Source organism: Marinomonas sp. MED121 (assembly GCF_000153025.1).
Classification (GTDB): domain Bacteria; phylum Pseudomonadota; class Gammaproteobacteria; order Pseudomonadales; family Marinomonadaceae; genus Marinomonas.
The window spans coordinates 174,817-232,487 of record NZ_CH672434.1 but is presented as its reverse complement, the minus strand read 5'-3'; the positions used below and the strand labels follow the sequence as shown (position 1 = coordinate 232,487).

At 39.1% G+C, this 57,671-nt stretch carries 61 protein-coding genes and 1 riboswitch (2 of these 62 only partly in view); of the genes, 18 read left to right on the top strand and 43 right to left on the bottom strand.

The window, feature by feature from the left end:
• Positions 1–1,508, bottom strand: the 5' end (the start) of a protein-coding gene (gene hrpA, locus MED121_RS22205) for an ATP-dependent RNA helicase HrpA (protein ID WP_009835935.1). Its footprint begins 2,479 nt before the window's first position; the window shows 1,508 of its 3,987 coding nt (coding positions 1–1,508); it begins with the start codon at positions 1,506–1,508; the stop codon falls past the left edge of the window.
• A 233-nt stretch (positions 1,509–1,741) separates the two neighbouring features.
• Here hrpA and cysK point away from each other — a divergent pair, with 233 nt between their 5' ends.
• Positions 1,742–2,707: a cysteine synthase A gene (gene cysK, locus MED121_RS22200; protein ID WP_009835934.1), complete on the top strand. Its 966-nt coding sequence runs from the start codon at positions 1,742–1,744 to the stop codon at positions 2,705–2,707.
• Positions 2,708–2,796: 89 nt separating this feature from the next.
• Here the strand turns inward: cysK and MED121_RS22195 are convergent, their stop codons facing one another.
• Together MED121_RS22195 and MED121_RS22190 are read right to left on the bottom strand one after the other, a co-directional pair.
• Positions 2,797–3,282, bottom strand: a complete 486-nt coding sequence (locus tag MED121_RS22195) for a GNAT family N-acetyltransferase (protein ID WP_036181547.1) — start codon at positions 3,280–3,282, stop codon at positions 2,797–2,799.
• Between the two features lie 32 nt (positions 3,283–3,314).
• The gene (locus MED121_RS22190; RefSeq protein WP_009835932.1) at positions 3,315–4,199 is read right to left on the bottom strand and encodes a LysR family transcriptional regulator; all 885 of its coding nucleotides are present in this window, start codon (positions 4,197–4,199) and stop codon (positions 3,315–3,317) included.
• Positions 4,200–4,407: 208 nt separating this feature from the next.
• On the opposite strand from MED121_RS22190, the gene MED121_RS22185 reads away from it, so the two are divergent.
• The 4 genes from MED121_RS22185 to MED121_RS22170 all read left to right on the top strand — a co-directional run bounded on the left by MED121_RS22185 (position 4,408) and on the right by MED121_RS22170 (position 6,483).
• Complete coding sequence (locus MED121_RS22185) at positions 4,408–5,073, top strand: glutathione S-transferase family protein (protein ID WP_009835931.1); 666 nt, start codon at positions 4,408–4,410, stop codon at positions 5,071–5,073.
• Positions 5,074–5,086: 13 nt separating this feature from the next.
• Positions 5,087–5,536 carry a nuclear transport factor 2 family protein gene (locus MED121_RS22180; protein WP_009835930.1) on the top strand — a complete coding sequence of 150 codons (450 nt, stop codon included), beginning with the start codon at positions 5,087–5,089 and terminating at the stop codon, positions 5,534–5,536.
• Positions 5,533–6,192 (top strand): DsbA family oxidoreductase, encoded by a 660-nt coding sequence (locus tag MED121_RS22175; RefSeq protein WP_009835929.1) that lies wholly within the window; start codon positions 5,533–5,535, stop codon positions 6,190–6,192. Before MED121_RS22180 ends, MED121_RS22175 begins: the two co-directional genes overlap by 4 nt.
• Positions 6,193–6,264: 72 nt before the next feature.
• Complete coding sequence (locus tag MED121_RS22170) at positions 6,265–6,483, top strand: 4-oxalocrotonate tautomerase family protein (protein ID WP_009835928.1); 219 nt, start codon at positions 6,265–6,267, stop codon at positions 6,481–6,483.
• A gap of 80 nt (positions 6,484–6,563) precedes the next feature.
• Here the strand turns inward: MED121_RS22170 and MED121_RS22165 are convergent, their stop codons facing one another.
• Complete coding sequence (locus MED121_RS22165; RefSeq protein ID WP_009835927.1) at positions 6,564–7,034, bottom strand: GNAT family N-acetyltransferase; 471 nt, start codon at positions 7,032–7,034, stop codon at positions 6,564–6,566.
• A 96-nt stretch (positions 7,035–7,130) separates the two neighbouring features.
• The gene (locus MED121_RS22160) at positions 7,131–8,060 is read right to left on the bottom strand and encodes a LysR family transcriptional regulator (protein WP_009835926.1); all 930 of its coding nucleotides are present in this window, start codon (positions 8,058–8,060) and stop codon (positions 7,131–7,133) included.
• A gap of 215 nt (positions 8,061–8,275) precedes the next feature.
• Between MED121_RS22160 and MED121_RS22155 the strand changes: the two genes are divergently transcribed.
• The gene (locus tag MED121_RS22155) at positions 8,276–9,007 is read left to right on the top strand and encodes an SDR family oxidoreductase (RefSeq protein WP_009835925.1); all 732 of its coding nucleotides are present in this window, start codon (positions 8,276–8,278) and stop codon (positions 9,005–9,007) included.
• A gap of 130 nt (positions 9,008–9,137) precedes the next feature.
• Here the strand turns inward: MED121_RS22155 and MED121_RS22150 are convergent, their stop codons facing one another.
• The gene (locus MED121_RS22150; protein WP_036181545.1) at positions 9,138–9,695 is read right to left on the bottom strand and encodes a carboxymuconolactone decarboxylase family protein; all 558 of its coding nucleotides are present in this window, start codon (positions 9,693–9,695) and stop codon (positions 9,138–9,140) included.
• A gap of 180 nt (positions 9,696–9,875) precedes the next feature.
• Between MED121_RS22150 and MED121_RS22145 the strand changes: the two genes are divergently transcribed.
• A complete protein-coding gene (locus MED121_RS22145) occupies positions 9,876–10,451 on the top strand; it encodes a TetR/AcrR family transcriptional regulator (protein WP_009835922.1) in 576 nt (191 codons plus the stop codon).
• 20 nt (positions 10,452–10,471) lie between these two features.
• On the opposite strand, the gene MED121_RS22140 is transcribed toward MED121_RS22145, so the two are convergent.
• The 8 genes from MED121_RS22140 to MED121_RS24675 form a co-directional block, all read right to left on the bottom strand.
• Positions 10,472–10,924 (bottom strand): CreA family protein, encoded by a 453-nt coding sequence (locus tag MED121_RS22140; RefSeq protein ID WP_009835921.1) that lies wholly within the window; start codon positions 10,922–10,924, stop codon positions 10,472–10,474.
• A 61-nt stretch (positions 10,925–10,985) separates the two neighbouring features.
• On the bottom strand, positions 10,986–11,813 hold the full coding sequence (locus MED121_RS22135; RefSeq protein WP_036181652.1) for a metallophosphoesterase family protein: 828 nt from the start codon (positions 11,811–11,813) through the stop codon (positions 10,986–10,988).
• Positions 11,814–12,010: 197 nt separating this feature from the next.
• The gene (locus tag MED121_RS22130; RefSeq protein ID WP_036181649.1) at positions 12,011–12,346 is read right to left on the bottom strand and encodes a zinc ribbon domain-containing protein YjdM; all 336 of its coding nucleotides are present in this window, start codon (positions 12,344–12,346) and stop codon (positions 12,011–12,013) included.
• A gap of 159 nt (positions 12,347–12,505) precedes the next feature.
• Positions 12,506–12,817, bottom strand: coding sequence for a cupin (locus MED121_RS22125; RefSeq protein WP_009835918.1), 312 nt, complete (start codon positions 12,815–12,817; stop codon positions 12,506–12,508).
• 229 nt (positions 12,818–13,046) lie between these two features.
• Positions 13,047–13,706, bottom strand: coding sequence for a hypothetical protein (locus tag MED121_RS22120; protein ID WP_009835917.1), 660 nt, complete (start codon positions 13,704–13,706; stop codon positions 13,047–13,049).
• Positions 13,707–14,102: 396 nt separating this feature from the next.
• Entirely contained in the window at positions 14,103–15,080 is a 978-nt protein-coding gene (locus MED121_RS22115) for a transposase (protein WP_036181542.1), read from the bottom strand.
• A gap of 79 nt (positions 15,081–15,159) precedes the next feature.
• On the bottom strand, positions 15,160–15,357 hold the full coding sequence (locus MED121_RS24680) for a hypothetical protein (RefSeq protein ID WP_242603244.1): 198 nt from the start codon (positions 15,355–15,357) through the stop codon (positions 15,160–15,162).
• Between the two features lie 116 nt (positions 15,358–15,473).
• Positions 15,474–15,740, bottom strand: a complete 267-nt coding sequence (locus MED121_RS24675) for a hypothetical protein (RefSeq protein ID WP_009835914.1) — start codon at positions 15,738–15,740, stop codon at positions 15,474–15,476.
• Between the two features lie 442 nt (positions 15,741–16,182).
• On the opposite strand from MED121_RS24675, the gene MED121_RS22105 reads away from it, so the two are divergent.
• Positions 16,183–17,994 (top strand): BCCT family transporter, encoded by a 1,812-nt coding sequence (locus tag MED121_RS22105; RefSeq protein ID WP_009835912.1) that lies wholly within the window; start codon positions 16,183–16,185, stop codon positions 17,992–17,994.
• Positions 17,995–18,420: 426 nt separating this feature from the next.
• A complete protein-coding gene (locus MED121_RS22100; protein ID WP_009835911.1) occupies positions 18,421–18,600 on the top strand; it encodes a DUF6435 family protein in 180 nt (59 codons plus the stop codon).
• Between the two features lie 127 nt (positions 18,601–18,727).
• Here the strand turns inward: MED121_RS22100 and MED121_RS22095 are convergent, their stop codons facing one another.
• From MED121_RS22095 to MED121_RS22070, 6 genes are all read right to left on the bottom strand, one after another.
• On the bottom strand, positions 18,728–19,114 hold the full coding sequence (locus tag MED121_RS22095; RefSeq protein ID WP_009835910.1) for a DUF1761 domain-containing protein: 387 nt from the start codon (positions 19,112–19,114) through the stop codon (positions 18,728–18,730).
• A gap of 61 nt (positions 19,115–19,175) precedes the next feature.
• Positions 19,176–19,595 (bottom strand): SRPBCC domain-containing protein, encoded by a 420-nt coding sequence (locus MED121_RS23955; protein WP_009835909.1) that lies wholly within the window; start codon positions 19,593–19,595, stop codon positions 19,176–19,178.
• A gap of 3 nt (positions 19,596–19,598) precedes the next feature.
• The gene (locus tag MED121_RS22085; RefSeq protein ID WP_207382859.1) at positions 19,599–19,931 is read right to left on the bottom strand and encodes a metalloregulator ArsR/SmtB family transcription factor; all 333 of its coding nucleotides are present in this window, start codon (positions 19,929–19,931) and stop codon (positions 19,599–19,601) included.
• 267 nt (positions 19,932–20,198) lie between these two features.
• Positions 20,199–20,783 (bottom strand): NAD(P)H-dependent oxidoreductase, encoded by a 585-nt coding sequence (locus MED121_RS22080; protein ID WP_009835907.1) that lies wholly within the window; start codon positions 20,781–20,783, stop codon positions 20,199–20,201.
• Positions 20,784–20,967: 184 nt separating this feature from the next.
• Complete coding sequence (locus MED121_RS22075) at positions 20,968–21,837, bottom strand: RluA family pseudouridine synthase (protein WP_009835905.1); 870 nt, start codon at positions 21,835–21,837, stop codon at positions 20,968–20,970.
• A gap of 130 nt (positions 21,838–21,967) precedes the next feature.
• The gene (locus MED121_RS22070) at positions 21,968–22,378 is read right to left on the bottom strand and encodes a VF530 family DNA-binding protein (protein WP_009835904.1); all 411 of its coding nucleotides are present in this window, start codon (positions 22,376–22,378) and stop codon (positions 21,968–21,970) included.
• A gap of 334 nt (positions 22,379–22,712) precedes the next feature.
• On the opposite strand from MED121_RS22070, the gene MED121_RS22065 reads away from it, so the two are divergent.
• Positions 22,713–23,687, top strand: coding sequence for a DUF2860 family protein (locus tag MED121_RS22065; protein ID WP_050764643.1), 975 nt, complete (start codon positions 22,713–22,715; stop codon positions 23,685–23,687).
• A gap of 91 nt (positions 23,688–23,778) precedes the next feature.
• On the opposite strand, the gene MED121_RS22060 is transcribed toward MED121_RS22065, so the two are convergent.
• Complete coding sequence (locus tag MED121_RS22060; RefSeq protein WP_009835902.1) at positions 23,779–25,059, bottom strand: HAMP domain-containing sensor histidine kinase; 1,281 nt, start codon at positions 25,057–25,059, stop codon at positions 23,779–23,781.
• A complete protein-coding gene (locus MED121_RS22055) occupies positions 25,056–25,769 on the bottom strand; it encodes a response regulator transcription factor (protein WP_009835901.1) in 714 nt (237 codons plus the stop codon). The genes MED121_RS22060 and MED121_RS22055 overlap by 4 nt, the downstream gene beginning before the upstream one ends.
• Before the next feature lie 460 nt (positions 25,770–26,229).
• Here MED121_RS22055 and MED121_RS22050 point away from each other — a divergent pair, with 460 nt between their 5' ends.
• Both MED121_RS22050 and MED121_RS22045 read left to right on the top strand, forming a co-directional pair.
• Positions 26,230–27,852, top strand: coding sequence for an ABC-F family ATPase (locus MED121_RS22050; protein ID WP_036181639.1), 1,623 nt, complete (start codon positions 26,230–26,232; stop codon positions 27,850–27,852).
• A 547-nt stretch (positions 27,853–28,399) separates the two neighbouring features.
• Positions 28,400–29,926, top strand: coding sequence for a methyl-accepting chemotaxis protein (locus MED121_RS22045; RefSeq protein WP_165474639.1), 1,527 nt, complete (start codon positions 28,400–28,402; stop codon positions 29,924–29,926).
• Positions 29,927–30,061: 135 nt separating this feature from the next.
• Here MED121_RS22045 and MED121_RS22040 read toward each other — a convergent pair whose 3' ends face one another.
• The 7 genes from MED121_RS22040 to MED121_RS22010 form a co-directional block, all read right to left on the bottom strand.
• On the bottom strand, positions 30,062–30,787 hold the full coding sequence (locus MED121_RS22040) for a glycoside hydrolase family 25 protein (protein ID WP_050764642.1): 726 nt from the start codon (positions 30,785–30,787) through the stop codon (positions 30,062–30,064).
• A 191-nt stretch (positions 30,788–30,978) separates the two neighbouring features.
• On the bottom strand, positions 30,979–31,311 hold the full coding sequence (locus MED121_RS22035; RefSeq protein ID WP_009835897.1) for a MerR family transcriptional regulator: 333 nt from the start codon (positions 31,309–31,311) through the stop codon (positions 30,979–30,981).
• A gap of 20 nt (positions 31,312–31,331) precedes the next feature.
• Complete coding sequence (locus MED121_RS22030) at positions 31,332–31,637, bottom strand: DUF1330 domain-containing protein (protein WP_009835896.1); 306 nt, start codon at positions 31,635–31,637, stop codon at positions 31,332–31,334.
• Between the two features lie 31 nt (positions 31,638–31,668).
• A complete protein-coding gene (locus MED121_RS22025) occupies positions 31,669–31,881 on the bottom strand; it encodes a hypothetical protein (protein ID WP_009835895.1) in 213 nt (70 codons plus the stop codon).
• Positions 31,882–32,345: 464 nt separating this feature from the next.
• A complete protein-coding gene (locus tag MED121_RS22020; RefSeq protein WP_207382858.1) occupies positions 32,346–32,774 on the bottom strand; it encodes a cupin domain-containing protein in 429 nt (142 codons plus the stop codon).
• A 29-nt stretch (positions 32,775–32,803) separates the two neighbouring features.
• The gene (locus MED121_RS22015; protein ID WP_131471014.1) at positions 32,804–33,181 is read right to left on the bottom strand and encodes a hypothetical protein; all 378 of its coding nucleotides are present in this window, start codon (positions 33,179–33,181) and stop codon (positions 32,804–32,806) included.
• A 492-nt stretch (positions 33,182–33,673) separates the two neighbouring features.
• Positions 33,674–34,579: a LysR family transcriptional regulator gene (locus tag MED121_RS22010; RefSeq protein ID WP_009835892.1), complete on the bottom strand. Its 906-nt coding sequence runs from the start codon at positions 34,577–34,579 to the stop codon at positions 33,674–33,676.
• 178 nt (positions 34,580–34,757) lie between these two features.
• Here MED121_RS22010 and MED121_RS22005 point away from each other — a divergent pair, with 178 nt between their 5' ends.
• Positions 34,758–35,756 carry an NADP-dependent oxidoreductase gene (locus tag MED121_RS22005; protein WP_009835891.1) on the top strand — a complete coding sequence of 333 codons (999 nt, stop codon included), beginning with the start codon at positions 34,758–34,760 and terminating at the stop codon, positions 35,754–35,756.
• A 264-nt stretch (positions 35,757–36,020) separates the two neighbouring features.
• Here MED121_RS22005 and MED121_RS23950 read toward each other — a convergent pair whose 3' ends face one another.
• Both MED121_RS23950 and MED121_RS21995 read right to left on the bottom strand, forming a co-directional pair.
• On the bottom strand, positions 36,021–36,575 hold the full coding sequence (locus MED121_RS23950; RefSeq protein ID WP_009835890.1) for a hypothetical protein: 555 nt from the start codon (positions 36,573–36,575) through the stop codon (positions 36,021–36,023).
• Between the two features lie 83 nt (positions 36,576–36,658).
• Positions 36,659–38,317, bottom strand: a complete 1,659-nt coding sequence (locus tag MED121_RS21995) for a methyl-accepting chemotaxis protein (RefSeq protein ID WP_036181536.1) — start codon at positions 38,315–38,317, stop codon at positions 36,659–36,661.
• Positions 38,318–38,717: 400 nt separating this feature from the next.
• Here MED121_RS21995 and MED121_RS21990 point away from each other — a divergent pair, with 400 nt between their 5' ends.
• Entirely contained in the window at positions 38,718–40,820 is a 2,103-nt protein-coding gene (locus MED121_RS21990) for a neutral/alkaline non-lysosomal ceramidase N-terminal domain-containing protein (protein ID WP_207382857.1), read from the top strand.
• 72 nt (positions 40,821–40,892) lie between these two features.
• On the opposite strand, the gene add is transcribed toward MED121_RS21990, so the two are convergent.
• Entirely contained in the window at positions 40,893–41,891 is a 999-nt protein-coding gene (add, locus tag MED121_RS21985; RefSeq protein WP_009835887.1) for an adenosine deaminase, read from the bottom strand.
• Positions 41,892–41,949: 58 nt separating this feature from the next.
• Positions 41,950–42,049: riboswitch (purine riboswitch) on the bottom strand.
• A 95-nt stretch (positions 42,050–42,144) separates the two neighbouring features.
• Entirely contained in the window at positions 42,145–42,336 is a 192-nt protein-coding gene (locus tag MED121_RS21980; protein ID WP_009835886.1) for a YwbE family protein, read from the bottom strand.
• Positions 42,337–42,480: 144 nt separating this feature from the next.
• Here MED121_RS21980 and MED121_RS21975 point away from each other — a divergent pair, with 144 nt between their 5' ends.
• Complete coding sequence (locus tag MED121_RS21975) at positions 42,481–43,134, top strand: DsbA family oxidoreductase (RefSeq protein ID WP_009835885.1); 654 nt, start codon at positions 42,481–42,483, stop codon at positions 43,132–43,134.
• A 77-nt stretch (positions 43,135–43,211) separates the two neighbouring features.
• On the opposite strand, the gene MED121_RS21970 is transcribed toward MED121_RS21975, so the two are convergent.
• Positions 43,212–43,991 (bottom strand): transporter substrate-binding domain-containing protein, encoded by a 780-nt coding sequence (locus tag MED121_RS21970; RefSeq protein ID WP_009835884.1) that lies wholly within the window; start codon positions 43,989–43,991, stop codon positions 43,212–43,214.
• Positions 43,992–44,495: 504 nt separating this feature from the next.
• On the opposite strand from MED121_RS21970, the gene MED121_RS21965 reads away from it, so the two are divergent.
• Positions 44,496–45,065 carry an outer membrane beta-barrel protein gene (locus MED121_RS21965; protein WP_009835883.1) on the top strand — a complete coding sequence of 190 codons (570 nt, stop codon included), beginning with the start codon at positions 44,496–44,498 and terminating at the stop codon, positions 45,063–45,065.
• A gap of 140 nt (positions 45,066–45,205) precedes the next feature.
• On the opposite strand, the gene MED121_RS21960 is transcribed toward MED121_RS21965, so the two are convergent.
• The 6 genes from MED121_RS21960 to MED121_RS24775 form a co-directional block, all read right to left on the bottom strand.
• Entirely contained in the window at positions 45,206–45,517 is a 312-nt protein-coding gene (locus MED121_RS21960; RefSeq protein ID WP_009835882.1) for a hypothetical protein, read from the bottom strand.
• A 13-nt stretch (positions 45,518–45,530) separates the two neighbouring features.
• Positions 45,531–46,067, bottom strand: a complete 537-nt coding sequence (locus tag MED121_RS21955) for an isochorismatase family protein (protein WP_009835881.1) — start codon at positions 46,065–46,067, stop codon at positions 45,531–45,533.
• 98 nt (positions 46,068–46,165) lie between these two features.
• Positions 46,166–46,837, bottom strand: a complete 672-nt coding sequence (locus tag MED121_RS21950; protein WP_165474638.1) for a transporter substrate-binding domain-containing protein — start codon at positions 46,835–46,837, stop codon at positions 46,166–46,168.
• Between the two features lie 342 nt (positions 46,838–47,179).
• The gene (locus MED121_RS21945) at positions 47,180–48,463 is read right to left on the bottom strand and encodes a hypothetical protein (protein WP_131471013.1); all 1,284 of its coding nucleotides are present in this window, start codon (positions 48,461–48,463) and stop codon (positions 47,180–47,182) included.
• Positions 48,464–48,800: 337 nt separating this feature from the next.
• On the bottom strand, positions 48,801–49,700 hold the full coding sequence (locus MED121_RS21940) for a LysR family transcriptional regulator (protein ID WP_050764641.1): 900 nt from the start codon (positions 49,698–49,700) through the stop codon (positions 48,801–48,803).
• 259 nt (positions 49,701–49,959) lie between these two features.
• Complete coding sequence (locus MED121_RS24775) at positions 49,960–51,504, bottom strand: M20/M25/M40 family metallo-hydrolase (protein WP_009835877.1); 1,545 nt, start codon at positions 51,502–51,504, stop codon at positions 49,960–49,962.
• 712 nt (positions 51,505–52,216) lie between these two features.
• Here MED121_RS24775 and MED121_RS21930 point away from each other — a divergent pair.
• On the top strand, positions 52,217–54,112 hold the full coding sequence (locus tag MED121_RS21930; RefSeq protein ID WP_009835876.1) for a methyl-accepting chemotaxis protein: 1,896 nt from the start codon (positions 52,217–52,219) through the stop codon (positions 54,110–54,112).
• 40 nt (positions 54,113–54,152) lie between these two features.
• Here MED121_RS21930 and nhaD read toward each other — a convergent pair whose 3' ends face one another.
• The 3 genes from nhaD to MED121_RS21915 form a co-directional block, all read right to left on the bottom strand.
• The gene (gene nhaD / locus MED121_RS21925; RefSeq protein ID WP_036181534.1) at positions 54,153–55,541 is read right to left on the bottom strand and encodes a sodium:proton antiporter NhaD; all 1,389 of its coding nucleotides are present in this window, start codon (positions 55,539–55,541) and stop codon (positions 54,153–54,155) included.
• 119 nt (positions 55,542–55,660) lie between these two features.
• The gene (locus MED121_RS21920; RefSeq protein ID WP_242603243.1) at positions 55,661–56,224 is read right to left on the bottom strand and encodes a GNAT family N-acetyltransferase; all 564 of its coding nucleotides are present in this window, start codon (positions 56,222–56,224) and stop codon (positions 55,661–55,663) included.
• Positions 56,225–56,261: 37 nt separating this feature from the next.
• Positions 56,262–57,197, bottom strand: coding sequence for a prolyl oligopeptidase family serine peptidase (locus tag MED121_RS21915; RefSeq protein ID WP_009835873.1), 936 nt, complete (start codon positions 57,195–57,197; stop codon positions 56,262–56,264).
• Positions 57,198–57,337: 140 nt separating this feature from the next.
• Here MED121_RS21915 and MED121_RS21910 point away from each other — a divergent pair, with 140 nt between their 5' ends.
• Positions 57,338–57,671, top strand: partial view of a S66 peptidase family protein gene (locus MED121_RS21910; RefSeq protein WP_009835872.1) — the 5' portion only. The gene runs 356 nt beyond the window's last position; only the first 334 of its 690 coding nucleotides appear in the window; the start codon lies at positions 57,338–57,340; its stop codon lies off the right edge, out of view.

Sequence of the window (57,671 nt, the reverse complement as noted above, 5' to 3'; positions counted from 1 at the left end):
AGCTTATCGGCTGCGATAATCATACGCCCAAGTTTTGGGTCGATTGGCAATTTAGCCAATTGTCGCCCAATCGGCGTCAATCTTTCTTTATTGATAGCACCCAGTTCATTCAAAGCACGATAACCGTCATTGATCAGACGCTTATCTGGCATTTCGACAAAGGAGAATTTCTCAACCGCACCTAACCTTAAGTTCGCCATTTGCAAAATAACGGAGGCAAGATTAGTTCTAAAAATTTCGGGGTCAGTAAATTCAGCACGTGCTTGGTAATCAGCTTCATCATAAAGACGAATACAAATACCATCTGCCACACGACCACAACGACCCGCTCTTTGATTTGCGCTCGCTTGACTGATCTTTTCAATGGGAAGTTGCTGTACTTTGGAACGCACACTATAGCGACTAATGCGGGCAACACCTGGGTCGATGACATAGCGAATGCCAGGTACAGTCAATGAGGTTTCAGCCACATTGGTCGATAACACAATTCGACGGCCACTGTGAGATTTAAAAATCTTTTGTTGCTCGCTAGATGACAATCGTGCATAAAGTGGCACAACTTCTGTATGTCTTAATTCTTCACGCCTTAAAAGCTCTGCTGTCTCACGAATTTCTCTCTCCCCCGGTAAGAACACCAAGATATCTGAGGCCCCACGAAAACTAGACAGCTTCTCTTCGTGAATAATCGTATGAACCGCATCAACAATCCCCTGCTCCATACTTTGGTCTGCATCCACTTCTTCAGAGTCAGACTTGAGCAATAGAGGTTGATAACGAATTTCTACTGGGAAGGTACGGCCAGACACTTCAAAAACGGGGGCGTCGTTAAAATGCTTAGAGAATCGCGCTACATCTATGGTTGCCGAAGTGACAATAATTTTTAGATCAGGACGAGACGGTAAAATACGCTTAAGATAACCCAATAAGAAATCGATGTTTAAGCTTCTTTCATGGGCTTCATCGATAATGATAGCTTGATACTTTTGCAGAAACTTATCTTGCTGAATTTCCGCCAATAAAATACCGTCTGTCATCAATTTGACTAAGGTTTTATCACTAGACTCGTCATTAAATCGAACTTGAAAGCCGACTTCATCACCTAGCTCAACCCCCAATTCATCACTGATTCTATCTGCCACACTGCGAGCAGCTAATCGCCTTGGCTGAGTGTGTCCAATCATACCTGCCACACCCAAACCTGCTTGTAAGCACATTTTAGGTAGCTGAGTGGTTTTACCAGAGCCAGTTTCACCCGCAACTATCACCACTTGATTCGCTTTAATCGAAGCAATAATGTATTCCGCTTTTGCCGCAACCGGTAAGCTTTGATCGTATTTAATCTCAGGGACTAATTCGCTACGTTCACGTACCTTTTCTTGTGACGCTAAAATCATAGCTTTCACTTCTTCGACCAAGTTAGCATCCAAGCTATTACTTTTTTGCTGGCGCTCAATCAACTGAACTTTACGTTCGATATGATATCTATCCTTGCTCATCACATCTTGCATTTCAAAAACGGACAAATTTACTTCCTAATCAGGTCTGATGTGAAATATGTTTTAAATAAAGGTGTGAGGCAAAAACTGCGTTTTTATTAGGCAATTTCGCAAACATATTACACTAAAATATTTGGTTCTATCTTTATGGCGTGAAATTCTACCATCATTTAGTTTGAACAGGTTATAGTGTGCTCACGGCATAAGTCATAATTATTATTTATTACCTCATTCAAGGAATTCTCATGTCTAATCAAATATTTGAAGACAACTCGTTAACCATTGGTAATACGCCACTTGTTCGCCTTAACCGCATTGGTAAAGGCAATATTTGGGCAAAATTAGAATCTCGTAACCCAGCATTTTCTGTTAAGTGTCGTATTGGCGCAAACATGATTTGGGATGCTGAGAAAAAAGGGTTATTAGGGCCAGGTAAGTCCCTAGTGGAGCCATCAAGTGGTAACACAGGTATTGCACTTTGTTTTGTCGCGGCAGCCCGTGGTTATCCGATCACGATTACTATGCCAGCTAGCATGAGCCTTGAGCGTCGCCAAGTAATGAAAGCAATGGGCGCAACGATTGTACTGACTGAGCCAGCTAAAGGCATGAAAGGCGCGATAGAAAAAGCCGCTGAAATTGCACAAGATGAAAACACCATCTTACTACAACAATTTGATAACCCAGCTAACCCTGAGATTCATGAGAAAACAACCGGGCCTGAAATCTGGAATGACACCAATGGTGACATCGATTTCTTCGTCGCGGGTGTGGGTACAGGCGGTACAATTTCGGGTGTGAGCCGTTACATTAAAAACACAAAAGGTAAGGCCATTACCAGTGTTGCGGTAGAACCAACAGCCTCTCCTGTGATTACTCAAGCCATTGCCGGTGAAGACCTAACCCCATCACCCCATAAGATCCAAGGTATCGGTGCGGGTTTCATCCCTAAAAACCTAGATCTGTCTATGGTTGATCAGGTATCACAAATCAGCAACGAAGAATCTATCGAGATGGCAAAACGCCTAATGCGTGAAGAAGGTATCCTATGTGGTATTTCTTGTGGTGCCGCTGTGGCAGCCGCAGAGAAGATTGCCAACCTTGAAGAAAACGCTAATAAGAAAATCGTTGTCATTCTACCTGACTCAGGCGAGCGTTACTTATCGACTGCTTTGTTTGAAGGTGAATTCAGCGAGAACGAACTGGTTCAATAATCCCGTCGTTAACGAAACTTATTCTTCAATAAAAAGCCGCTAATCGAGAGACTAGCGGCTTTATTTTTGAGATTATTTTTTATTATGGCTTAATCATCTAACAGCTTATGCATGATATAAGCATCCACCAGCCCAAGTTCCTTGTGTTTATAAGCTTTAGGAATCGTCCCAATAATATCGAAGTCCAGTGCTTGCCATAGCTTAATGGCAATCTTATTGGTAGAAACGACAGAGTTAAATTGCATCGCAGTAAAGCCAAGCTCTTTCGCAACCATCTGTGAGTGTTCGCACATTTTGCGTGCAATTCCCTTCCCTCTTGCCGTTTCACTCACCATATAACCGCAGTTACTAATATGGCTGCTCGGACCCATGGCATTCGACTTGATGTAATATGACCCTAAAATAACGCCTTCTTCTTCGAAAACATAGGTTCTAAGTGGAGACTTAAGCCATAGTTGCAAAGCTTCTTCATAGCTCATCTTGCTATCAAAGGCATAGGTTTGCTCTGCCAGAATGATGGCTTTAAATGTTGGCCAAAATCCATAAAAATCTTTCTCTGTCATTGCTCTAATCACTTAAACCTCCTTTAAAAAACGCTGAAAATCATTCATAGGCTTTTATTTTCTTTGAACCAGTCTTCTAAATAGCGAATGCATTTTACCAATTTTGTCGGCACAAAGTGCCTCGCCGGATAAAGCGCATACAGGGTTAGCCTAGGTTTATTTGCCTCGGCTAGCACTTCTACCACCTCACCAGAATCTATCATTTTTTGACAAACAAAATCAGGAATAAAGCCTAGCCCTAAACCCTTTTTAATGGCATCCATCATAAACAAGGTGCTATTAACCTTAAGGTTCCCTTTTACCGCGACACCATCTTCAATTGGCCAAACATCCTTCCCCTGAAAGTAGCTATAAACAAAACAGTTATGCTCACTAAGGTCCTGAGGCAAATTAATGGCTTTATGCTTGGCTAGATACTCTGGTGAGGCACATACCTTATAAGTAAAACGTGTCAGGGGCTTTCCCACATAGTTAGAATCGATCGCTCTACTTGACGCCCTTAAGCCTAAATCAAAGCCTTGCTCGACAAGGTCGACACTCTCATCCCCTAGATGGATATCTAACTCAATGTCTGGGTTTTCATGCATAAAATCAGCAAACAACACAGAAAGGTCAGTAATGCCCAACGCCATAGGTGCGTTGATTTTGAGTTTGCCTCTCACGTTATGTTGCAAGTCACTGACAAAATTATCAGCATCATCTAGCTTCTCAAGAATTTCTATTGCTCTTTGTAGGTAGCCTTCTCCCACATGGGTAAGCTGAAGGTTTCTGGTAGATCTATGTAGCAAGCGTGCGCCTAGATCATCCTCAAGACGCCCTATTTCCTTACTTATCATGGATTTAGATGTATTCGTTTGCTCTGCTACCTTGGTAAAGCTTCCTAAATTAGCCAGCTTTACAAACAGCTTAATGGCTCTGAGTTTGTCCATTTTATGTCTTTCCAAATCAGTTTATCTGAGAACAGCAAACACAAACTGTCACCATATTGAGAACAGTATATGCATATTATCGACATATATGTAAACAAACTATCAACTTAGACTCTCCCTATCGCATACAAATTGGTTCTCATACCAAGCGAGTAAAAATGACATTAAACATGCAAATGAATTAATCAAATCACCTTTGGAGAAATTTATGTCTAAAACGCAAAATAAGCTAAATCAAAGTGCTAACACAAAAACTAATTACACACTTTATTATTCACAGGGTGCCTGCTCAGTCGCGACGCAAGTCGTACTCAATGAATTAGGCCAAGACTACCAGCTCATCAATGTCAGTAGCCTAGAAAATTTCACTGAGATTAACCCTGTGGGTGCTGTGCCAGCCCTAGTAGAAAATGACATAGTTCTAACAGAAGGCGCGGCCATCATACTTCACCTTTTGGATAAACATGCCAACAGCCTATTAGCTGCAGAAGGCCCTGTAAGACAACAAGGCATACAGGATATTCTCTTTGCTAACGCCACTATGCATCCGGCCTACGGCAGGCTCTTTTTCATTAACCAATACATTCAAGATGAGAACGCAAAGCAGGATGCTTTAAATAATGCGGCGACTTTAATCAATAAGCTATGGCAAGTGGTTGAAGGGAAATTAGAAAAAGCATCGGATGACTTCTTAGGGGGTAAGCAAGTTTCTGCAGCAGACATCATGCTAAGCGTGTATTCAGCTTGGGGGCCTTTCTTCCCTGTCGACATCATCATAGGGCCAAAAGCACAGGCCATGTTAGCAAACGTCCAGCAAATGCCGAATTATCAAAAAGTGGTTGAGAAAGAAGCCGCTTTGGCTAATCAAGCCTAATAAGGAGGCAGCTATGAGTCATTCTCTAGAAACAGATTTTGACCTTGTCGTTAGCATTATCAACCAATATTGCGAAGGTCTGTATCTAGGCGACGCTAAGATGCTGGAAGACCTATTCCATCAAGATGCCTGGCTAAAATTACCAGGCAAGCGTCGCTCACTTAACACTTGGTTAGAAGATGTAAGGCAAAGGCAAACACCTAAAGACTTGGGCCAAGCTTATGACTTTAAAATACTGTCAGTTGATCTGGTACAAGATCAAGCCATGGTCAAACTTGAGTGTCCGCTTTTTGATTTTCATTACATAGACTTTATAGGGTTATTAAAAGAAGAAGGCCAATGGCGAATCGTCAATAAGATGTATACGGACATTGCCTCTAATTTAAAAGTGAATGAGTCCCTGTCAAAATCGAATGAGACCCTGTCAAATTCGAATGCGTCACGGCATGGGAGCAGCTCATGAAAAACACTCAAGAGCATCGCTTAAAAATTGAGATGGTGCACGACATGGTTTGTTCCTGGTGCCCTATTGGTTTTCGTAATATTCAAGCGGCCATAAAGGCATTAAACATCGAGGTTGAATTCAGGTTTTTACCTTTCGAGCTTAACCTCAATATGCCAGACGATGGCCAATTGATTAGCGACTACTTTAAACAGCAATTTCGTTGGAGTGATAACAAGTTACAGCAGTATCAAACCGACTTAGTGGCGACCGCTAAAAATGCGGGAGTGTGTATCGACTTTAGTAAACGTCGTTACTATTTCAATACCCATAAAGCCCATAGATTAATGCATTGGGTACAGGGCTTTAATAAGCAAATCGAGTTTAATGAATACCTTATAAAGGCTTATTTTGAACTGGGTTTAGATATCAGCCAAACAGAGGTTCTATTGCAAATAATCATGGATATTGGATTAGATCCAAACTCAGCGCGACTTGCACTTGAGGATCCACAAATAGAGCAAGCCATGATGATGAAAGTCGAGCGCTATATGGCATTTAACATCACAAGCATTCCTACCTTTATTTTGGATGGAAGTTACTTGCTACAAGGTTCTAGCTCTGTCTCAGAACTCATTCATCAGCTTGGTCTCTATCTTAAGAATAAAGCGGCTTAGCTTTAAAACTTAAAGGCTAGCAGCCAGAAGCAAAACCTAAAGCAAATTTATACACTATTTTAAGGAGGCAAAATGCCTTATATCAACGTAAAAATTACAGACGAAAACGTCACCAGAGAACAGAAACAAGCCATTATTAAAGGTTGTACTCAGATAATGGTCGATGTGCTGGATAAGGACCCACAAGTCACTTTTGTTGTGATCGATGAAGTCAAACTGGATGACTGGGGCATCGGCTTTGATCAAGTCTCAAAACTGAGAGAGAACACATTAAAGTCGCCCTTAAAATAACGCCTTAAGTAAGAGCTAAAATAAGGTTTAAAGTCTAAGACATTAGCAAGAGGTAGTAAGCGATCTCTTGCTAATTTGTACTAACTTAAGAGCTTGCTCATATTAATGCCAGTAATGGTATAACCCGCTGCTAGGTATAAATCAGCCGCCCTTTTATTTTGATAGGCAACTCTTAATTTAATTTGACCAATTTCTAATGGTTTTAAAGTGTCTTCTAATGCTTTCAAGGCCAGCTTACCTAAACCGCTTGAGCGATGCTCAGGCAGTACATAAAAGTCAGAGATAAAGCAGCTATTATCTTCTTGATTAATAATACGCCACAAATAGCCAACTAATTGAGCGGGCTCACCTAAATCAATGCAAAGTAACGCCTCATTCTCTTCTGTCACCCCGTCAGGGAAAGAAGCCTCAATAGCGGCCTTTGCCATCTTGATCGCCACAAGATTAGAGTGACCATAATTGTCCATGATCTCTTGCGCATAATCTTGTACAAAATAAGTTTGGTAAGCCTCATACTCGTCTGCCTGCATGGGCCTTAATCTAATCTCCATCTTCTCTCCTCTTGCACTAATTTTAACTCTTCAATCTTTTTCTTTATTCAGGCTTTATATCACCAGATCATTTGTATTTGCTCATCTCAGCTTAACTTAATTTAACTTAGCCGAGCTTAGCTTTTCAAAATAACGGATCACATACTCTTTAAAGGCCTTCAATTTTTTACTTTGATAAGCATCTTGTAGATAAATCAAATTAAAGGCCACACTCGCTGCTTGCCAATCATCAAACAGGTGAAGCAATTTACCTTCTTTAATTTCATCCAAACAATACATAACAGGCACTCGCACTATGCCAAGGCCTGCTTTTGCATTATTGACCATGGCATGGCCATTTTTACAACTAAAAGGCCCTTTTACCTGTATATCTTCGGCTAATGCAGACCCATCAGCCGCTAATTCATGACTAGAAACAAAACGCCAATTTTTGATAGAACCAGTAATACAAGCATGCTCTTTTAACTCTTTAGGATGTATGGGTCTTCCATGATTCTTAAAATATTCTGGGCTTGCAAGGGTCACAATCTCGATATCCATCAGCTTTCTAGCAATCAAGGCGGAATCTTCAAGGCTTCCCATACGAAACACAAAATCAAACTCGCCTGAGATAAGATCAACCCTGCGGCTATCGAAATCTAATTTAATCTCAATATTTGGATACAAACGAGAAAAGCCATTAATCAGGTCCATTATTAGGGTTTCGCCAATGTAGCCGCCAACACAGTTAATATTCAAAGGCCCTGATAACTCGCTTGCACTTTCTAAGGCCTGATTAACCGCCACATGGATTTTATTTAAGCTTTGCTGGCATTGCTGATAAAACGCCTCTCCTTGCTGAGTTAACCTCTGGGCCCGAGTGGTTCTTATTATCAAACTCACCCCAAGTTGCGCCTCTAGCTGATTTAACTGTCGAGATAAGTAAGATCGCGAGCAACCCATTAGCTCAGCCGCTTTAGTGAAACTTCCTTCTCTGGCAATCACCACAAATGCCTGAATATCTGGCAGGCTGATCTCTTTGTTCACTTAAGTATTCCTCATCCTATTTATTAGCGTCACACCTTAATTGCTAATTAAGCCTGTTTTATACCTTCAATTGCGCACTATAAGTTCACAATAAATTAACTGTGAGCGTATTTTTAAACAATAACCAGAAGATTACTATAACCACATCAGCAAATACGCCACTTTTAGGCGATTTATGCTCGTTTAAAATACTAAGTGATAAAGTGAGAGGAATTATGGAAAACGCACAAAAAAAACTGATTGTCATCACAGGAGCAAGTTCTGGTATCGGCGCAGCCATTGCCAAACAACTAAGTGAACAAGGTCACCCGCTGCTTTTACTCGCCCGTCGTGTCGATAAACTAAGAGACTTAAACCTTAAAAATACCTTATGTGAGCCATTAGATGTAACCGATTACGAGGGTTTTCAAACAGCCGTTGCCAAAGCTGAAGCCCTTTATGGCCCAACAGACTGCTTGGTGAATAACGCTGGCGTCATGTTATTAGGCCAAGTGGAAGATCAAGCACCAAACGAGTGGCAACGCATGTTTGATATCAATGTGGTTGGCTTACTAAACGGCATGCAAACCGTATTAGCGCCCATGAAAGCCCGTAATACAGGCACCATTATCAACATTAGCTCAATCGCTGGCCGTAAAACCTTCCCAAGCCATGCGGCTTATTGTGGTACTAAATTCGCGGTTCACGCTATTTCAGAAAATGTGCGTGAAGAAGTGGCTGACTCAAATGTCAGAGTCATCACCATTGCCCCTGGTGCCGTTGAAACTGAGCTTTTATCTCACACAAGTTCAGACGACATTAAAGCAGGTTATGAAAGTTGGAAAGAGGATATGGGTGGTGTGTTAAGCCCAGACGATATCGCCAATTCTGTTAGCTTTGCCTACGCTCAACCCCAAAATGTGTGTATTCGCGAGATAGTTATTGCGGCCACTAAGCAACAGCCCTAAGCGATAAAAACTAGCAGGCTTAAATAAAGAGCAGGTTTAAAAAAGAAAAAAACAAAAGCCGTCATAAATTTTATGACGGCTTTCTTAACGATAAAGCTTTTTAGTAGATAAAGCGTCTTATTAGATAAAGCTAGGCCTGCTTTTTCTGCCAAGCAAACTCTTGAAATGGTGCATCCGTTGGTGTTTCAGCCACATGATTCACATAATTACTCATCACTTTTTGCGACAAGATAAGAATAATTTCAAGTAAGTTCTTTTGCTCAAATCCCGCTGAATAAAAAGCATCTAGGCTTTCAGCATTCACAACACCACGGTCTCTCACAACAGATAATGTCATGTTACGAAGCGCTTCTAGTTTTGCACTAGGTAGCGGTGTTTCATCACGTAATGCATCAATAACATCTGCACCAACCTTCATAGAATGAGCAATCATAGTATGCGCAGGCACACAGTAGTGACACTCATGTTCAACATTAATGGTTTGCCAAACAACGGTTAACTCATCCGCATCAAAACTGGTTTGCTGAGCCAGACCATGCAAAGTTTGATATCCCAAAAGCAACTCTGGAGAACTTGCCATAACAGCGTGCAAGTTAGGCACCATACCGAAGCTTTTTACTGAGTTTTCCAATAGTGGTTTTGAACCTTCTGGTGCACTGTCTAATGTATGTAATTTAAAGTCTGACATCATGTTACCTATCTATTTTAATTTAGTGAATTAAGAGAATTTAAAAGGGGTTTAGCGCTTGTCGCTTTATTAAAATAACTTGAACACTTGTTCAATAAGTAAACCATAACTAGATTTGAACATTTGTTCAAGCTACAATTGAACAAATGTTCAAATTATTTTTATATAGATATTAATGCCATGAAATATGACCGTGCCCTCGCTATCGAAAAAGCCACTCAATTATTTTGGAAGTTAGGCTTTCAAGCCACCAAGATGCGCGACTTACAAGAAGAGTTGGATATGAGGCCGGGCAGCATATATGCCGCCTTTGGTAATAAAGAAGCTTTATTCAAAATCTGTTTGTTAAATTATGCCGAGCAAAGTCGGCTAGCGTTAGATAAGTACGCTGGACTTAACTCAAATCCAATTAAAGCTATCTACGATTTCATCAAAAACATGGCGGTAAAAGCAGAGGAAGGTAAAATAAATAACTGCTTTTTAGTGAAAAGCATTTCTGAACTTGATGGCAATAACGCACATTTAAGGCAATATGCTCAAGATGGCCTTAAAGACGTTGAATCAGGGTTTGAAGCTTTGTTTTTAGAGGCTCAAGAAAAAGGGTTAATTAAACAAGAATCCAATCCAGCTCGCCTTGCCAAATGGATGCAAATTCAAGTCATGGGATTACGCAGTTATGGCAACAGCCAAGATAATGCTAGCGACGTGGTTATCATGTTAGACGAGATATTTAATAGCTTAAAGCAAGCCCACTAGCCTGCTCTAAGCGTATAAATTTATTGAACGTAGGCCTTAGTGCCCCACAATGGAACAGTCGACAAGCTGTGTTTAAAGCTGCCTTCTGTTTCTTTGGTGGTGTATGAGAGGTACAAGAGAGTCTGGTTTTCCGCATCATAAATACGGCGTACCTTCATAGTTTTAAAGAAGATACTTTTTGATTGTCTAAAGACAACTTCACCGGATTTTGATTGATCTAAACTGGCTATCATCTCTGGCGTGATTTCACCGGTTTGACGACAAGAAATCGAAGAGTCACTTGGGTCAGACAAACTTAAGTTCGCTTCGATCGAAGCAACATGGCAGGTAACGCCAGCAACTTTATCATCCTTCATAGATGACACCTTAATATCTTTTAAGGTAAACAAACCTAGGGAAATATCCCCGACTTCATTATCAGAACAACCCACCAAGGCTGCGGACATCCCGATCGCTAATAATAACTTTTTCATTGTATGGCCTTTGTGTTTAAAACAATTGTACGATTTATTCAGCTTTATTTATAAGCGCGCTTTAAGCTTCTAATGCAAACCCAGTTTCAAGGGCTTTTACCCAATCATCTCGGTTTCTTAATTTTGCCAATTGTACCGCACTGGCAATGTCATAAGAGACTTTTTCGTGGGATAGCTTATAAATGTTTTTGTTCTTACCTAACTCTAATAAGGTGTAACTCGCTTCAGGAGAGCCTGTTTCCATCGCATGAGGTGCAGGTAAATCATCAGAGTAAGCCTGCAAACCCACACTGCCAGGATTAATAATACGCTGGCTCATGGTATTGGTATTTTTTAGAAAAGCGCCTTCATGTTCAGAGGTATCATTTGCATCTTGGCCTTTTAAAAGAAAATTCCTTGGGGTATGAGTATGGCCACAGAGAATAATTTTACTCTTATTACCTGCTAACAAGGCTTCGACTTCGTCATTCTCTCGCAAAATAGGCTTGCCTGAACTGACATCTTCCAGCAAGTAGATAAGGTCATTATCAGGCGTGCCATGACACAAATAGAGGTAATCAGTTAGCTGGCGATCAAAAGGTAAAGCACGCATCCAATCCATCACATCCGACGTTAAATCCTCATGAATAAACGCCATGGTCGGGTTTGATTCCAGCTCAGCCTCATCCGCCTCATAAATTTGCCTATCTTGATTACCTCGAATAGTCACCACACTGAATTCATCTTCTAACGCACGCAGTCTTTCATAAGTAGCTTGAGGTGCAATCGGGCCATATAAGATGTCACCAAGGTTCACCACCATATCCACCGACTTACGTTTAAAGTGAGCGATAACGGCTTCTAAGGCAAAGATATTAGAATGTATATCCGAAAGTATGGCTATTTTCACAGGAAGGCTCTCAATCAATTAGATCTCAAAAAATGAATAATAAAGATTGATTCTACAAGGAAAAATGTCGAACTCAACCCATGGAATCTAGGATTCTTTAACTCGCTTTTCACTCTTCGAAATCCAGGCATAAAAAAAGCAGCACAATTCAATTATGCTGCTTTTTCATTAAAACTGACGGGCTTGAGTAAAGCTGATTAAGCCTTTTTCACAAACTTAGCGGTCACCATCATGTCACCCGCGCCATCTACCTTGCAATCTAGCTCATGATCTTTTTTATCTAAAACACGCTTAACCACTGCTTTGGTGCCGATTTTCATAATCATAGAGCTACTTTTCACTTTCAAGTCTTTGGCAAGTGTCACCTTATCACCGTCTTGTAAAGGCGTACCATTTGCATCTTTAACCGTGAATGCATCTTCTTCTGCTTCTGCTGTCGGGTTCCACTCATATGCACATTCGGGGCAAATCAATAATTCTTGATCTTGATAAACATATTCAGATTGGCATTTAGGGCAAGGAGGAAGTGACATAGTATAAAATCTTCTTTTCAAAAATGGGTTAACAACAATTCTGGCGAGCATGATAATGGCTCGCGCCAATCTAAGCGAGCCTTAATCTTGGTTTTTTCTGAGTAAGATGACAAAAGTCGACTATCTCGAATCCATCTTAAAACTATTTTTACAGCACTTTTAAACACTGCCTTCAGATTCGATGACCAAAATCCGCGTTTCCCCTACAGGATGTGCAACATGCTCTGTCCCTATCGAGGCAAAAAAGATATCACCCACCTCCAATAACACAGATTGCTCCACACCCTCTTCTTTATAAAACATGGTGACTTGGCCATCTAACACCACAAACACCTCCTCCCCATCATTGATATGCCACTTATAAGGCTGATCTGTCCAATGCAAACGTGTCGTAATGCCATTCATGTTAGCAATGTCTTTTGCTCCCCAAGCACGCTCTGCCTTAAAGGATTTAGCACGAGTGATTTCCATATAGTTCCTCATATTGATTCGATTTGGTTAGCAATAAATCACACTGACTTTCAGCAATAGAATCATTGCATATTTGTTTTTGGTCGAAGAGTCGTTATTAGGCCAGCAAGCGGGTTAAAAAGGACTTAATGGAACGAGGTTCAATTGGGGTGGGTGTCTCCTTAACGCTAACCTGCGCGAAGTAAGAGCGTCCGGCACCGAAGACGCAAAGTTAATTGCCTTGTTAGCTTTAATTATTCGCACTGTTTACATCCTGTTGAATACGTTGCTCAATTGATTTTGAAATTATTATAGCTATGACTACTGTGTGCTTGAAGTAGTCCTCAGTAATAACCCTTTCGTCACCTATAACGTAATCGGTATTTTTATTTAGCTTCAAATATATATCATTAACCAATCCATTATTATGAAGAATCAAATTACGCGTGCTAAATATCTCAACAATTGTTTGCTCTTTTTCTTCGAGCTCTGGGAACACTAATGAGAACTCTCTCTTTAAGTGTTTTAGTTTGTTCTTAAATGATGAACGTGAAAATTCAAGGAGATCTTTGTCTTTTTTCTTCACATCTTTAGTCGATTTTTTCCACAAATAGGTGGAGCTAGCCACGTTATTAAGGAATACATCCGTTCTTGCAATTAAGTTAATAAAGCAATACTTGAGCACTTCAACATTGTAAGTAGAAACTGAGTTATTTAAGTTTTTGAATATCTGCATTCCTTCTACTTCAGTCTCATTCCTTTCTTGGGAACAAAACTCCTGCTCAACTTCTGGGAATTTGTGCTGAAAAAAGCTGTAAGAAACCCGAGTCCCCGTCAAGAAGTCATCTAACTTCAAAACATCCGTTTTAAAGTCGTCAATGTTTTTTTGTATGTTTTCTAAGACTTCCATAAAACTCCTTCGGAAAGCTAACGCCCGCAAGTACAGGCGAGCGAAGAATGAGCGAGTTCAGCACAGCTTGCTGTGCGATTGTGCCTTGCCTTGCTTTGTTATGCATTAAATTTCGTAGCCTCGAACTTCAATACCATTTTCTATATCGAATACTGGATATTGCCCAAGCAAAATATATTAAGACAGGCATTCTAAAAGAGATCAAACATAACATCAGCTGAATAACATTCACTTCGTACCTTTTAGGTCTTTTATTACTAAGAGATAAGAAAATACTCTTAATCGAAGGCTAATTTCTGAGGGTTAGTTGAAGAATCTCATATTGAAGGTATTAGTAACCCTCGCGTTAACGATATTGAATCTTTTACAGTTGAACGGGGCTTAATAAGCTAAAAACTAAGTAAGAAGTCGTTTACACGCTGCTAAGCCTGTTCGTCGTTGCAGTTCAGTATGCTCACAATACTCTGCAAGCAGTAATTCTGAGCCAACCGCTGATTTAAAGTGCTTTTCGAACCCTGTCGAGACTTCTAGCCATTGCTCTGATGTGAGGTTAATTCGCTGTAGAATGGGTGCTAGACTCATATCAATATTACCCAGCTTGTCTTCCCTTAATACTCTGCCCGTGAGGTCAATTAACTCAAGGTAATCAGTGAGTTTGAAAGGCAAGCCTTCTGGCTGATCTTCTCTCTCATAACCGATAAATGGGAATAAGGTTTTAGGTTGAGTCTGGTTCGCTTTTGCCACTTCGATGCGAGTTTTGATGCTTGTATGTTTTGAGTTCTCTGGTGTCTTTTCCATCTTGGCTCTTACTGGATTCAAGTCGACGTATGCCATACAAGCTACAAGAGCAGACTCGTCTAACAATGCCTGAGACTTAAACCTGCCCTCCCAGAAATGACCCGTACATTTATCCTCATTGTTTGCCATTCGTGCAATAGGCTCGTTGAGTTCTTTCATAAACCAACTTATGTCACAAAGGCGTTTACGGTACTTTTCACAGCTTTCATACACAGAAGCAAGTTCAAACTCTTCTAATGTTTTATTTTCTAAATACTTTTGCGTGAACTGGGTGCCTTTATGCAGGCGATGCCAACGTTCAAGCACTTGTTTCACATCCCAATTTAGCGCTTCATTTTCATTCACATGAAGAACTAAATGAGTGTGATTGCTCATGACTGCATAGGCACAAATATCGATGGCAAAAATAGCTGCTGAAGACAGCATCTTGTCTTCAATCCATTCTCGTCTGTGCTCGTAACTTTGGCCTGTTAGCTCATCCTGGCCACACAGAAAGGCTCTCCTGACGCACCGAGATACACAGTGATAATAAGTAGTGTCTTGAAGACTTATAAGGGATTTACGTGGTTTAGGCATATTAGATTCCTCATCCTTGAGTGAATCTAATAAAACTAGATGGAGATTAAAAGAAGGTCAAATTGGCATGCCTGTCCCGTTAGTATAGTTGCATGCCTGTCCCGTTAGTATAGTTAGTAGTTGGTAGTTGGAATCGCCCTGTACACTTATCTTCATTATTTGCCATTCCTGCAATAGGTTCATTGAGTTCTCGCATAAACCAGCTGATGTCACAAAGGCGTTCACGGTATTTTTCACAGCTCTTATACACAGATGCAAGCTCGCAAATCCCTTTCAATTAAAGCAGCCATTGCTTTGTTTTCTAAGTATTTTTCTGTGATCTGCGTCACTTTATGCTGCAAATACCAACGTTCTAATACTACTCTGATAGACCAGTTATTGGCTTTCTCAGCGTTAACATGAAGGACTAAGTGGGTGTGCTTCCCTAAAAAATAGCATCACCGCATAAGCGCACACATCAATAGCAAAAATAGCAGCAAGAGAGAGGATTTTATCTTCTATCCAGCCTCGCCTGTGTTCGTAACTTTGGCCTGTGAGCTTATCTTGGCTACAGAGAAAAGCACATCCCACATAGCTTGAAACGCAATGGTAGAAGCCTGTATTTTGAAGACTTAAAAGAAATTTACAGTTAGCAAAAAGAAAACGTATTAGGTTCTTCATTTTTGATTGTATTCCATAAAACTAGATTTTGAATGGAATGTGATCAAATTGTTAAATGTGTCTTATTTAATAAACTCTTCTATCCGAATTTTATAAAAATATCGATCCCCAAGAGCTATCCATACTCAACCTTTTTAAGGTTATAAGTATAACGTCAGGTTATCAATCCATTAGATGAAAAATATAAACCAGATTAAAAGTCAACTTATAAAGAAAATTTTACCTCTAAATAACAACAACTTAAATCAATAAAGTTTTATACGAGTATTTTTATTCGCTTTATTAGCTATATCTTAATTAGGTTTCAACAAAGAGTTTTGAAAATTCTAAGTCATTGGTTTTCACTAAAATGTCATGCATATTAATCATCAAAAAAATAACTAGATTGAAAAATGTTTAACGTGGAAAAACAAAAAAACATCTTTAGCGTTTTTGTTTTTCCATGGTTTTAAATAAAAGTAGAGGAAAAAAAATGTCTGCATATGAACCATTTACGGACCTTGACATACCCGTTGAAAAGTCAGGTTTCTACAAGGGGTATAGCTTACCCATCGCTTTAATAAGTAAAGTATTCATCACACTTTTGGTATTATGGGCTCTGATTTGGCCAGCCTCAGCTGACAACCAATTAGGTTCTTGGAAGTGGTCCGTATTAGTCAATTTCAATTCTTTTTACATTATTGCCGTTGGTACTTTCGCGATTTTTTTATTCATCGTTGCCATATTGCCTAGTACAGGAAAAAGAATATTAGGTCCGGTAGGAGAGAAGCCCGAATTCTCTAATTTTTCATGGTTTTCCATGATGTTTGGTGCAGGTTTAGGTGTCGGCCTAATGGTGTACGCCACTGCAGAGCCTCTCAGCTTATGGGGATCAAACCCTGAAATAGTCGCACAAACAGTGATTGGTAGCGCCCCTGAAACCATTGAATCCGCTTTTCGCTTTACTTTCCTACATTATGGATTTCACGCATGGGCAGTCTATGTTGTAACAGGCTTAAGCTTAGCCTATTACTCCTACACTAGAGATATGCCATTGACGATACGCTCTGCTCTAACACCGCTTCTTGGTCGTTTTGCGAATGGCATGCTTGGACACCTCATTGATGTTTTAGGTGTTATTGCAACCATTTTGGGTGTGTCAGTTACAATCGGATTCGGTATCAGCCAATTTGTTGAGGGTGTCTATGCTATTTCGGGCATGGAATGGTTAATGAACGGCGATACAAAAGCCCCCGCTCCTTCTACTGTGGGAATGATCTCTGCGCTTATTCTGATTATGTCGATGTCCATTCTTTCTGCCGTCTCAGGCGTTGGTCGTGGGGTAAAATACTTATCGAACCTTAATTTAGGTCTTTCTATTATTTTATTGCTGACGTTTATTATTTTTGGCTCCTTTCTATTTGCCATGACAACCTATGCCACAGCGTTCGTTGATTATATAATGCATTTCTTGTCCTTAGGATTTAATGCTTACAGTCCTCAAAATGAAGCGGAGTTTGCAGCAAACCTTCCTGCTGAAGCGGCACCTTTTGCGTCAGAGCTTTACAGCGGTGCAACAAATGCGTGGGGTTCTTTCGACGCTTTCAAAAGCGCTTTATCACCTGAAGTAGCCGTTCTTGATGCTGCAACATTATCCTCCGTTTATGAGGCAGGTACAGACGGTCGCTTATTCGGCTGGCAGTCCGGTTGGACGACTTTCTACTGGGCTTGGTGGATTGCTTTCTCCCCTTTTGTCGGACTGTTTTTAGCGCGTATTTCTAAAGGACGTTCTGTTCGAGAATTTATTCTTGGAGCTGTTATTGCACCATCGTTAGTATGCTTCTTATGGATGACACTTTTAGGTGGAACAGCCATTAATTTAGAGGTTAACGGTACAGCAGAAGGCTCTATTGTAGCGGCCTCCTTAACAGCTAAATTGTTCGTTACATTAGAACATATGATTTCAGGAGGTTTCTTATCAGGCATATCCATTATGTGTGTAGTGTTAATCATGACCTTTCTAGTAACGTCAGCTGACTCAGGAATTCTGGTAATGAATACCATTATGTCTGGAGGCTCACAAGAAACAGGAATTCTTCACAGAATCATCTGGGGTATCTTACTCACATTAGTTATTGGAACCTTATTAATCGCAGGCGGCGGTGGCTTAGAAGCGATCAAGAGTGCGATGATTATAGGTGCATTACCTTTTACTTTAGTTATGGTACTTATGTGCATATCACTTGCCAAGACCATGATACACGATCGTAAATAATGCCTTTCAGCACATGTGGTTCTATTGGATCACATGTGCTGTAGTTTCTGACTTCATTTCTCCTGACAGTCATTCTAAAAGAACATTTCTCCTACTTAACAAAACAGCCAATCTAAAAGAGATCAAACCTAACATCACCTGAACACAACTCACTTAGTTCTTATGAATGCTTTATGGCAACAAAACAGGAAAATTTCTAAAGATTAATGACTCACTTTAAGGCGCTCTTCGAAGATTTTCATTATTGAGGCGACAGAAGCCCTCTCGATAGCAATATCAAGTTTTTAAGGCGCTGCGAGCGCTACAGCTAAGGTCATATCACCCTTGTTTAGAGCCTAACACTCTTTATTTGATCAAAAAGAGAACCAAAACAGGCTGGCTAACGTATTAAAGGAACAAGATTAAATCACATATAAGGTTATTAATATGTTCTCACTCTTTAAGCGCGACCCTCTAAAGAAGTTAAACCAAGCGTATGATCATAAGTTGGAGCAGGCACTTTTTGCTCAAAGAAAAGGCGATATGAGAGCCTTTGCTAGCCTCACAAATGAAGCCGAAATGATAAAAAAAGAAATAGAGGTGCTAGAAACTTCAACCCAAAAATAATAGATAGCTTTGCTCAGGATCTACAGGCTTTAAACACTTTTAATAAAAAAACCAGCTGCCTAGATTAATAAGCAGCTGGTTATTGTTAGACTCTATTATTCAGAAACCGGTTACTCAAAAAGGTTACTCAGAAAACACCTTGGCACACTATCATGATGAGGGTCATAGTGAAGATATAGCCTGCTTCTACCAAGATGGCATATTTGCTTTTTTGGCAGAACAAACCGCTAGCGGCTTGCAAGCAAATAAAGGCGAACATAATGAGCAAAATAGTGAATAAGGCATTAGACACAGCCGTTATGCCAACTAACCATGCCAGCATAAAGGTTCCGCTGGCTTGAAGTACCATACTTAAAGGCGCAGGCTTAGTGTCTTCATTCATTTCGACACCCACTCCAAGCGCCCATTTTTTGCCAAAAAGCTTGGGGCTATACCAGAGCCAGCCCAATAAGAAGGATAGGAAGAAGCCAATTACTACAGCTAACCAGTTTACCCCTTGAGTTAACTCTCCCATGATATTCTCCTAAATGTTATGCGACTTCAACTGTGTCATATAGAAGCACACAGTTTCATTTTTATGCCAAAGCGCGAGGTAAGTTCGCCAAGCAGCCCAACCAACCTTCATTATGCTTATCGCAGAATTCTTGCTCTTGAAACTCCGTATGAATCAATTCAAGTTTAGACTTATTATCAGTAAGCGCTGTGAATAACACGGTCACGGTTGTGGTATGAGGGCTTGATTCCCATTGCCAACTGAATACCAATTTTTCTGGTTTAGCAATTTCCCTATATTCACCTCCTACAATAAATTGCTCCCCATCTTGGTTTTGCATCACAAACCGATACGCGCCACCGACTTTAAAGTCCACACTCGCTTCTGGCACCGTCATGTTACCCGGTGCAAACCATTGGCTGATTACCTCTGGTGTTGTCCATGCATTAAACAAGGTTTCAACTGAGGCATTAAATTCCTGTGAGATTGTTAAGCTATACATTGTTTACTCCTCTGGGGTTTCAATTAAGTTGGCAAGTTTGTCCATGCGGTTATGCCAAAAGTTTCGATAGATACTGATCCAATCCAAGGCGCCGGCTAGTTGCTCAGGTACTAAAGACAGATAATGCGTTCGCCCTACCACACGCCTTTGAACTATCTTGGCCTTCTCTAGCATCTTGATGTGTTTAGAGACGGCTTGAAGAGAGACATCAAATTCTGCGGCTATGTCTGAAACCGGCATTTCACCCGATGTCAGCAAATGCACTATCTTGCGTCGACTGACATCGGCAAGTGCCATAAAAACTAAATCTAACGGGTCACTTTTCAAATTTGGCAAAGGGTTTATCTCATTTAATAGTTTGTTGCTGCGTTTTGCTTTAGATTGATTGCTCAAAACGTGTAGCAGCGTTAGAAGAAGTATAAGCCTAATTAATTTATATTCAACCAAAAGGTTGAATATAAATTTTATCAATTAATAATTTGTATAAACATCATTAAGTTAGCTTGAAAAATAATGCTTAAATAAGGCTGGATGAAATAGAAAAAAGAAAGATAAAGTCGTAGGTTAGCTCTTAAGTTAAGCTACGACTTTAAAGAAATGAGTTTAGGTAAGTTTCTTTCCTAGAACGCTAACTTGTTCTAGCCATTGCGCTTTCTGAGAATCATCCGACATGATGACAGAACCAAATAAACTCGTTCTCACTGGTGATACACCACAAAACTCCAGTGTAAATGTGCTTAATTGCCCTAAAACAGGCGCGGCTTGATCTTCTACAAACTCCTCAGGCATATCCATGGTTAATAGAATACGGGCCGTTTTGCCCTTCATGAGTTGCACAGGATGTGGGTCATCCCCTTCAAATTTAAAAGTCACACCTGGGATAAATACTCTATCGATAAGGCCTTTCATTTTCGCGGGAAGTCCACCCCACCAAGTGGAAGACACAATGACAATATGGTCAGCCCACATAAGTGACTCTTGAAACTCAACTAAACAAGGCTCTAATGGCTGAATTTCATCATATCCTTGCTCTAGACTTGGATTAAATACCATGTCCGCTAAGTTGAAACGACGTACCTGAGCAGTTTCCCTCGCTTCAATTTCATAGGTATCGGCAAACGAGTGACTTAAACTTTTTTGCTTTTCTGAGGATTTTGGATTGCCATTTAAAATCAGAACATTTGACATAGTTAGCGTCTCTTATTGAATGAAAAATAAGAGTGTAAAGTCTTCCCCTAAGGGGAGAGTCAAGGGTTACAAGAGAGTATTTGAAAATCTAAAAAAGAGCTCGATGGCCGAATTCTATGTAAAGTTCTATTTAAAGTGCTATTTAGAGAGTGCTATTCAAAGTGCTATTAAGAAGTAAGAAGCGCTATACGAGTTTAGCCGCAACAGACTTTAGATTAGGTCGTAAAGCGTCATCAAGTTTGAAGGAGCGCTCCTCGCCCGTTAATGGGCAAGTGAAATCTAGCGTCACTGCACACAGTTGTAGGTTCAGGTCATCAGCATATTGCTGACTTTTATCGCCATGAAGCCTATCAGCCACAACAGGTAAACCAATGCCAGCTGCATGTAATCTAATCTGATGCTTTCTACCTGAATCAATTTTCACATCGATAAGAGAAAGATTTGAACTTGGAGCATGTTCTAAACAATTAAAGGTACTTTGAGCACTTTTCCCATCAATTTCTTGTGTAATAACTTCTGGTTGATCATGCTCACTGTGATTACCGTGAACAATAATTTGATAATGTTTTTCTAACGCGTGCTGCTCAAACATGCCAGATAATGCGCGAGCTGCCGCTTTTGTATGGGCGATAATAATTAAACCTGTCGCCGCCCTATCAAGCCTATGCACGATAAAAACAGGTCTTTCTGGCGTTAAGTGCGTTTGAGCCCAGCGACTAATGGTGGTGTGATCACTCCATTTTGAGCCTTGGGATAACATGCCATAGGGCTTGTACCAAACACTATAGCTTACTAAATCAGCCACCAACTTAGCTTCAGGCACGATTTGATCTAACACTTTAGGGTTATAGTAAAAGTGTAATTCTTCGCCGACTTTTAATGCTTTCTTAACCCGTCTTAAACGCTGCACCTTTTTACCACGCCCTATCCATAAAGCCCCTTTAGCAATGGCGTTTTTAATTTCAGCAGCCGATAAATCGCAACTATCACTGAGCAAAGAAAGAATGCTCGATTCTGAATGATCGACTTTGATATGACGTTCGAAAGAGTCCAACTAATCTAATTCCTAATAGAGATGTATAAGTAAACAGGGGGAAAATGCGGGCGCATCTTATCATCAATACGAAACAACCTAAAAACTTAGTACAAAGTTAATACACACCGGCAATTAACCAGGAAACTAGCTAGCCCTTACTGCGTTTATAGTCCTGAACGCGACCGCGTTTTTTCTTAGCCTCATAATTAGCAGCAGCAGTGGCTCGCATTTCTTCAACCAATTCTACGGTAAGGGGGATAGGCTCTTTTGGCAGTACCCCATCAGCAAAACCACGTTCTCTGGGCTTTAGCTCGTATTGATACGCGCTCGCTTTGGGCATACGTTTAAACTTATAGAGATAAAAGTTTTCTACTTTTTCGCTGGCCCACTCCGTTTTTTTTAAGAACTTATGGCAAGATTCGATACTCGGATTATGGTAAAAACAATCCAGACGTAAAGCGGCATCTAAAACATCCCAGCCATAAAAATCCACCAGCTCGGTAATCATGGTTTTTAGCTTAAGGCCGTGTAGTGGGTTGTTTTTTTGATCTTCAATCATGTGTGTTCCAATTAACAAAAATGTTATTAAGACAATTGAGTCTTTCTTAAGTAAAGTCTTTCTTAAGTAAAGTCTTGCTTAAGTAAAGTCTTGCTTAAGTAAAGCCTTGCTTAAAATAGAGGCATTCGTCTTAGTTATTTGGCTATTGTAACAAGTATCCTTTGCTTGATCTGGCAATAACTTAATTATTTATAAGCATCTGAAAAAACAGTCATTTTATAAAACCTTTAAACTGATTCTCTCCTTAAAACCGTCAGAGATTCACACTCTAATTCACCCCTGGTTCACCTTTAAGAGCTCACACTCGGCTTTAACATTAACCATAAGGTGAAATATGAAAAACTATCTTATCCCCCTAGTATGTCTCCCTCTCACTAATTTGGCTTATGCAGGTCCAGGAGATGATCCATTTGAAGAGCAAGGCTTTAGTGGCTCAATTAGCCTTTTTGCTGGATTTAGCAGTGGCAAAAGCAATCTTGATACAGAAACTAAAACCAAGACAGGCAGTTTAAATACCGAAGGCAGCTCAGAATCTGATGTGATGGCTTTACCATTAGGCGATATAAACTACACCTTTGGTAAACAAAAAGTATTCTTAGCTATAGGCGAGTCTGATGCGGTTGGTGCTTCACTCGAGCTTGGCTACGGCTTTCAACTAGCAGATCAATCTGCATTAATGTTTTCTTATTTATTACCCGTTATCGATGGTGAAGCTTGGGCAGACCCTTATTTGGTAAACACAGCAAGAACTGAAACAGATGTCGCAACCAATGGCTACCGTCTGCAATACCTAAACATGCTTAACATTGGCCTAGATGCAGACCTTGTCTACTATGATACTGATGTTGATAACGAGCTATCTGCTTCCACTTATTCTGCTAACACACAGTCTTTGTTAAAGCGTGATGGCGATGGTATTTATGCCAGCCTTTCAACCGGCCTACCTATTAGCCAAACCACCTTTCTCATGCCGTCTATCCATCTTGATCAGTTTTCGGCAGACGGTGATGCCATGTCTTATACCGCATACGGGGTTGGCTTAATGCTAATGAATAAGTTTGGTGAACATGCGGTGTCTTTAGGGTACGACTACTCTAGTGCTGAGTATGACAAAACTAACCCTATTTTTAATCAAACCCAAGAAGATACCAGTTCTAGCATTAGCCTTGGCTATAGCAAAGAAAACTTGATGGGTTACCAGAATTTAGAACTCAGAGTCATGCTTAGCTATGATGAAGTGGATTCGAATATCGATTTCTATAATGAAAGTGGTTACATGATAGGTGTTGGTACAAGTTACGCGTTTTAATCCGGTTACTTATCAAACACCTTACTGAGATTGAAGTTAGTAGAGGGTGCTTTCCTCACACCCTCTTACTATTTTTAAGGTGATAAAAGATCTAAGGCAAATAAAGTGTTGCTAACACACCTTTCTCTTGGAAATGAATACCAAGTTTCCAATCAAGTTTTTTACAAATTCGCTGGGTAAGCTCTAAACCCAAGCCAAAACCATCTATCGATGGCTCATCAACTTTATCCGTATCATAGTTTTCAATGAGAATACGATTATCTTTAAAGCTAATTTTTATCCAGCCATTGTGAGTATATTGGAAGGCATTTCTAATCAAATTATTGAGCACTATCATCAAGGGAGATAAAGGCACAAGCTGACTACCTACTACGTCAAACTCGGTAATTACCTCAACATCTTCACCTTGAATCAAATATTTCTGCTCATCAATAAGCTGAGTAAGCAAGTGAGGGAAATCGACCCATGATTCTGTTGGTTTACACTCACTTTGCCTTGCTAACCAAAGCAAGGTTTCTGTAATCAGCTGCATGTTCGCACTCGCCCTTTCTAAACGCATTAGGGGCCTTTTAGCTGGATCGCTGACTTCAATTTTTTCGAAAATTTCTAAATTCGCTTTAATGATAGCAATTGGCGTTCTTAACTCATGGCTCGCATGGGATAAAAAGCGCTGCTCTTTTTCTACTAATGTCGCATTCTTACTCAGTGAACTCATTAAACACGCAGCGATTCGATTAAATTCATTAAACTTAAAATTAGGTATGTCTTTTTCGACAAAGTTATTCGACGTCTCTTCTGCCCATGACACAAGGTGAGAGGTTTTTTTACCGATAATATTGCTGTAGTACCATAAGGCTAAAATCGTCAGAATTAAATAGGAGAAAACAACGCTCAACACAAAGCTTATCTGGCTCACTTGAAGCGCATCAAAGTCATCTCCCACTAATGCAAAGTCATAAATAGCAACTACGTAAAGCTGCCGTCCATCATGTAGTTTGTTGGTGTAAACCACATAAATTGGTTCATAGTCATCACTTTCTAACAAGAGCTCATTGACAAATACCGCTTCAAACTCACCATCGTTTAATTTAAAACCATCAAATACTTGAATGTTTTCCACCCAAACATCAGGTAATTCGTCAAAATAAAAATTTATGACATAGCTATTTTTAAAAGGTGTATTTGTGTCTTTTTCATACTCGCGCGCATAGCCATTATATTCGGATATCAGCCTTAACTTGGCTGACTTTTCAAGGCCAGATCCAAATGACTCATCCATAAACCACGCAAAGGCGATGACGCTAATGAAGATAATACTGAGGAAGAAGTAACTGATTCTGTTTTTTAGTGGAGAGCTTTTGCTTATTTTCATTTGTTGCCTTTAATTCTAAAGCCATGGCCCGCTACGGTTTCGATTAATTTATCTGGGAAGGGTTTATCTATCTTTTGCCTTAATTGATACAGCTGTACTTTAAGGTTATTACTTTCGGGGGGCTCATCTGGCCACAAGGATTCCTCAATGTCTCTTCTACTGACAATTTCAGGGCTTTTACGTAATAAAAACTCAAGTAATTTAAGATTAATACGGGTCAGCTTTATCTCAACACCTGAACGCGTTACAACACCAGATGCTAGGTCAAAACATAGATCACCCCTATATAAGACTTTCGCTTGGCTACTTTTTCTTTTAGCGAGCGACTTTATTCGAAGCGCGAGTTCTCTCATAGCAAAAGGTTTCACTAGATAATCATCAGTACCCGCAATAAAGCCAGCCTCTTTATCCTCTAAGGTATCTTTTGCCGTAAGCATCAATATGGGCGTATCTTTACCTTTTTGTCTGAGCTTGTGACATACCCCCAAACCATTTAACTTAGGCAGATTCACATCTAACAAAATAACATCGTAAACATGATTATTTGCGAGATTAAACCCAACTTCACCATTAAAAGCATGGTCACATTGGATACCTTCATACATCAAATATTCTGCCACAGATAGGGCCAAATCCCTGTCATCCTCAACTAACAGAACATCTATCGTCAAATGAGAGTCGGTATATTTTGAATGGTTTTGAGTTGACATAGACACCTAAAAATCGTCTTCGTAAGACATTAATAAAAGCCCTTTTACACCTTAATCAAAGCACAAAAAAAGCCATAAAACAGGCTTATCCATAAAGTAGAATGGATTATTACACGCCAGCCAATAAAATTGTGAAGCCAGAATCAAGCACATAGAGGCAAGAACAAAAAAACAGAATAGCAGTGTTTCTTTAGTACAAATTAATTGATTAAGCATAACCCCTCCTTATCGTGATCCATGTTATACATGCTACGGGGTGAACTGGGGGTGAATTAGAAGACTAAATTGTGAGCAGATTTCACATTAACATGGTTATGCAAAGAGATTTAAAGTAAACAAATTAGCCCGACATTCCTTTATGAAACCCTGTATAATTCGCGGCCTAAAATTATACTGTCGCCTAATTTTCCTGAATGAGTCAGAAAATCAGTCTGGTGGTCCATACAACTGGAACTTTCCCTTGATCTCTACCGCAAACATCACAATGCAATTTGGCCCTGAGCCTCTCTTTGAAAATATTTCAGCCAAATTTGGTAATGGTAATCGCTATGGTTTAATTGGTGCGAATGGCTGTGGTAAGTCCACCTTTATGAAAATATTAAGTGGCGAATTAATTCCAACATCAGGCAATGTCTCTATTACACCGGGTCAAAAACTCGGTACTTTGAGTCAAGATCAGTTTGCATTTGAGCAATACAGTGTTATCGATACCGTGATTATGGGTGATGCCAAACTTTGGCAAATTAAGCAGGAAAGGGATCGCATTTATTCACTCCCTGAAATGAGTGAAGAAGACGGCATGAAGGTGGGTGAATTAGAAAGTGAGTTTGCTGAGCTTGATGGTTATACGGCAGAAAGCCGCGCGGGTGAGATCTTAATTGAAGCGGGAATCGAAGAAGCGTTTCACTTTGGTTTAATGCAGCAAGTTGCTCCGGGTCGAAAGCTAAGGGTATTGCTTGCACAAGCCCTCTTCTCTAATCCAGATGTTTTATTATTAGATGAGCCAACCAACAACTTGGATATACACACCATTAACTGGTTAGGCAAAGAACTTAATAAACGTAAATGCACCATGATTATCATTTCCCATGATAGACACTTCTTGAATACCGTCTGTACCCATATGGCTGACATAGATTATGGCGAGCTGCGTATTTATCCGGGTAATTATGAATACTATCTTGAAGCCTCCGCACTAATACAAGAGCAATTATTGGCTGGTAATGCGAAAAAAAGTGCTGAAATTGATGAATTACAAGGCTTTGTTAATCGATTTGGTGCCAATGCATCAAAAGCCAAACAAGCCAGTTCTCGTGCGAAAAAGCTTGATAAAATAAAACTCGATGATGTTAAGTCTTCTAGCCGAATGACCCCTTCACTAAGTTTTGAGGAAGGGAAAAAAATGCACCGCCAGGCTTTAATTTTAGAAGAGTTAGCTCATGGTTTTGAGGGTGAAACCTTATTTAAAGGCGGTGAACTCATCTTGGAAGCGGGTGCTAAACTAGCTGTCATAGGTGAAAATGGTGTCGGTAAGTCAACCCTACTTCGTTGCTTAGTGAATGAGCTTGAGCATAATGAAGGGGTGATAAAATGGTCTGAAAACGCCTCAATTGGTTACTGTCCCCAAGATAGCACAGCAGATTTTGACAACGACTTAAACCTGTTTGACTGGATGTCACAATGGCGCACAATCAAACACAACGACCTTATGGTACGTGGTTTGTTAGGCCGTTTATTATTTACTGATGACGACATCAACAAAAAAGCGCGTAACTGCTCAGGTGGTGAAAAGAATCGACTATTGTTTGGTAAGCTAATGATGATGGATATCAATGTCATGATCATGGATGAGCCCACAAACCATATGGACATTGAAGCCATTGATGCATTAAACAATGCACTTAAAGACTACCAAGGTACGCTCATCTTCGTTAGCCATGATAGAGAATTTGTCTCTTCTCTTGCAACGCGCATTATCGATGTTCAAGATCAAAAGCTCATTAATTTTCATGGTACCTTTGACGAATATATGGCGAACAAAGAATTAGAAAATGCCAAGAAAAATGCCAAAAAAGTCGCTTAACAAAAATTAGATATATCATTGATTAAAAAGCTTATTTCTTTTGAGATAAGTTTTTTAATTATCTTTCGTTTTATTCAAAACCCCTCACGATAATTCATCATTCATCCCTTCTTAGTTTATCTCTGCAGATAACAAAGTGTGGAGTTTTCACCGATACGAATAAACTTTTCACTGGCAAAAAAACAAAGATAAGTAAATTTTATAAGTCAAAAATAACTATCAATATCAACAGCTTGAATTAAAAATGCACTCGTTTTTATCATTCAATTAAAAAAACCAAAATTAATATAAGTTAACGATGGTTACATATTTCATCTTGAATCAAAATCTGTAGATTTTATTATCCATGAAACATTAGATTGTGCTTATTTAGATAAATCTAACTAAAAACAATCAAACCGACCAAGAAGACCTCTAGGAACACAGTATGAACCTCAAAAGCCTTCGATTAATTTCAATCAAAGCTCGCTTAATTGGACTGCTTACTTGCGTATTTTTAAGCATTCTATTAATCCTATTTTTAGCATTGAAATCCAACAAGGAAGGAATGCAACATGAGAGATTTTTAAAAACTCAAAATGTTGTTGAAGTAGCACATGATGTGATTAAACACTTTCATAGCCTCGCCGAGTCTGGTGAGCTCTCAACAGAAACCGCTCAAAAACTGGCGAAGAGCACCATTCGTGATATGCGCTACAGTGAGGTTGAGTATTTCTTCATGCAAGATTACTCTGTCTCCATCATTATGCACCCTATCGTACCCGACTTAATTGGTAAGAATTTATCTGAAACAACGGATGCCAGCGGCAAACGCATCTTTTTCGATATTGGCCAAATAGTGAAAACACAAGGGGAAGGTTTCATTGAATATGTCTGGCCAAAACCTGGCAGTGAAGCAGCCGTCCCTAAAGTTGCTTATGTAAAAGGCTTTGATAGTTGGGGCTGGATTGTTGGGTCAGGTGTTTATTTAGATGACCTGGATGCTCAATTTTATGATGCAGCTAAGTTCTTTGTGATGGTGTGTTTGGTACTCCTTATCGGCACTCTCATTCTCTCTTACTTCATATTAAAATCCATTGTTGAACCGTTAACTCAAATTGAAAATACCATGATAGGTATCGCTGATGGCGACGGTGATTTAACTATCAGCCTTCCTGAAGATGGCAATGACCAAATCACCTCTATCGCAAGAGCCTATAACCGCTTCACCCAGCGTTTATCTGAGACCTTAAGTCATGCCACCAGCCTCTTCGTTAAAGTCGATGACAAAAGTTGTGACCTGAAACAAAGTGCCCAAACGGCGTTACAAGTGGCTGAAGAAAGAGCCAAAGTCTTTCAAGAAATTAGCCACATGATTAATCAAATTAAAGAGACAGAAACGGATGTAAAAAATCATACATCGGCGTCTTTATCTCTGGCTAATGATGCTAAAGGTAAGGCACAAGAGAGCCGCACTTCCATTGAAAGCACAATGAAATCGACTAAACAATTATCAGATGAACTAGAAGTCAGTGTGAAGTCTGTTGTACAGCTTGAAAGTGAATCACAAAACATTGGTGCAGTATTAGATGTTATCAGCGGAATAGCAGAACAAACCAACCTATTAGCACTAAATGCCGCCATTGAAGCCGCCCGAGCAGGTGAGCATGGTCGAGGGTTTGCTGTAGTAGCGGATGAGGTACGGGGCCTTGCAAGTCGGACTCAATCTTCCACGGAAGAAATTCAAGCCATGATCAATAAACTTCAACAAGGCGCAAGTGAAGCTGAATCACGTATTACCTCTGGCCATGAGAAGTTTAAGTTAGCAGCGGATGAGATTTCATCCACTGCCGAAGCACTTTATAGCATTATCACCTCTGTTGATGAGATTTCAAAAGCGGGTGATTTAATTTCTACGTCTGTATCATCACAAAGCCAATCAATAGAGTCTTTAAGTGATATGAATGATGAGGTTGCATCTTTATCACAATCAGCAGCCTCGCAAAACCAATCTAACATGCAACATTGTGAAGATTTAGTCAGTTTTGCAGATAAAGCAAAAGAGGTTATTTCAACATTCAAATTAAATAAATAGTGACTCTCACACTTTGAGTGAAACCCCAGTGCCATAAAATAAAGGAGATAAAGCTTAGCTTTATCTCCTTTATTTTTGCCTTAAAGATCACAATAAAACGAACACTTTTAACTTCTGGCTTTCTCTTCTGACCTTTTACTTTGACACTACTGTGCTCTTAATAAATGCCTTTAGGGCTTTCTTATCCCCCTGAAATTTATCCTGATCGACTGCCCCTTCAATACCATCTAATGCACCAGAGTCAGAATATTGCCATAAGCGCCAGCCTGAAGCTTGCCATGGTTTAGGTAAATCCCCGACTGTATCGTTATAGTCTGCAATCCAAAGGGGATAAGCACTTAAACTTTCATCAGTGAGATAGGTTTGTGCAAAATTCAAATCAGAATAAATCATAGGACGACGTTGAGTGGCTTTTTCAACCTCAACTAACCAAGTCAGCAAACCTTGAACAATTGTTTTTGCATCAAGTCCATTCGAAACTTCGATATCAATAATTGGCGGTAAGTCACTTTCTTGTAGCCCTTTAACTGTATTTAAATAGTTTTGGGCTTGTTGTGTTGCACTCTCATTGGGATAAAAATAATGATAAGCCCCTCTAATTAGCCCCCGCTCTTTCATGCCATTCCAATTCACACTAAAGTCTGGGTCAATATAGTCTGTGCCTCCAGTCGCTTTTGCTATCGAAAAGTCATACGTGCTTGTATCAATACTGTCCCATTGAATGGTCCCTTGATAATGGGACACATCAAAGCCATAAGTCACATCTGAAGGTGGGCCAACGGGTCGAGTATTAAACCAAATCACAGCAAGTAATATTGCTAATGCCAAAATATTTATAGCAACTAAATTATGTGTTTTCATAGCTCTCTCATACATAGAATTAAACATTTAATGTATGAGGATTGAGCGAATACAACTTGTAGAAATCTGGTTTAATTACGGCGTTTAAAACTCAATTTAGGATCCATTGGGCATAAGGAAATTTACCCATTTCAAACTAAACCAAGTATAAAATTAAAGGGATGCATCCGATTAAAAGCGGATATAAAGATCTAAATTTCACTGATACATAGATTCACTAGGCGAAGACGTTCATCAAGTGATGCTCTTTCTGCATGCAGCTTAGCTTTCACCTCTAATAAAAAATGCTTGATACGCTGCCAGTCTACACCATGATCAGTATAAACAATCACTTCTTTTAAACTGGCTAAGGTCACCCCCAAGCGTTTTGATTCGGCAATCAATTTTAGGATTTCAATATCAGCTTTAGAGTAAATACGATAGCGGCCTGAACGAGCAGGCACTCTAATCAGGCCTTTTTCTTCGTATAAACGAATCGCTTTTATGCTTAACCCGGTTAGTTTTGATGCTTCACCTATATACATTCAATCACCTAAAGGTCATTTCAATCGTCGTTATTAAATGCCGCTAGAATGTGAGCCTCAGCGACGGACGCTTCAAAGTATTTCGCTTTAACCGCTAAATAAGCATCATCACTAAAAAAGCTTTTTTGTCGCGCTTGAGAAGGGAAATTTAGCGTGAAAACTCGATTAATATCTTCTGAATTTTCTGAACGAAGGACTTTATCGACACTAAAGTCATAGCAAAATCGCCCTTCATATTTAACTAAAATAGGCGCTATCGCATCACGATAGGCTTGATAGGTTAAATCATCCGTTACCTTTAAGCCGACCAGTATTTCATAAGACATAAACAAGACTCCTTTTATTTATTAAATAAGATTAATTTTCGACTTCAAGTTCAATATGCGTACACGCCTTCTTACACTGAATATAGGCTTGGCCGTCTTTATTTTTAGGGACTAAAAAAAGCGGCTGCAAGCAGGTGTCACAACTAACCGTTTTTCCTGCCAATACTTTTTTTATCATGGCTTTTTGTTTGTGAAAAGATTGGCTTGTTTCTTTATTAACAACAGAAAAGTCTAATTTGCTCATATTAAATAACTTTAAATTGGTCGTTTAAATCCCTGAGGATTGAATAAATCTAGTTCAGTTTATGGGGGCATAAATATGAGTATCAAGTGCTTTAAATAGCCTAGAGAAGCTGCAAATAAGTCCTTCCGCCTCAGCATGTGGATAATAACGCCTTGATTTATGGCAAGCGTCGCAACTTAATGGTGATTCTATTAATAAGGCATTTAACGTAAAGATTGGGCTTTTAGAGCGCTCTCTTCGCTTTTGAGAAAAAGTGACTCCTGCGTTATCCCTTTTCACAAGGTACCTACAATGACTATCTACTAATCAAGTGCAGAGTGACATCTGTATAATACTTTTTACATAAGGTTATTAAGAGGGGCAGGCACTCTTAAGCTTAGATAAGGCTTAGATAGAACTTAGGTGTTGGAAAGGGCTTTCAAACAGTATTTTAAGTGATAAGAGTGTGACAACGACAGCACGCTTTATTTTTTTAAGGTGATAGCTTGCTCTTGGTTACCGGCGTAAAAGACTATGATTTCAGCCGCTTCAGTCCCCTCGTTTTTACCGTAATGCCATTTATTTACCAGCTCGACAATCGAATCACCCGCTTTCATATGGAATCTGTCTTTGCCTTCAGTGACAACTGTAAGCTCACCTTTTAATAATACACCTGCATTAATGACAGGGTGCTTATGCAAAGGCAGTTGCATGCCTGCAGGAATCACAATACGTAGTATAGTTACTTGCGGTTGACCTGGCTTATAAGCAGGTAAGGTGTCTCCATTCCAGCTCTTTGTTGTTTTAGCTAAAACCTCAACCTTTAATTCATCTTCAGCTTGAGCAAATGCCAACTGGCTTAGCATTAATGTCATAAACGTTATGCTAGAAACGAGTGTCTTCTTCATTGTCATACAGACAGTGCCTTATTTAATATTGATGTTTAAATACGCTTAGCTTGAATGGCATAGCCTCTAAAGCTGATAAGAATGGTATCCGGATTTAAAAACGTAATCCAAGTGCCAAATTTATCCCACCTTTCACTCTTTACACCACAAAACAGCGTCACAGTAGGAATATGTTTTTCTGCAATCTCAACTTGCTTTCCACCAAAGATTTCTTCTATTTTCCAAGCATCTCTGTCGATATAACGTACGAGATAATTTACATTCGTACAATTATCTTCCCCATTATCCGCTTGAGTTGATGAAAAGCTTAAAATTCGCCCAATACCTGGATCATAATCCCGATTATAGGTATCACAATCATAAACACAGTATTTTTTATCTGACACTTGCCAGAGGCCATAAACAGTTTGCACGGGGTTTTCTATAAGATGATTAGCAGCAAGATTGCTCCCATAAAGGCCTAACAGCAAGAAGCAAATACTTACAGTGCAGTTACATAAAGTTCGTTTTAATCTAATTACACCCCTTAAAATCTTCATATCATGCCTCACGATCAAACTCTAACTAACATTAAGTAAACATATGTAAACATATGTAAACAACCCAATACTAATGCTATTTTTAAAATTTGTACCTAATTTGGAGACAAATCCACAGAAACTGTCATATTTCATGGCGCTAATATGACCATAGACGTTGCTCAAGGCTTAACAGAAAAACACTGAACTCAGGCTTATTTATAATGATTAAATGGAGGAAAGTTACTTACTTTGTCATCTGTCGGTTTGACAGAATTTAGTGTATTTGAATGAGCTAAAATAGGATCATCTTTTTTCTATCTCATGAATTTATAAGCATTTATTGAAGTCGACATTAGGTTATAGCGAGTGCCTTATCCTAAACGTTTAGGCTTGTTGAGTGAGTCTTTCTCGAATGAAATCTACGGCAACTTTCACTTTTGGTACATGATATCTTTGCTTTTGATAGAGTAAGAAAATGCCAAAATCCGGATTGGGCGACACTGTCACCTCATTTTCAAATTTTAGTTCAATAAGCTCTCCCTTTGATATGTATTCCATTAAAACCCACTTTGGCAGCATTAAAATCCCCTCCCCTTGTATGGCTTTTTCTATTAACCAGCTTCCTTCATTTGAGCACACCTGTATTTTGGCTGACACATCTTGCCATTGGCCCTCTAGTTCACTTAACCAAGGAGTATGTCCTTTGGGTGTGCGATAATAAAGTCCCCTATGATTTTTTAATTCCGACACATGAGAAGGTTTACCATAACGTTCAAAATAAGCAGTCGACGCAACCGGTATAAAATGGTTATCCATTAATTTCACTGCATTGATTCGCTCATTGGGTACATAGCCTCCTCGAAAGGCAATATCCACTTCATCATGGCTTAAAGAAGACAGTTCATCCGTTAAATGCACATCTAATATAATGTCAGGATAAAGTTGAACGAGTTCATCGAGTAAGGGTAATAACACTCTTTGACCAAACCCTGTCATGGCACTCACTTTGAGCATGCCCATTGGCTTTGCTTGATAGCTACGTACCGCGTCATTGGTTTTTTCAAATTGGCTCAGCAATAAACTGACATCTTGATAATACTGAGAGCCAATCTCTGTCAGCTTTACCACTCTCGTGGAGCGCTTTAACAAGCTGGCACCTAATTGTTTTTCCAGATCAGAAACACGACGAGACAATGATGAGGCAGGAACCTGAAAGTGCTGCGCAGCTTGGGTAAAGCTCCCTAGCTCAACCACCTTAATAAAATATTTAATGGCTTTAAATTCATCCATCTCTACTTCCTATTGTTTAATTGAAACTTACAACTATTGTCTTTATGACAATAAAGTAACGCATATTATGCCATTTATCCGCTGTTTTATTTAATTAATAATAAGTAATAGCAAATTTGCTCAAGCCAACACGGTTTAAAGCAACTCAATATACATAAAACACGATGAAGGAAATATAATGTCTTATTTCAAAGCAATTAACCTAGTTAAACGCCCAAGCGGTGGCCCAATTACTAACGACTTATTTGAAGTTGTAAGCAAAGAAATACCTAAACTAAGCCAAGGGGAGTTTTTAGTAAAACAGAACCACCTTTCTCTTGACCCTGCTATGTTTGGTTGGATGAGCCCTGATACTAATAGCTATATTCCTCCCGTTGCCCTTGGCGACGTTATGCGCAGCTCTGGCATAGGTGAAGTAGTAGAATCTAAACATCCTGACTTTAAAGTGGGTGATAGAGTCACAGGTCTTATGGGCTGGCAGGAATACTATTTAACCGATGGTCAGGGGATGAACAAAGTAGAAGCCCCCTTACCTGATGAAGCGATATTATCTATTTTCGCCTTACCAGGCATTACAGCAACCCAAGGGCTATTTAATATAGGCAAACCTAAGGCAGGTGAAACTATTATCATCACAGGCGCGGCGGGATCGGTTGGTTCACTCGTTGGTCAATTAGCCAAAGCGGACGGCCTAACCGTTATAGGTGTCGTGGGAACAGATGAAAAAGCAGATTGGATCGTCAATGAATTAGGCTTTGATGCTGCCATAAACTACAAATCTGACAATCTGGCAGCTCAGCTTGAAGAGATTGCGCCACAAGGGTTTGATTTATATTTTGAAAATACAGGGGGTCCAATTCAAAACTTGATTATTGATCGTATGAATGCCCATGGCCGGGTAATCGTGTGCGGTATGATTGCCGATTATAGTAAAGCAGAACCTAGCCCTGGTCCCAATTGGATAAATGTCGTAAAACGCCGCTTAACCATTCAAGGGTTTACCATGCCTGACCACTTTGCGGAAGTACCTGCCCTATTGGCAAAATTAACCCCTTATGTCACTTCAGGCAAAATTAAATATCGAGCACACGTGCTCGAAGGTTTAGAGTCGTCAATTGATGGATTAAACCTTTTCTTTACCGGTGAGAATAAAGGCAAACTGATTGTAAAACTGTAGTCTCATGACGCGGGAAGCGGCGAATACCCCCTCTCGCTGAGCGTGCGAATAAAGCAACTCAATTTATGGCAAGAGGCGCAACTTAAGAGTGATGCTATTGATAAGCGCCTCAACCAAAAGATAGGGTTTTAGACCAATCCCGACGGGTCTTGCTGAAAAAGTGACTTATTCGCGGGATCCCTAATAATCGATGGGATAGAAGGGATGGCTATCAAAGTGGCTATTCCTTTTAATCAAATCTCAGGCATTTTATCTAGACCAAACCTATTCGGGCTTATCTAACAAGTAAGCTAGCCAATATGTCTCAGCTTGTTTCTCATAGCCTGCAGAGAGTGGGTTCATAAAACCGTGCCCGTATTCACTCATAACAATCTCAAGCTTAGCGCGCCCCTTTAAATACTCGCCCATTGCAGCAACATCAAAACTAGATTCAAAACTCGGTAGAATAAGCTGACAAGAATATTTAGGGCTAAGGTCATGAAAGTAACGAATTTGTGAAGGATAAAAGCAGTGGATTTGGCTCAGGCTTAGCCCCTTTACGTTCGCAATACGCCAAGCGGCGCTTGCTCCTGCACTAAAGCCAATTAAGGTGTCAGGTGCAAAGCGTTTGACCTCACCTAAGGCATCAAGATAGTAGTTATCATGAGTAGAATGCTGGCAAAAAGCATCATAAGCGCTACTTTCATCTTGCAGCTCTAGATATTTACCTTTATATGGGTCAAACATCATCACATGATGACCCGCGTCTTCTAACGTTAGCTTTAACGCATCGGTCCACACTGATAGTCCAAAAATATCCGTTAATATAAGGTATTTCATGTTCGACCCTCATTAAATGATCAAATAAAAAAGGCTCGATATATAAGATATATCGAGCCTTATCACACCTACTTTTATAGAGTTTAGTCTGATTCTATTTCAATTTTCTTAACAGGGCGTTTGAAAAAAGCCATCACCCCACCTAGCTCAGCATTATTCTGATCTAGATTTTTTGAACTATCTTCCATTGCATGTGCATTATCTGAAATTTCCTGCGAGGCGTCTTTGATACCTGTAAAAGAATTAAACAGGTTACCTATCGCCTGATTTTGCTGCTGCGTAGCCCCTAAGATAGTGCCATTCATATCAGAAATTTCGGCACAGGCAAGCATAATGTCGTTAATTGAAGAAGCAACGGTATTTATTTTATCAACCCCTTTAGTCACCTGATCACGGCTTTGAGTCATAATATTAACCGCATCTAACGATCGGGTTTGCAAAGAGGAAATGGTAGTATTAATTTCATCAATAGAGGCTTGGGTTTTTTGAGCAAGTTGACGAACTTCATCTGCGACCACAGCAAAACCTCTACCCGCTTCACCGGCCCTCGCCGCTTCAATCGCCGCATTCAAAGCTAATAAATTAGTTTGATCAGCGATTGACATAATCACTTCAGAAATCTTAGTGATATTTTCAGTATCCGCTCTCAGTGCTTCGATAACATCTGCTGCATTAGCAATAGACGTTGCCATAGTATTGGATTCTTCCACGCTTTCTAACACTGTTGATTGGCTAAGGGTTGCAATACCACGAGATTCTTTTGCTCTATTCGCAGCATGAGAAATATTTTCTTCGACCTCAACCACACTGTTTCTAATCTGCTCAACGGAAACCACGACAGTCGATATTTCATTATCTTGTTGTTTGACTCCCGCTAAGGTTGTTTGCACTTGCCCGGTTAATTCAACAGAGGTTTGCTTAGATTGCTCAACACTAATACACAAACTCTCTACCAGTTTAATCAAGCCATTTTGCATGGAAACAAACGCTTGTGCAGCATGGCCAAGTTCATCCGATTTAAAGATGGCGAGATCTAGTTCTTGGCTCAAGTCGCCTTTCTCAACTTGTTTCATTTGCTTGTTTAGCACATTTAATGGCTGGGTAATCTTACGTATGATACTTCTTGCCAATACCAAAACCAGCAACAAAACGATACCGGATACAATTAAAATGACATTCGTCGCCATAGTTAAGTTATGACTTTCTTCTTGCTGTATTTCAAACGCATCATCAGCGATATAAAGCTGCATATCACTTAATAAATCCACGATCTCATTAAAGGGCGCTAACATAGGTCCCAGCATGGATTCTCTTGCTTGCATGACCGAACCTTCATCCATTAATCGTATGTAGTTCTCTTGCTGTTTTTTATAATTGGTTAAAAGGTCACGGTATTCTTCAACATATTCGTGCACATAAGGGTCCTTCGCGAGGCCCATCATGTCTTGTAAAGCGTTATCAACCGCCTCTTCGTTTTCCGCAATTGTTTGCAGAATTTTCATATGCTCAGTTTTTGACTCAGTTAAGCCATAGTCCAATGCAAAACGACGGTAGGTTACTGTGTAATAACGTAAATCAGAAACGGTTGATAAGAGGGTTATATTTCGCTCAACCACATAGGTAAATTGGTTTTTAACCTGTTTTATTGCTCCTGAGGAATAAGCACCTAAAGCCACAACAGATACAAATAACACCAAGAAGGTAATTTGCAGTGAACGAGAGATTGAAATTGAGTTAAACATAACCATCCTTTGATATCTGTGAGCTATTAATTTTAAATAAACCAATAAATTTATCTAATAGATATTTTCTATATCTAAAACTTTGAGTATTAAAGCTAAATTTAGTTGCTTTAATACTCAAGTTTTTTCATGCCAATAAAAAAAATAATGAGCCTATACCTCAGAAAAGAAATTACGCATATTTATCACCAACTTATATAGAAATTACCCATAGTTATTTACATTTTGTAATACAGAGTAATATCAAACCCAAATTTTGTCCCGTAATTTGCCAAATGCTCCTTTATTTTATCTATTTATTAAGCACTTAAGCAGGAAATAAGGAAGCAACATAGATAAGGGTTAATTAAACCCTCTCCATACCTAATAACAATAAATGGCTAATGCCTTTGGAAATCCTATGAATCGAATCTCTTCGTTAATTACCCCTCTTAGCTTAAGTTGTATGATAGCAACTGCCAGCCTAATACCGTCTCAGAATGCCTATGCAGGTGATTGGATGATTGGCAGTGGCATTTATGACATCACTGGCCCTGCAGCAGACAGAGGCATGGTTGGCTATGGTGACACAGGCCAGACAACACAAGGTATTTTTACCCGCCTGTGGTCACGGGCATTTACATTGGGCAGCGCTGCTGATGACAAGTTTGTTATTTTTGTCAGTGCCGATCTTCAAAGCATCACCCAAAGTGTGCATCAAGGGGTAATGGCCAAAATTGCAGCAGACCCCGTACTTTCACTCTATTTAAATGAAAAAAATATTATGCTAACAGCAACCCATACTCATGTGGGGCCTGGCGGTTATGATCATAATATTATGCTTAACCTCAGTGCGCTTGGCTATGATGAGGACAACTACGAAACCATTATCGACGGTATTTATCGGTCAATTGTTTTGGCGTTTAACTCACGTACCCAAGGAAGTATTGAATTTGCACAGGGCAAATTAACGGATGCCAGTATTAACCGAAATCCTAGTATTTATGCCGCTAACCCTGATGCGAACAATTATGATACCAATGTTAATGACACCATGACCTTGCTCAAACTGGTCGCGGATAATGGCACTGAAATTGGTATGATAGATTGGTTTGCGGTTCATAATGTCTCTGCGCCTCAGACTTATCGCTATATCAGTGGTGATAATAAAGGCATGGCAAGCCAACTCTTTGAGAGTTTAAAAGGCTCCCAACCTCCCTACAATACGGGGTTTGTTGCGGCTTTCGCTAACAGTGAAGAAGGTGATGTATCCCCTAATGTGTGTGGCGCCCAAGATGGTTGCAAGCAAACCACTAAAGAAAATGTGCTCCTGTCTGCCACTAAACAGTTTGATAAGGCACTCAACCTCTATGATAATGCCAGTGAGTCTTTAACAGGCGCTTTGGATTATCGTTTTCAGTATGTCAAACTTCCAGGACTTTCCGTTAGAGGACAATACACAGGCGAAGGAGACAAAACAGTATGTGAAGGCACAGTTGGCTGGTCCTTTGTTGCGGGTGCAACTTGGGATGGCCCCACCAATATGGATGGTGTCTCTGAAGGAATGACCCAAGATAATGAAGGCAGCTATTGGAATGAAAATGATACCCTTATCGGAAATGTGCTAGCAGGCTACCCTCTATTAGGTTTACTCGATGCCTTCTCAAACATTACCGCAGGCTCCGATGAGCACCATGAATGTCAGTATCCTAAACCGACTTTTGTAAACACTGATTTAAATGAATCCTTCCATTTATATTCAGACACCCTACCTTTCCAGTTATTCCAACTAGGCAAGCTCGCCCTCGTTGGTGTTCCAGGTGAAATGACCACCATGGCCGCTCGCCGCCTACGTAATGACCTTGAGACGATTCTCGCGCCAAAAGGTATTGAGCATGTGGTTATGGCAGGCCTTGCCAATGCTTATTCAGGCTATATCACGACAAATGAAGAATATGATAAGCAATATTACGAAGGTGGGCACACTATATATGGACCTGATTCCCTTGCTGCGTATCGACAAATTTACTCAGGCTTAGCCAATGCACTTGTTAATGATGAGGCGGTTAGCCATGGACCAACGCCAGTAAATCGCGAGAATGAGCAAGTTATTTATTCCATAGGCGTTGTTTATGATGATAAGCGTCTATGGGAGTCTTTTGGTGATACAGAAAAGGATGCTAACTCTCAATATCAAACTGGGGAGACTGTTAGCGTGAAATTTAGATCAGGCCATCCTCAAAATAACTTCAAAACCATGGAAGCCTTCTTTGAGGTGCAACAAAAGGTCAATAATAACTGGCAAACCGTTTTAACTGAAAATGATGCTGACACCTTGTTCGTTTGGATACGAGATACGGATGCAGATTGTCTTGCATGCTCTTATGCTAAGTTAGAGTGGACCATAGCTGATGATATGCCATCAGGTACCTATCGCATTCGCCACCAAGGCCATTGGAAAAGTGGGTGGTCAGGGTCAATTAATAGCTATTCAGGCAAAAGTCGGAGCTTTGAAATTCAATAAAAGTTAGCAAATCGCTAATTCAATACAGCGTGGCGGCATTTTCCACGCTGTATTGAAAAGTGGGGATATCTTTTAAGGCAACAAGTGCGTTAATAAATGGCGCTTCACCTCATGACTAGCAAAGCTTTTATTGACACTTATCTGATAAATACCTAAATAATCCCCTAAGGTTAAATTAAATGTCTCCATTACCTTCTGCACCTCTTGGGTCATAGTGGTATTAGACACGGTACGGTTATCCGTATTGATAGTTACCGCCAACTTATCTAAATAAAAATCACGAACAGGGTGCTCTTCTAGACTCTTTACGGCTTTAGTCTGGATATTACTACTGGGGCAAGTTTCTAAGGCAATATCACCTTGTTTAACACTTTGATAAGCGACGTCATGATCTTTTATATCAATACCATGACCAATGCGTTCTGCGCCTAATAAATGTATCGCATCTTCAACGTTTTGGCCTACCCCCTGCTCACCGGCATGAATCGTAATATGATACCCAAGCGATTTAGCATAATCGGCATATTCAACAAACTCATGACAAAAACCTTCTAGCTCTGCTCCCGCTAAATCAAAGGCCACTATGCCATTATTTAAATAAGTTGCCCCTGCATCTAACACCGCTTTGATATTATCTTTAGGGAAGGTCCTTAGTATGGAGAGAATATAATTGCCTTTGATAGCGTAATCTGACTCGGCACGCTTCATTCCAGCAACAACACTTTGCATTATGTCATCAAAGCTCAAACCCGCTTCTTGGTGTAGCTGAGGGCCAAATCTCACTTCCATATAAGTAACATTTTCTTTTGCGGCATCTTCAAATAGCTCATAAGAGATGCGTTCTAACGCGTCACTTGTTTGCATAACAGAAAGTGGCAACTCAAAACGTTTAAGGTATTCAGGTAAATTAGGGCACGTTTCTGGCGCTATCATAAGTCTATTGATCTGCTCAATATCTTGGCTAGGTAGGCTAATACCTTGTTTGTTAGCAAGATCAATAATGGTACTGGGACGAACGCTACCGTCTAGGTGACAGTGAAGATCAATTTTTGGCAGGTCTAAATAATTCATATGAGTCTCTATCTTTAATACAAACGCACAACGCCTTAAGCAATCAACAAGGTATTGGCCATAAAGTTACAGACTTCATAATCAAGAATTTAAGGTTCTTGGTAGAAACTCCCAAACCATATCATTGGGATTATACGAAGCAATTTCGCGGCTAAATTAACATTTTGAACAAAAGTTGGCAATCATAAATCAAACTTAGGATTGGGTTTCATTTTCTTCAATTTACTTTATCAAACCATACAAGATTAAGGCTTTAAGCAAGCGACTGTACTCTGCCAACTTCACCTGTTTCCAAACGCACCTTAATACCATGGGGGTGACTAGGAGATTTGGTAAGTAAGTTTTGCACCTTTCCTTGGGTTAGTTGACCACTTCCCTGATCTTGCTTTTGAACGATATTAACTTGTGCGCCAATTGGGATATCTCGTCTTGCTGGGGTTGCCATAATTTGCTCCGTTAAATTTTTAAAAAGCCTATATAAATGCAGCTTGTAACACAAGAATTCATATTTAAATCTAATTCTTCAACATTTTCTGGCGTTAGAATAACGGGTATTAGATGAATAAAACCAAATTTTGGAGCTAGAATAATGTCTCAATTAAAAATTGAAATTGTGTCCGATGTGATGTGTCCATGGTGTGTTGTGGGCTATAAAAATTTAGAAAAAGCCTTATCAGAATTATCACCAAATTTAAACGCAGAGATTAGTTGGCACGCCTTTGAGCTGAATCCAAGCATGCCAACTGAAGGTCAAAACTTATCAGAACATATCATGCAAAAATATGGTCAAACGGAACAACAAAGTGAGGAAAATCGCACTCGCTTAACAGAAATAGGAAAGCAAGCAGGGTTTGAATTTAACTTTGATCAAAATAGCATCATGATAAATAGTTTTGATTGTCACCGCCTGCTCTCTTGGTCTAAGAACTACCAGAAGCAAACAGCGTTAAAATTAGCCTTATTCAAAGCTCACTTCAGCGATAAAATCTATTTAAATGATGAAGAAGCCTTATTAAAAGTCGTCTCTCAGGTGGGCCTACAAGTCGCGGAGGCAAAAGGAATTTTGTCTTCAAATGCTTATGTCGATGAAGTCAGAACAGAACAAGAACAAGCACAGCAAATGGGTGTTTCATCTGTACCCACCTTCATCATCAATGAGAAATATGCCATCAATGGTGGTCAAGCAGTGGAAACCTTTAAACAAGCACTAGAGCAAATTAGTGCTGAGACTCAAAGCGCTTAGTCATTTAATCAAGTATGGATGTAGAGATACTATCAGTTTATTTCTACATCCATAAAAATGTTTGTATAGCGCATGGTTCATTGTCGGCCACTTATTTGACCAAAATATGATTGGTAAATAGCTTGATAACGACCGTCCTGTTTCATCGCCTTTAGCTCACGATTATAGCCCTTCATAACACCCTCTAAGTTTTTATAATCTGACGCTTTTACAAAGGTGTTGTAATAAGGCTTTTGCTTTAATGGCTTTTCTAGATAGACAATATCATCAGCATAACCTTCTAATTTTGCGTTATACAAGGTTTCTACTGTATTACTGGCATACGTATCAAAACGACCATGAACAAGTTTTTTAAGATTGAGGTTATTATTCACGACCGTATCTAAAGTGAATACCCCTTCCTTGGCTGCCTGCCAAAAATCTGGCGTATAAGCAAAACCGTTTGTTGCTCCGACTCTTAACCCAGTTAAATCCGCGTATGAGTTGTAATGTATCTTTCCGATATTTTCCTTAAGAATAAAAAAATTCCAATTCAAATGGATATGGGATTCTTCAGCATAAGTTAATAAATCAAAACGCTGTGGTTTTTTAGATAAGGTAAATACCATATCAACATCAGAATCGTGCCACATCTGAGTCAATCTGGTTGAAGAGTGAATGAGTTCTACTTGATACTCAAGATTGAGTGTTTTCATTATTTCATCAAGAATTTCAATATCAAACCCCGTGAGCTTATTGTCCTTATCATAAAAACGATAAGGTGCTCCTGGAATGCCAATGACCTTAAGAGTATCGGCGAAAAGTAAGGGGCAAAATAAGAGAAAAAGAGTAAAAGGTAATGACTTTAATCCTTGCATAGCATGTCCCTATTCGCAAAACGTACTCACAGCATACCTAATCGAAATGACGATACGAATACAATTCATAAAAATACTATCATTACCCCCTATTAATTTTAGTTGATGATGAACAAAGCACCTCTGTAAATCAAAAACCACAGCGCTTATCAGTATAAAATGGAGTAAGAGTGAATTTTTAGAGGATTAAATAATTTATTTTTTTATTTTTTTCGTATAAATAATATATAAAAAAACCATAACTAAAATTTATTTCTATTTATAATCGAGGCAACTTATCTTCAGGTTATGTGCTAAAAATGTAAAAAAACAACATAAAAGGCATAACAAAAAAGCAAAAAACAACTCCTAGTAATATTAACAAAACCCAATATTATGACATTTTAAACTTATCGTCATTTATCTCTCCACATTTAATGCAATTAGTATTCTTTATTATTAAGTTGTTTTTATCAAAACAGCCTAATAGGCATAATATCCTTAATAAGAGTAGGAGTTGATACAATGAGTAAATTTAAACAATTAGTAATAATTGCGTCCTTAATGGGATCAGCACAGCTTTCTGCGTCTAATTTTAGTTATAACTACATAGACCTTCAAGTTGGTAATATCGAAGTTGATGACAGCGATACAGAGGGAGATTACACCAGTTTCTCAGGTGGTTATGAGATTGAAGGTAAAGTATATGCAACCCTAGAAATTTCTAATACAGAATATGACAGCTCAAGTAGCGAAACTGACTATTTAAAGTTTGGCGTAGGCATGCACACCCCAATGGGTTCTGCTGCAGACTTATATGGTACTTTTCAAGTGGTTGAAGCAGAAGTTAATAGCTCAGAAGATGTTGGTAATCAAATTGATTTAGGTGTCCGCATTGCCCTGTCAAAAAGCTTAGAATTCCATGGCAAATTGATGCGTTTAAAGTTTGATGAAGATCCATATACTGGATATACGACAGCTGCCCGCTTTTATGTAAACCCTCAAATGGCATTTGGTGGCGGTATCGAGTTTTGGGAAAGAGATGGCTATTCAGACTTTGAAATCATGTATGTTAATGCAAGGTTTAACTTTTAAACGTTTCGGAATTAAACATTAATCATTAACTAGTATTAAAAGCTCACTTTTTTTAAATGCTAGTTAATGGACTTTTCAGTTAATGCATTATTTTTATCGTGTTTTTTATTAGAATTTATTAATACAACAATAAGTGTGTTTTAAATTAAGTCATTGACCAATTCACATTGAAATCTATAAAAACAATCAAGCATAAAAACAATCAAACATAAAAACATAAAAACATTAAGATTAAAGCACGTTGGCAGTGGATGATAATCTAAAGCATATTTTTTAAGATACTGATTTACAGATAAAGCTAGATTTATAGATTCTTCCTCAAGCAGCATAAGCAGCATAAGCACCATAAGCACCATAAGCACCATAAGCACCATAAGCACCATTAAGCAGGTTTCATACTCACTCATTAAGCAAGTATGAAACAAGCAAATATTAACTAGATATTTACCCATCTAAACTCTTGTTTTATTTAACAAGTTTTATCAGCTGCTTAAATACATCTCCTTCTGCTTTTTGCTGCAACTCAAATAATGCCATTTCAGCACCGGTTAATTTCGCACCCGCACTCTGCATCGCCTTGATCCCCAATGCTTTATTCTCTTTTGTTCTCGAGCTAACCGCATCAGTAGCAACATGAACCTTGTAGTTCTTTGCTAACAAGTCACGCGCTGTTTGATAAACACAGATATGGGCTTCGATACCTGCAACAATCCAATCTGTTTTATCCGCATTCTCAATCGCCTGCTCGATGTCAGCAGATCCTAGTGCACTAAAGCTTGATTTAGCATAGGCAACACCGGATAAATGTTGAGCGACTTTCGCATGTGTTTTGCCCAATTTATCAGGTAACTGTTCAACCCAGATAATTGGCATTCCAAGCAACTTTGCCCCTTCAATCAAAAGGCAAATATGGTCAATTAGACTGTCTTTTTCATACATGATATCCGCAAGCTTGCCTTGAATATCAATAATCATTAAACCTGTATTTTCTTTATCTATCATACCTTTACCTATAGAAGGCTCTTATTGCTTCACGCTATTAATAATTGCTTTTAAGAGGAGATATTGCTGGCTCCCATATATTTTAATCATTCTAACGCTCATTGCTTAAAATAATCATCAATAATCTTTTGATATTCACCATTCGCTTTTAGCTTCGCTATCGCTAAATCAAACCGGTCACGCATATCGGTTAATTTACGTATTTTAGAAAAAGCAATAAAACTTGGAATCTCTTGCACGATAACAGGCAACTCTTTGACCTCATTTAAACGACCAAGCTTTTTTAAGATATGATAGCCACCGTATTGAGTACTAGCGACCATATCTACTCTGCCACTTAAAAGAAGACCAAAATTTTGGGTTCCTTCATTTGTTTCTTCAACCCGAATAAAGTTATTACGCATAATCGCGCTATCAAGCCTTAATCCATAACTAATTTTTCGCACTACCCCTAGGCTATAATCACTTAACGATCTCAAATCGCCTTCATAATGAATATCAGAATCTTTACGTACAAAAAGAGAAACAGATTGCTGTATCAAAACTTGCTTTGAAAAATCGGCGAAACGCACTCTTTCAGGCGTCTTAAATGCAGTAAAGACGGCATCCCGACTCCCCTCTTTGATAAAGCGCATCGCTCTTGCCCAAGGTAAAACCTCAATGCTGATGGGCTGATTCATTTCTTGAAAATTACGCTTAATGATATTTACAGCCAGACCTTTTAGTTTACCATTCTCGGTATACTCATAAGGTGGGTATTCTGGCGTCACTATACGCAACACCTCTGCTTGAGATAATGAAGATATCGCAGTCAAAATAAAAATTATGAACAAGGCTCTATGTCGCAAGACATTGACTCCTTAAGCTGTGGATGTCTCAAACTGAATGGCATTAGCCAAAATTATATCTAAAGATAACATTAACTTAGCTTAAGTTACTAGCTAGTATAATCCGCTTAAAGTAGTCATTTGTAAGTCGGCTCATAAAAATCAATTCCCCTTAATTTTGTTATTCTAAGTGAGACAAGCTAATTTCAAACTTTCCTTATTGATGTTTTATAAGCATAAAAAAAGCCTGATATCATCAGGCTTTTCATCTTGCTTTAATCGGTCTTACTCAGGAATAAGAAGCTCCCCTACGCCTTCAGAAACAGCACCGGCAACTTTGCCTGGTATGCCCTTTACTTGACTACCAAAAAAGTTTTTGACTGTGGTACCATTTTTCAAATTATCGCGATTGATTTTTTTAACGGCAGCCTCGAAGGCTTCCTGATCTGTACCAGGAATAAAGTTAGTTTCACCTCTTGCAGCATTCAGCGCTTGCATAGCACCCGGTTTAGAACTGGTGATTTGAATGCCTTCTGAAATAAATGATTTAGCTTCTGACTGTAAATCACGATAAGCGGTATAAGTGGACTTCTGACAATACTCTCTAAAATCTCCCACTTTTTTACGTCTGATCCAGGCTTTAGCCTTCTTAATGGAATAGCCCATTTTCATTGCTTTGGTTGGTTTAGCCTTTTTCGCTTCAATTAAATTAATGAAGTTATAAGGTGAACCAAATGAAGGCATGCATACGACATAGGATGCCAGCACAGGCATATCTGTAATCGATTTTCTAAACCAAACTCTGAAAGTTTGATCTGTCAGAGGCTTATTTTTCATCTTATTGCAATCAACCACAAACATTCTGAACTTTTCACGCATTTTTTCTTTATCTATGATGCCTTTAAAGAATAAGAAAAGTTCTATAACTGCGGTTACAACAGCCGAAATGGCAGCAGAGCCACCCGCTGTCGCAATCGCAGCAGCACCTTTAACAGTACTAAATAATGCTCTACCACCTGACTCAATGGCTACACTGGCAATTTCTGAACGAATACGCTCTATAACATCACTGGCAACAGGGTACTTGGCAAGGTCTGATAGGCGCTCTGTTTTAATGCGAATAAACACCTTATTAAGCGCATTAATCACCTGAGTTGAGGCTTCTTTAATATCCCCTAAACCCGGTGCAATTTCACCAATGATTTTTTTAACCGCTTCAGGAATTAAATTAAATATTTCTTGGCAAATTCGATCTAAAAAAGCGCTACAGGTTTCCCCTATTTTTAAAAAATCTATATAAGCTACAATCTTTTCTTTCATTTTAGCGATTGTTGCAGAAACAAGGTCAACACCCTGGGTCAAATAACCGTCTTTGCCTGTTGCAAGATTACTAATACCATCATATAAATCGTTTACCTTCCCACCAAAATCACATGCTAGCGGAAAGAGTTCTTCTTGTACTTTTTCTTTTGGCGTTCTTTCATCACAAACAAGCTTACTACTAGCAAACACTTCCAATATAGCGCCGTACAAAGGGGTTAACTTCATACTTGTTCCTGTTGTTGGCATAATTGGCTCCCCAGAATTATGAGTTTATCAGTGGCAAAAAAAAAGGCTTTGTATCACCAAAAACCTTATTTTTGAAGCATATATCAATAATGTGCAGTTACCATGAATTAGTTCTATCTAATTTAATTAGCTAACGACACAAACCTTACATCAATATATGTAATAGCATTGCATTTTTCCAACCGACTTCCCTTTAGAAAACTTGCTATCACTCTAAGTTAATCTTATGAGCTAAATAGCATTTGCTTAGAGTTAGTCTCTAAAGCACACGATCAATTGTCATTATGCTTCTCCTACAAATTACAGGTTATAGGATTCAAGACAAGATACTTATTTATTAATTGTAATTAATCAAGGTGTTTTGTTTATTAGCAAAAACTTCCAAGATAAACTGCTTAAAACGTCTTAATCTTGCAACTTCACGATAATCAGGATGAGACAATAGCCAAATTTCATAAGTAAGTTGTGGTTTAGCGCCAGGAATACGTATTAATTCATCACATTTATCAGCTAAAAAACAAGGAAACATCCCCATCCCCATTCCAGCTTTAACGGCTTCTAGATGAAGTAAGCCTTGGTTTAATGTATGAATACAAGGCACATCAGGATAAGGTGATTTTAACACCCAATCAGGCTGCTTTTCAGCGGTCCAACCTAGCCAACGTGCAGTAATAGATTCACCTTGCAAAGTATGTTCAGCTAAATAGGCTGGCGTTGCATATAAACACGTTGCTACATCTGATAATTTACGTCCAATTAAGTTTTCTGGAGGCACACCACCTCTTTCAATAAAACGGATCGCAATATCAGCTTCATAACGAGATAGATTAAAGCGATTGCTAGAAACGGTGATATTTAAGTTAATTTGAGGGAACTCTTGGCTAAAACTTGCAAGCTCAGGCATAAGAAGTTTATTGGCTATTACATCAGGCGTAGTTAAATGCAGATTCCCAACTAGTTTTGCATCCTTTCCCATTAGAACTTGTTCTGCACCTTTCATCGCCTCTTCTGCTTCTTTAGCGTAGTGAGATAAGGCCAAACCATCTTCTGTCATCTGATAGCCAGACACATTTCGATTAAAAAGCTTACTTCCTAGACTTTTTTCTAGCTGATCAATACGACGAGAAATCGTTGAATGGCTCATCCCAAACTCTTCTGCCACCGACCTCGCACTACCTGAACGACTTAAAGCTAAAAAGAATTTAACATCATCCCAATTTATGGTTTCTTTATGCACCAAGCAAGCTCCTATTGTGAAATATTGTTGCAGAAAGTCTCCATGCAATTGCATCTTCGGTCAAGCTAATTCAATTATCCTGCTTCAGCAAAACATCAGTCGATTCACTTTTCTGCCGAACTTACTATCAGGTTTTGCTAAGTATTTTTAACTTAAACAAAAGAGCACCTTACAAAGTAAGGTGCTCTTTTGTTTTACTTTCGCTTATAGGAGTCTTTTATTGCTTTAAAAAACTAACTCTCAATGCGAATAGGTCAAGTTATTCTGGCGTATAAGTAGCGGTAACATCATAACTAGATGATCTCACACTATAGCCTCTCACCATCAAATAAGGATCAGTACCATTAGCAGGTACCGTAATAGAGCAAGACTCAGCGCTGCCACTTTCATAAGGGCGGCAATCCCAATTACTGGTTGAAGGCTGACTACCTAATGCCACATATAGATCAGCATCATTTGACCCTGTCATTTCAATAGTGACATTGGTACCGGCCTTAGCAGGAATAGAACCTAACTGATCATCTTCATTACGGCTTACACTGCCAGAGAAGCTCATTGTTTCTACACTAGGCTCTTCAGGGTTTGGATTATCACCGATACTCCCTTTTGCGAGCTCTCCCATATAAGATAGAGCCAACTTTGTAAAAGGCACAGAGGTTGTGGCATTGGCATCACTATTCGCCAAGGTATCCCGTGTTGTATGAATATTAGGGTTAATATCACTCATGCTACTTTCAAATGGCATGGATGCAGCATAACCTTGCTGATACCAAGAAGCATGGTCAGAACAACCATAACCACAGCTTGAATACCCCACTTCAATATTTTGGTAAGTGTCAATTAAGTCAACCACAAAGCTATTTTGAGCACTGTTAGTGTAATCCGTGAAAATAGTAATATCTTCAAATGAACCATGGAAGTTTGTCATATCCAATTGCATAACACCGATGACATTAACATCACGATTCTTAAAATCCTTGGCAATGGCATCAGAACCTAATAGGCCAACCTCTTCGGCGGCATAACCCATAATTTTAATGGTTTTTTGCGGATGATAATCTTGATCGACAAGAACCGTTAAGGCCTCTGTTAAAACAGCAACACCAGAAGCATCATCATCGGCACCTGGCGCATAGGTACCTTCACCGGTTGAACTACCTACAGTCGAATCAATGTGAGCACCTAGTACAACCACTTCATCAGTGTCGTCAGTACCATTAATTGTCAGAATAATAGAAGGCTGACCCCAGCCTGAATGTTCGAAATATTCAACAGAGATATCGCTACGACTTGATGCTATAGACGCCCAATTATCATGAATCCATTGTGCTGACTCTAACCCTGAACTTGTTGTATAAAAACGGTTAGTATATGAAGTAGATAGATGCTCAATTGTCATTGCAATGTTTGATGCATTTACCGCATTAACCATAGGAGTAACGTTTGCTGAATTATTAATGCTATAACTTGTTGCAATTAAAGTATCCGCTTCAGAGGCTTGCACTTGAGCCAGTGCTGCTTGTGCTTCTTCAAGACTATTATGGCTAGTATAACCACCACATCTATGATTATTCACATGTAACATTTTAGAAAAAGTCGCTGCATCTGAGCTATTCATTTTATAAATGTTTACACCTTTCGTACTCGATATATTTTCTATATTTGCAGCAGAGCCCATTATTTTCATTTGAGTCACTGTTTTCTCATTGCTTCCATCAGTCACAATCCAAGACTGTTTCTCTTCTGCATAGAGATTGCATGCCAGTAAAGTACATATCGCAGCTGTTATTTTATTAAGTGTCATTTGATACTACCTATCCATCTGGTTTGAATAATTGATTCCTATTGTTTTCATGACTTTTTGAGCCCTGAAGCAATAAGAAACATTCGCTTAGTTAGCTTTTCTGATCACTCAATCAATCTCCATTTATACCCTTAAAGGGTTAATTAATTGCAACATCCAAATCACAACAAACTGACAAAGTCATCAAAAAAAGCTGACATTTACTCTAAAAGACACTTTTTTTAATTACTACTGAATCAGATTCACTAGTTAATAAGCTCAATAAATGTTCAATTTCGAAGGTAAAAAGCTCATAAACTGGTTATGCATTAACAAAATTTTTAGTCCGTATATTCATCTTAATAAGTTAATTTCTAAAATAATTACTATCTAGCAAACCTAATCTAGCCAACAGCAACTGGCACGATTAACGTTTTTTAGCACAGAAATGAAAAAAGAATTCTTTAACTAGTTTTCTTTATCAATTCTTTTACATTTCATTACTTTTTCCTAATAAACAAACTAAGCAATTGATATTACTAACTAAGTTATGATTTTCGCTGAAAGAAACAAGAGGCCAGCAATATATATGACCACTCGGTCAGATTGTTTTAATTCTTCATACTCGCTAAGCTTTTATTTCTCACCCACCATAATTTTCAATGACCTAAATCAAAACCTGATTCCTTATGTTAATAAATATGGTCGGCCTCTTTATTGCTAGGAGTACATTATGACGTTAAAACTTAGGCTCATTTTAGCTTTTGTGATTGCTGTAATTATCACAACAACAACCATGGGGCTGCTTAGCTTTTATCAAGCAAAAAGTGTGTTACTAAACAGGGTAATGACGTCAGAAATTCCTGCTCAGGTGGCCCAAATAAAAAGTGAAATCGATGGTGAAATTGAGCTTTTAAAAGCCACTGCAAAAACATTAGCAAACAATCGTTTTATTCTAAATTGGGTTAAAAAGGATTATCCAAAACAAGAAGAACAACATCTCGTAAATCTTCTTCAAGATATAAAACAGCAGTTTGGTTTAGAAGTGGCTTCTTGGGCCGATCGAGAAACAGGTAAGTACTGGGATCAAAACGGTTTTTTAAGGACCTTAAAACCAGGCAAAGATGATTGGTTCTTTAACTTTACCCAATCAGGTAAAGAGTCAAACATGAATATCAGCACGAGTGAAGATGGCAATAGTGTTATCTTATTTACCAACTACCAAAATTTAAATGGTCGAGGTTTAGCTGGCTTTGGTATGAAACTCGATCATATGACGAACTACCTAGAAAACTTTAAAATTGGTAACACAGGTTTTGTTTACCTCGTTGATGAGAACGGCAAAGTTAAAGTGCATAAAAACAAGCAGCTACTCGAGACAGCTAAGCTTAATACGCTTTACGATACTCAAACGAGCACCGCTTTGCTGCAGCAAGGGTCACAACTTAACATCCTAGATAATGGCCATAGCGTTATTGCTAGTCATTACTTACCATCAATGGGCTGGTATCTCATTGCTGAAATCCCTAACGATTCTATTTATGGTCCCGTCACAAATATGGGACAAATTTTATTGGTGTTAGGCATTATTTTAAGTGTCATTAGTGCCCTTGTCGCTTCAATCATTGCTGCTAAGCTGGTTTTCCAATTAGGCACAGTTGCAGATAATCTTAAAGAGATAGGAGAAGGTGATGGCGACCTTAGCCATAGGCTGAATACTAATGGCGCTTTAGAGATTGCCAATATAGGTAAAGGTTTTAATAACTTTGTACAAATGATTCAATACCTTGTTAAACAGGTCATGCAAGACAGTGATAAGTTAAATCAAGCGTCACAAGGCATTTCTGCAACATCTGATAGAGTCCGTAAAGACGCTAAGTTACAAAGTGATCGCACTCTTCAAGTCGTCTCAGCAATTACAGAAATGGAAGCAACGGTACGCGAAGTATCAAACAATGCCTCTCAAGCAGCAGAAGCGGCCAGCCAGGTTAACACTGAAGTCAACGAAGGGTTAAAGCTTGCTTCTGAAGCTAAAAACATTATTGAAAATTTAGCCGATGAAAGTGATCAAATTAACCAAACTGTCTCAGAGTTAGCGAAAAAGACAGATCAAATTGGCAGTATCTTAGAAGTCATCCGAAACATCTCAGAACAAACGAACCTACTTGCATTAAATGCCGCCATTGAATCAGCGCGCGCTGGAGAACAAGGTCGAGGCTTTGCCGTTGTGGCTGACGAAGTGCGTGCACTTGCACAAAGAACAGCGCAATCAACGGATGAAATCCAAGATATGATTAACCAATTACAATCTGAGGCTAGTAAAGCCTTGAAAGCCTCTCAAAATGGCCGAACTAAAGCCGTTGAAGGTGCTGAGTCTGTTCAGCAATCAACCGCTTCGCTTAACAAAATAGCCGAACAAATTGTGTCAATGAACGAAACCAATCATCAAGTTGCTGTTGCGACTGAACAACAACTTATTGCGGTGAATGAAATTAGCCGCAATGCAACCGAGATTCAAAGCTCTGTTGATGCTAGCCTTGATATGGCAAATGGTCTTTCCGATAGTAGCCAGGAATTAACGGGACTATCCAATGAATTAAACAAGCTTGTCATGCGTTTTAAAGTCTAAAAATACTTAAACCTTTGGATAAAGCCCCACTATTTGGGTTTTATCCATTTATCATTAAATGGCAATAAATACTGGCCCCATAGCCTAGGGCAATGACAGGTGTCCATTTTAAATGAGAGTAAAAGGTATATTGACCTCTCGCCTGCCCCATTAAAGCCACCCCAGCTGCGGACCCTATGGATAATAAACTACCACCTACCCCAGCGGTCAAAGTGACTAACTGCCATTGGCTGTATGACATCTCTGGCGCCATGGTTAACACAGCAAACATGACAGGAATATTATCGACAATCGCCGACAGTATCCCGACTAAGATATTGGCCTGAGTTGCGCCCAGTTCACCATATAAAAAGGTCGAAGTAAGACTTAAATAGCCGATTAATCCTAAACCACCGACAGCGAGAATAATGCCGTAAAAAAAGAATAGCGTGTCCCACTCTGATTGGGCAATTTTATCAAATACATCAAAGTTATAGGGATCATTTTCTGAGCCAGGTGGGTTATCAGTTTGCTGGGTCCATTGACTCGATTTACGCATTAAGTAAAAACTGAATAGTTTTAAATAACCAAGGCCTAACATCATGCCAAATACGGGCGGAATATGAAGGTAACTATGTAAGCAAATGGCCGTTAAGATGGTCAGAAGGAATAATAATACCGTTGTACCACCTCCAAACTTCATCACCTTTTCACTGGTAACGGAAGACATAGGACAGCCTTTAGCAATTGCAAATTGCATAATAAAGGCGGGCACTAGGTAGTTAACAAGTGACGGGATAAAGAGATCAAAAAAACCAGTGAAGGCAATCACGCCTTTTTGCCACACCATAAGTGTCGTTATGTCGCCAAATGGACTAAAGGCTCCACCAGCATTTGCAGCAACCACAATATTAACGCAAGCTACGCCAATAAATTTACTGTGGCCTTCTCCGACCGCCATCACCACAGCACACATTATTAAAGCCGTAGTTAGGTTATCCGCGACTGGAGATATAAAAAACGAGAGAATACCCGTGACCCAAAATAAAGAACGATAAGAATAACCTTTATTTATAAGCCAATTACGAAGTTGAGCAAAGACACCTCTTTCTAACATGGCGTTTATATAAGTCATTGCCACCAATAAAAAGAAAAATAGCTCAGTGTATTCTAAGAAATTATGCCGAATGGCATCTTCAATATGATCGGATTTACCCGATACCTTGTACACATAAGCCAATAGTATCCAAATTAAACCTGCTGCAATTAACACAGGTTTCGATTTTCGTAAGCCTAATTGCTCCTCAAAAATGACAAAAACATAAGCACAAGCAAATATCCCAAGAGCGGTATATCCAACCCAGGATTGTGTTAAGTCTAATATGTCATGAGTTTGAGCAAAAAGTGGCCAAGAAAAAAAGAGCATAAAAACTAAAGATAGGTACTTCATCAACATCCCCTAGCAATCGATTCAACTAAGGCTAGCACAAGGATGGCAAGTTGCTGTTTTAATTTACTAATTTTTCCCTATTTCAAATACGCTACCTATAACACTAAGAAGAATAACCATTATTTTTGCCAATCTTCAGCCGTTATTTTATATAGGCAATGGCGTCTTAACCTGTGGCCTTCTTCTAACTTTTCATGGTCAAAATCTTGATTCGTATTTTGCATACCTATCTTTTGCATCACTCTTTGAGAGGGTTCATTTAATAGACTGGTAAAGGAATATACCTCATCTAGTTTTAGCTCTCTAAAAGCATATGCTAGTGCTAATTTCGCCGCTTCTGGTGCATAGCCTTTGCCCCAATGATTTGCATCTAAACGCCAACCTATCTCAACCATAGGAGCACGAGGAATACCTGTTCCAATTTCTACTTTATTTAATCCAACAAAGCCGATAAAGGTATGACTCTCTATTAATTCAAGTGCCCAAAAGCCATAGCCATTTTCGCTAATATTTGCCTTTAAACCTTCTGCCAGCTTATCACTTTGCGCTCTGTCTAATGGGTTTGGAAAGAATTCCATGACTTTAGGGTCGCTATTGAGTTTGGCAAAAGCGACTAAATCACTTTCTTGCCATTGCCTTAGTTTCAGTCTTTTAGACTCTAAAAACGCCTTACCTTCTTTCACTTCCTTCATCCTTAAATTTGTTTACAACTGCTTTTATTCAATCAAGAGTTTGATTAAGCCAAGATTGTATATCACCAACGACACGATGGGCTTCTGAAACACCGCTTGCTCGTTTAAAACCATGATCTAAATTTGGATAGGCTTTATATAAGATATTATCCTTGGTTGCCATTAAAATTTGCGCTTGTTGCAAGGCAAGTTTTGGAGACACATTTTGGTCATCTTCAGTTTGAATAATTAATATAGGATTATCTATCTGCCTAATCGCCTCAGTTTGATCTATTTCAAGCATTTCACGCCACCAGCGATAGCCATGACCACTCATAGTTAGATCAAATTTAGGGCTATTTAAAATATGTTGAGTAAAACCTATAAAACCCTGTTTCTGTGACTCATCACTTCCATCCATCGAAGTGTGTTCAATATTATAAAGAACATCATCTAGAAACCATCTTCCGCCACCATTAATGGCAATAGTATGAGTCACTTTCTCAAATTGAGCTGATAACATATTCGCCACCAAGGCCCCTTCACTTCCACCTAAAACAACCAAGTTTTTATACTGCTTAGCGGCCATAACATGCTCTAAAACCTGCTGAATATCCTTTACTCTTTGAGATGGAGAGTCTTGATCTATGTAGTTTTGTGGACAGTCGTTACGCTCGCTGTCAGTATTCCAACTAAGGCTTTTATCAATGCCATATTTTTCTATGGTTAATACATCTTTATCCTTCAAACTCGCAGAGAAAACGTTATTAATAGTGTTGTTGTGATAAACACTATTACAGTCGGATCCTTGAATGAGTAGGAGTAAGTTTTCAGTTGGTTTAGGTAGTTTTTTCAGATAAAAGGTGATGCTAGATCCATCATCACGATCAAGTGTATAAGCGGTATTTTCAAGTTTACCTGCAAAAGTTAATTGGCTTAAAAACACACTTTTTATTAAACATAGAAATATCAGTCTTTTTTGCATTGGATGTCCTTTCCTGTGTTTTATTATTTACTCTGGTTAAAAAGTTAATTAGAAATAGTCCTTCTATAACGCTTATAAAGACAAACAAATTAGGTTTTAATTCAATTCTCATAGATAACTGATTTCAACAAGGAAGATGAATGTTAGGCAAAGTAGAAAATAAAACATTAAAAGCTGAAAAATTAAAGTTAGGTGATAAAATCGCGTTCTTCTCTCCTTCTTCACCTGCCACCGTTTTTGCGCCAAAACGCTTCGAGCGAGCAAAGAAGTTCATTGAGAACAAAGGTTTTACACTCATACCAGGAAAGCTAACAAATAAAAGCGATTATTACCGTTCAGCAAATGCTCTAGCAAGAGCGGAAGAGTTAAATGAGTTAATTCGTAACCCAGAAGTAAAGGCTATAATTTCCACGATTGGGGGCTACAACGCCAATGCGATATTGCCCTTTATTGATTACTCAGCACTGATTAAGA

Bases quoted from the DNA above. Each gene is read 5' to 3' on its own strand.
- MED121_RS21980 (WP_009835886.1), bottom strand. From the start codon at position 42,336: ATGGCAACCCCAGCAAGACGAGATATCCCAATTGGCGCACAAGTTAAT.
- MED121_RS21975 (WP_009835885.1), top strand. From the start codon at position 42,481: ATGTCTCAATTAAAAATTGAAATTGTGTCCGATGTGATGTGTCCATGG.
- MED121_RS22190 (WP_009835932.1), bottom strand. From the start codon at position 4,199: ATGGACAAACTCAGAGCCATTAAGCTGTTTGTAAAGCTGGCTAATTTA.
- MED121_RS22145 (WP_009835922.1), top strand. From the start codon at position 9,876: ATGAAATATGACCGTGCCCTCGCTATCGAAAAAGCCACTCAATTATTT.
- MED121_RS22020 (WP_207382858.1), bottom strand. From the start codon at position 32,774: ATGACAATGAAGAAGACACTCGTTTCTAGCATAACGTTTATGACATTA.
- MED121_RS21915 (WP_009835873.1), bottom strand. From the start codon at position 57,197: ATGCAAAAAAGACTGATATTTCTATGTTTAATAAAAAGTGTGTTTTTA.
- MED121_RS21930 (WP_009835876.1), top strand. From the start codon at position 52,217: ATGACGTTAAAACTTAGGCTCATTTTAGCTTTTGTGATTGCTGTAATT.
- MED121_RS22080 (WP_009835907.1), bottom strand. From the start codon at position 20,783: ATGTCAAATGTTCTGATTTTAAATGGCAATCCAAAATCCTCAGAAAAG.
- MED121_RS24675 (WP_009835914.1), bottom strand. From the start codon at position 15,740: ATGAAGAACCTAATACGTTTTCTTTTTGCTAACTGTAAATTTCTTTTA.
- MED121_RS22100 (WP_009835911.1), top strand. From the start codon at position 18,421: ATGTTCTCACTCTTTAAGCGCGACCCTCTAAAGAAGTTAAACCAAGCG.
- MED121_RS22105 (WP_009835912.1), top strand. From the start codon at position 16,183: ATGGTTTTAAATAAAAGTAGAGGAAAAAAAATGTCTGCATATGAACCA.
- nhaD (WP_036181534.1), bottom strand. From the start codon at position 55,541: ATGAAGTACCTATCTTTAGTTTTTATGCTCTTTTTTTCTTGGCCACTT.
- cysK (WP_009835934.1), top strand. From the start codon at position 1,742: ATGTCTAATCAAATATTTGAAGACAACTCGTTAACCATTGGTAATACG.
- MED121_RS22045 (WP_165474639.1), top strand. From the start codon at position 28,400: ATGCAACATGAGAGATTTTTAAAAACTCAAAATGTTGTTGAAGTAGCA.
- MED121_RS22030 (WP_009835896.1), bottom strand. From the start codon at position 31,637: ATGTCTTATGAAATACTGGTCGGCTTAAAGGTAACGGATGATTTAACC.
- MED121_RS22150 (WP_036181545.1), bottom strand. From the start codon at position 9,695: ATGTCAGACTTTAAATTACATACATTAGACAGTGCACCAGAAGGTTCA.
- MED121_RS21995 (WP_036181536.1), bottom strand. From the start codon at position 38,317: ATGTTTAACTCAATTTCAATCTCTCGTTCACTGCAAATTACCTTCTTG.
- MED121_RS22025 (WP_009835895.1), bottom strand. From the start codon at position 31,881: ATGAGCAAATTAGACTTTTCTGTTGTTAATAAAGAAACAAGCCAATCT.
- MED121_RS22005 (WP_009835891.1), top strand. From the start codon at position 34,758: ATGTCTTATTTCAAAGCAATTAACCTAGTTAAACGCCCAAGCGGTGGC.
- MED121_RS22115 (WP_036181542.1), bottom strand. From the start codon at position 15,080: ATGCCTAAACCACGTAAATCCCTTATAAGTCTTCAAGACACTACTTAT.
- MED121_RS22060 (WP_009835902.1), bottom strand. From the start codon at position 25,059: ATGAAAATAAGCAAAAGCTCTCCACTAAAAAACAGAATCAGTTACTTC.
- MED121_RS22055 (WP_009835901.1), bottom strand. From the start codon at position 25,769: ATGTCAACTCAAAACCATTCAAAATATACCGACTCTCATTTGACGATA.
- MED121_RS21945 (WP_131471013.1), bottom strand. From the start codon at position 48,463: ATGCCAACAACAGGAACAAGTATGAAGTTAACCCCTTTGTACGGCGCT.
- MED121_RS22185 (WP_009835931.1), top strand. From the start codon at position 4,408: ATGTCTAAAACGCAAAATAAGCTAAATCAAAGTGCTAACACAAAAACT.
- add (WP_009835887.1), bottom strand. From the start codon at position 41,891: ATGAATTATTTAGACCTGCCAAAAATTGATCTTCACTGTCACCTAGAC.
- MED121_RS22130 (WP_036181649.1), bottom strand. From the start codon at position 12,346: ATGTCACTTCCTCCTTGCCCTAAATGCCAATCTGAATATGTTTATCAA.
- MED121_RS23955 (WP_009835909.1), bottom strand. From the start codon at position 19,595: ATGTATAGCTTAACAATCTCACAGGAATTTAATGCCTCAGTTGAAACC.
- MED121_RS22125 (WP_009835918.1), bottom strand. From the start codon at position 12,817: ATGGAAATCACTCGTGCTAAATCCTTTAAGGCAGAGCGTGCTTGGGGA.
- MED121_RS21955 (WP_009835881.1), bottom strand. From the start codon at position 46,067: ATGATAGATAAAGAAAATACAGGTTTAATGATTATTGATATTCAAGGC.
- MED121_RS22155 (WP_009835925.1), top strand. From the start codon at position 8,276: ATGGAAAACGCACAAAAAAAACTGATTGTCATCACAGGAGCAAGTTCT.
- MED121_RS22035 (WP_009835897.1), bottom strand. From the start codon at position 31,311: ATGTATATAGGTGAAGCATCAAAACTAACCGGGTTAAGCATAAAAGCG.
- MED121_RS23950 (WP_009835890.1), bottom strand. From the start codon at position 36,575: ATGAAATACCTTATATTAACGGATATTTTTGGACTATCAGTGTGGACC.
- MED121_RS22175 (WP_009835929.1), top strand. From the start codon at position 5,533: ATGAAAAACACTCAAGAGCATCGCTTAAAAATTGAGATGGTGCACGAC.
- MED121_RS22070 (WP_009835904.1), bottom strand. From the start codon at position 22,378: ATGATTGAAGATCAAAAAAACAACCCACTACACGGCCTTAAGCTAAAA.
- MED121_RS22170 (WP_009835928.1), top strand. From the start codon at position 6,265: ATGCCTTATATCAACGTAAAAATTACAGACGAAAACGTCACCAGAGAA.
- MED121_RS22140 (WP_009835921.1), bottom strand. From the start codon at position 10,924: ATGAAAAAGTTATTATTAGCGATCGGGATGTCCGCAGCCTTGGTGGGT.
- MED121_RS21990 (WP_207382857.1), top strand. From the start codon at position 38,718: ATGAATCGAATCTCTTCGTTAATTACCCCTCTTAGCTTAAGTTGTATG.
- MED121_RS22165 (WP_009835927.1), bottom strand. From the start codon at position 7,034: ATGGAGATTAGATTAAGGCCCATGCAGGCAGACGAGTATGAGGCTTAC.
- MED121_RS21965 (WP_009835883.1), top strand. From the start codon at position 44,496: ATGAGTAAATTTAAACAATTAGTAATAATTGCGTCCTTAATGGGATCA.
- MED121_RS21960 (WP_009835882.1), bottom strand. From the start codon at position 45,517: ATGGGTAAATATCTAGTTAATATTTGCTTGTTTCATACTTGCTTAATG.
- MED121_RS21970 (WP_009835884.1), bottom strand. From the start codon at position 43,991: ATGCAAGGATTAAAGTCATTACCTTTTACTCTTTTTCTCTTATTTTGC.
- MED121_RS22010 (WP_009835892.1), bottom strand. From the start codon at position 34,579: ATGGATGAATTTAAAGCCATTAAATATTTTATTAAGGTGGTTGAGCTA.
- MED121_RS24775 (WP_009835877.1), bottom strand. From the start codon at position 51,504: ATGACACTTAATAAAATAACAGCTGCGATATGTACTTTACTGGCATGC.
- MED121_RS22180 (WP_009835930.1), top strand. From the start codon at position 5,087: ATGAGTCATTCTCTAGAAACAGATTTTGACCTTGTCGTTAGCATTATC.
- MED121_RS22065 (WP_050764643.1), top strand. From the start codon at position 22,713: ATGAAAAACTATCTTATCCCCCTAGTATGTCTCCCTCTCACTAATTTG.
- MED121_RS22095 (WP_009835910.1), bottom strand. From the start codon at position 19,114: ATGGGAGAGTTAACTCAAGGGGTAAACTGGTTAGCTGTAGTAATTGGC.
- MED121_RS22120 (WP_009835917.1), bottom strand. From the start codon at position 13,706: ATGGAAGTCTTAGAAAACATACAAAAAAACATTGACGACTTTAAAACG.
- MED121_RS22040 (WP_050764642.1), bottom strand. From the start codon at position 30,787: ATGAAAACACATAATTTAGTTGCTATAAATATTTTGGCATTAGCAATA.